The organism is Massilia sp., assembly GCF_032106685.1.
GTDB lineage: Bacteria > Pseudomonadota > Gammaproteobacteria > Burkholderiales > Burkholderiaceae_D > Telluria.
This window is the reverse complement of the sequence record NZ_DAMCPG010000010.1, coordinates 1-56371: the sequence shown is the minus strand read 5'-3', so window position 1 is coordinate 56371 and position 56371 is coordinate 1. Positions and strand designations below refer to the sequence as shown.

Here is a 56371-nt window from a genome sequence, read left to right as displayed (position 1 = left end):
GATATATCGAGTCTTACCGATTGTCGACTGGAACCATGTTATCTGTGGGTTTCTTGTCTATCAGCTTGTAATCGGGGTTGATGCCGGCGCGTGCCGGTAGCGCATCGACCACGAAGGTGACAACCTGCGCGCGCCCGCGCACCAGGCGCCGCTCGCGCGCCAGCGGCCTGCCGTCGCTGTCGTCGACGCCGAACTCGATGCTGTCGGCCAGCGCCAGCTCCTGCTCCGCGGGCCCGCCCGCGCGCACCTTGGCCGCGCTGGCGCGCAGCGTCACTTCGTACTTGCCGTCCGGTCGGCGCCGCGCGCTGGCGCTGTCGGCCCGGTTCTCGTACAGCACGATGGCCTCGAACAGGTCGTGCACCAGGTAGGCCTTGTCGGGCGGCGCCACCGTGCGCAGCGCCTCGACCAGCGCGGCGGCATCCGGAGCCGTGTCCTGGCCGCCGTGACGGCGCAGGAAGTCGCGCAGCACCGCGTTGACGCGCTCCTCGCCCAGCTGGTCCTGCAGCAGGTAGAGCGCCAGGCCCCCCTTGCGCTGCGCCAGCCAGGCTTCGTCGCCCGTCCGCAGCAGCGGCAGTTCGCGGCCGGTCGCGGTGGCGCGGCCCATCAGGTAGGCGTGCAGGTCCTGGCGCAGGTAGCGCCGCATCGCGGTCGATCCCAGGCTGCGGCGCACGGTCATCAGCGCCGTGTATTCGGCCAGGCCGTCGGCTAGCAGGGCGCCGCCGGGCTTGTTCGAGGCGGCCAGCTGCTGGCCCCACCACTGGCGCGCGGTGCTGTAGGCGCCGGTGTAGAACGGGTAATCGATCTCGCTGCGCGAGTTCGGCTCGACGCGCGCGATGAAGGCCTCGGTCTCGGGCAGGCCGGCCATGCCGGGGAAGGACTGCGCCGCGCCCGCGCCGCGCGGCGTCTCGACCAGGCGCAGGTCGTGCAGGCCGTAGGGACCGAAAGCACGGCTGCCGTAGGCGAGGGCGGCGGCGGCGCCGCGCACCAGGCGGTCGACGTTGTCCTCGTGGCCGGGCCGGTAGAAGGCGTCGATGGCGACGTCCTGCCAGCGCTCGTGGCGCACGGCGTAGCGCGCCGAGGCGATCGCGTAGCGGTCGAGGATGGGCTGCTCGGCGCGGTAGCGGAAGTGGCGGCGTTCCTGCGCGATCCACTCGCGTTCGAGCGCGCCCGGCGCGACAGCGATCTGGTCCACGCTGGTCGTGACCAGCGCCTCGAAGCGGATGCGGGCGGACTCGGTGCCGGCGGCGTCCGTGCGCCGGTCCCGCGCGCGCGGCGCCAGGCCGTGGCGGCGGCGGTCGCGTTCGTCGCGCAGCTCGACCGCCTCCTGGTAGCCGATGCGCGGCAGGGCCTCGTTGGTGAACCAGCTGCCGTTGGCCGCGACCGGGGTGTCGGTGCCCAGGCCGAGCAGGCCGCCCGGCGCCGCGCTCAACTGGAAGTCGAAGGCGATGCGCGCGCCAGGCGCGAGCGGCGTGGCCAGGCGGAAGCGGTAGAAGCCGCGCGCGCGGTCGGCCGTCACCAGGCGCGCCGGCTGCGACAGGCGCGCCGCCAGGTCGAAGCCGGGCTGCTGGTAGACGATCAGGTCGCTGACCGGCGCGCCGCCGCGGTTCTCCAGCTGGTACTTGCCCTCGACGGCCAGCAGGCGCGCCTGCGGATACAGGTCGGCCCGCAGATTCACCGCGGCCAGGCGCGGCTGGGGCAGGTCCTGGAAGCGCCGGTAACGCAGTTCGTACTCGGCGCGCAGGGCTTCGGCGCTGCGCGTCATGCGGTAGTTGCCGGCCACGTCCAGCTCGTACCAGAGCAGGGCGCCGCTGGCGCCGAACAGCAGCAGGCCGGCGCCGAAGGCCGCCAGCACGCGCGGCGTCAGGTTCTGGCGCGCCAGGCGCAGGCGGCTGGACCATTCCCCGTTGACGCCGCGCGGCCACAGCACCACTGTCGCGGCCAGCAGCATCAGCGCGAAGCCGCCGCCGTAGGCTTGCAGCGCGCGCTCGCGCAGCAGCAGGTGGCCGTAGCCGTTCATGGTCGACCAGGGCAGCTCGGGCAGCGCGGTGAACAGCAGCAGCGGGTGGTCCAGGCCCAGGCCCTGGCAGGCGATCATGGCCACGTACAGCACCACGAGCACCGCATAGCCGAGGACCTTGCGCCCGCACAGCGCCTGCACCGCCACCGCCAGCACCGCCAGCAGCGCGTACTGCGGCAGCAGGACGGTGAACAGGGTGCGCAGGTAGAGGCCGGTCTCGAGCGCGAAGTAGCCACGCAGCAGCTGGTTCAGCATCGCGGTCAGCATCGTCAGCGCCAGCAACAGCGCCTGCATGCCGACCAGCGCCAGGACTTTCGAGACCGGCGCCAGCCAGCCGGGCAGGGGCAGGGCGTCGAACAGCTGCGCGGTGCGGGCGTCGCGCTCGCGCCAGACCAGCTGCGCCGCGTAGAAGGTGGTGATGACCAGGATGAACAGCGAATTGGTGTCGCGGATCAGTTCCAGCATCTGCCAGGTGACGGGATAGGTACTCGCGCCGTGCAGCATGCCGAGGTCGAAGCTGCCCAGCACCAGCATGCCCATGCCGGCCAGGGCGATCAGGACGAAGGGAAGCGTCGCGACCGACTGGCGCCACTGCAGCCAGGTCTGCTTCGCCAGCAGCAGGCCGAGGCTGCGGCGCGCGAAGTCCGGGCGTTCGCGCGTGTTGACCGCCGCCTGCGTCAGCTGCGGCGCGGGCTCGGGCATGGCGCGCGGCTCGCCGCCGCGCACTTCCGCCAGGGCGCTCAGTTGCAGGCGCCAGTAGCCGAGCAGGAGCACGACCAGGCCGAAGCCGCACCAGATCAGGCGGTTCGCCAGGTAGACGCCTTCCAGCGTCACGTGGCGCGCGTTGCGCTCGGCGATCGGCCAGTATTCGGTGAGCGTGATCAGCGCGGTGGTGGCGAAGGGATCGATCAGGGCGGCCGCGGTCTTGTAGTCGAAGTCGCGTGCCAGCGAGGGCGCCACCGTGTAACCGACCAGCAGCACGATGCCGGCCACGTACACCGGCAGCATGCGCCGGGTGAGCGCCGCCAGCACGAAGAAGATCGCGCCGAAGATGAACAGGTTGGGCAGCAGCGTGAACAGCCAGGGCAGCAGGTAGGCGCCGAAGCTGCCTCCGCCCAGGCGGTCGGGGTCGATGCCGGGCACCAGGGTGCCGAGCCAGGCGCCGAGCAGGATGCCGGCGAAGATCAGGGCCAGCACGACCCAGGCGCCGAGGAAGCGCCCGAACACGTAGGCGTATTTCCGGATCGGCGCGCTGAAGAAGAAATGGTGCATCTCGTGCTCGAAGTCCTGCTGCACCGCGCGCCCCATCACCGCAGCCATCACGATCACGCCCAGGCAGCCGAGGAAGGCCGTGGTGAGCGCCACCTGGCGCGGGGCGTCGATCAGCACGCGCGAGCCGAAGGCGACCACCGCGTCCTTGAACACGCCGCCGGCCGCCGCCGTCCACAGCAGGGCCAGGGCGACGAACAGGCCGAAATAGACCCAGGTCGCCAGCTGGCGCAGGCGCTGGCGTATCTCGAAGCGGGCGATCGCGAACAGCGCGGCCATGGATCAGCAGTTCCCCGTCGCGCTGTCGTGGCGGCCGGCGATGGTGGCGAAATAGACGTCTTCCAGGCTGGCGTGGGCCGGCTCGAAGCCCATGCCGGGGTCGCGCTCGTCATACACGTGGATCAGGGTGCGGCCGGCGCGCAGGCGGGTCGAGATCACGCTGTGCTGCTTCTGGAACAGCGGCAGGTCCTGCTTGTCGACGAAGCGCGCCCAGATGCGCTCCTCGATCTCCTCGATCAGGCGCGCCGGCTCGCCGCACAGCAGCACGTGGCCCTTGTGGATGATCGCCATGTTCGAGCACAGGTCGGCCACGTCGGACACGATGTGGGTCGACAGCAGCACCGTCTTGTCGGCGCCGATGTCCGACAGCAGGTTGTGGAAACGCACCCGCTCCTGCGGATCGAGGCCGGCGGTGGGCTCGTCGACGATGATCAGTTGCGGGTCGCCGATCAGCGCCTGGGCCACGCCGAAACGCTGGCGCATGCCGCCCGAGAAGGTGCCCAGCTTCTGGTGGCGCACCTCGAACAGGTTGGTTTGCTGCAGCAGGCCGTCGACGACCTCGCGCCGGCGCTGCCGGTTCGCCAGGCCCTTCAGCTGGGCGAAGTGGTCGAGCAGTTCGTAGGCGGTGACCTTCGGGTAGACGCCGAAGTCCTGGGGCAGGTAGCCGAGCATGCGGCGCACCTCGTCCTTTTCGTCGAGCACGTCGATGTCGTCGAGGAAGACCGAGCCGCTGTCGCATTCCTGCAGCGTGGCGAGGATGCGCATCAGGGTCGACTTGCCGGCGCCGTTCGGCCCCAGCAGGCCGAACATGCCTTGCGGAATGTTCAGCGTGACCTTGTCCAGGGCCACCACGCCGTTGGCGTAGGTCTTGGACAGATTGCGGATGCGTAATTCCATGCGGACTCCAGGGTGGGCTTTGCATGGCGTTCATTTTTATTTCCGCCAAGCCTTTTTGACGCCTGCATTGTAGTCAATTACGGCCGAGTCGGGCGTGCCGATGCGACGCACGGCGCGCTGGGTGGGCTAGAGTGCAAAAAGGCGGGGGCAGGGCGCGCGGCAAGGGCGGCCGCGGCGGGCATATAATGGCGTTTTCCCGCGAATAAATCGAATACTATGTTAGCGAACCGTTTTATCAGTCCCCTCGACCAGCTGATCGTCGGCTTCGACAAGGCGCTGCGCGTGGTCGGCGGCGTGGCGTCGGCCTCGCGTCCGAACCCGGCGGCGCACGCCGTCGACTGCGAACTCGACGAGCGCGAACAGCGCCACAGCGCTGGCCTGATGCGCGTGAACCACGTCGGCGAAGTCTGCGCCCAGGCGCTGTACGACTCGCAGGCGCGTTACGCGCAATCGCCGGCGATGCGCATGCAGTTCGAGCAGGCAGGGCGCGAAGAGGAAGACCACCTGGCCTGGACCGCGCAGCGCCTGTCGGAGCTGGGCTCGCAGCCGAGCGTACTGAATCCGCTGTGGTATGCCGGCGCCTACGCGATGGGCACGGTGGCGGCCAAGCTGGGCGACGCCAACAGCCTCGGCTTCGTCGTCGAGACCGAGCGCCAGGTCGAGGCCCACCTGAACAGCCACCTCGACATGCTGCCGCCGCAGGACGCCAAGTCGCGCGCCATCGTCGACCAGATGCGCGTCGACGAGATCGCCCACGGCGCCGCGGCCCAGAACCTCGGCGCGGCCGAGATGCCGGTGCCGGTCAAGCTGGCGATGAAGGCGTTTGCGAAGGTGATGACGACCACCGCATATTACGTGTAATCGTCAGCAGGCGGTTTTCGTAGGGTGGGCACTCGTGCCCACGCGGTACGGCCGTTGCAAATGTTGCGGCATCCGTGAGATCCGCGTAGTACGCAATTCATCGGGCTTGGTCGGCAGGATTACACTCTCGGGTGTTCACGAGTACGACCGCGTGGGCTCAAGAGCCCACCCTACAAGGTCAACGGCGCAGCGCGTTATTTCAAGCCGCTTCGACGATCTCGAACGAATGCGTGATCTCGGCCGTCTTGGCCAGCATGATCGAGGCCGAGCAGTACTTCTCGTGCGACAGTTTCACCGCGCGCTCGACCGCGGCCGGCTTCAGGTTGCGCCCGCTGACGACGAAGTGGAAGTTGATCTTGGTGAACACCTTCGGGTCGGTGTCGGCGCGTTCGGCCTGCAGGGTGACGTCGCAGCCCTGGACGTCCTCGCGGCTGCGCTTGAGGATCAGGACCACGTCGAACGCGGTGCAGCCGCCGGTGCCGGCCAGGACCAGTTCCATCGGCCGCGCCGCCGTGTTGTGGCCGCCGGCTTCCGGCGCGCCGTCCATCGCCACGGTGTGGCCCGAGCCGGTCTCGGCGCGAAAACTCATGCCCGACGGGCCGTTCCAGCTGACTTTGACTTCCATGTGCGTATCTCCGCTGTTTATGCTGACCACATTGTAAGACAGCCCGCCGCGGCATGCCGGGGCGGGCTGTTTTCATTGCGCCATCGCCAACGGTCTTACACCGACAGCACGTAACGCTCGCTCTTCATGCGCCAGCTGGCGAAGGCCACGGCGATCGCCGCCGCCAGCGCCGAGGACAGGAAGGTCATCGCCACCGGCCACAGGCCGATCTCGCCGCCCTTGGCCATCTCGCGCAGCAGTGTCTGGTTCGACAGCATCGGCACCATGTACATCCAGTCGGCCGTCTTCAGTTCCATCATCGAGATGACGACCCCGGGCACCAGCGGCACCAGCATCGCGATGCTCAGCACGCTCTGCGCTTCCTTGAACGATTTCGCGTTCATCGCCAGCGCGATCTGCAGGCCGGCCGCGAACAGGCACAGCGGGATCGAGGCGAAGCACACCAGCGCCAGGTGGCCCCAGGTCAGGGCCCAGGACATGCCGATTTCTTCCAGCGGCATCCAGGACAGGATGGCATGCGCCAGCGCCAGTTCCAGCGTGACGCCGGCAATGGCCAGCACGCCGGCGGTGAGCCACTTGCCGGTCACCAGTTCCCAGGCGCGCGCCGGTTGCGCCATCAGCACCTCCATCGAACGCCGTTCGCGCTCGCCGGCGGTGATGTCGACCGCGGTCGACATCCCGCAGATGAAGGCGGGCAGGAACAGGATGCCGAGGATGCTGCCGATGAAGCCGGCCGAGCGCGAGGCGTTGGTGCCGGTGTCGAAGCGCTGCACCTGGATCGGCGCCAGCGTCGCCGGCGACACGCCGTGCGCCAGCAGGCGCGCGCCGGCGACGTTGGCGCCATACGCCTCGAGTACTTCCTCGACCTCGCGCCGCTGCGTGTAGTTTTCGTCGGCCGAGTCGAACCACAGCTCGACCCGCGCCGGGCGCATCGCGGCGTAGTTCTCGGTGAACTTCTCGGACAGGCGCAGCACCACCGGATACTTCTCCGAGCGCAGCAGCTCGCCGATCGCCTCTTCGTCGAGCGGCTTGGTATCGACGACGGTGACGTTGCGCTGCTTGAGCTGGGCCATCAGGGTCGGCGCCATGTTGGCGCCGATCACGGCGACCTTGACGCCGTCGCGCTCCGGCTTGGTGGCGCGGTCGATCGTCTTGTGCAGCAGGAAGCCCAGCATCAGCGGGTACATGAAGGTGAACAGCGCGAGCAGGCCCAGGGTGCGCTTGTCGCGCAGGGTCTCGCGCATCTCCTTGATCAGGACAACCAGGAACTTTGGCTTTAGATTCGTCGGCTTGACATTCGTCGGCTTCATGCGGCGATTCCTTCCTCGGTGCCGACCAGGCTGACGAAGGCGTCTTCCAGGCTGGCGATGCCGGTGCGCCGGCACAGTTCTTCGGGCGAGCCCTGGGCCACGGTATGGCCCTTGGCGATGACGATCACGTCGTCGCACAGGTGGGTCACTTCCTGCATCACGTGGGTGGCCATGATCACGCAGCAGCCATCCTTGCGCAGCGCGGTGAGCGCGTGGCGCAGCGCGCGCGTGGCCATCACGTCCAGCCCGCGGCTCGGTTCGTCGAGCAGCAGGTGGCGCGGCCGGTGCAGCAGGGTGCGCGCCAGCGCCACCTTGATGCGCTGGCCTTGCGAAAAGCCCTTGGCGCGGCGTTCGAGGATGTCGTCCATCGCCAGCAGTTCGGAGACTTCGTCGATGCGCTCGCGCAGGGCGGTGCCGCCCATGCCGTTCAGCTCGCCGAAATAGGCCAGGTACTCGCGCGTGGACAGGCGCTCGTAGAGCCCGAACTGGTCGGTCAGGAAGCCGATGTTGCGGCGCACCGCCAGCGGGTCTTGTTGCGGATCGACGCCGTCGATCGCGATGCTGCCGTGGTCGCGCTCGAGCAGGCCGATCAGGGTGCGCAGCAGGGTGGTCTTGCCGGCGCCGTTGGGCCCGAGGAGGGCGGTGATCTGGCCGTCGCGCGCCGAAAAGCTCACGCCGCCGAGCGCCTGCACCTCGCCGAACTGTTTGCGTACGTCTTGTACTTCGATCATGGAGAACTCGATTCAGGGTTGCGGCCCGGCGCTGCCGAGCTGGAAGGTCGGGGCCGGAATCTCGGCCAGGCAGCTGGCGTCGAGCTTCGAGGTGGGCTTGTCGAGGAATTCGCGCAGCAGGCGCGGCGCGCAGCCGAGCTGCGAGACGCCGTGGCCGGCGTTCTCCACCACCAGGTGGCGCGCGTTGCTCATGAACTCGGCGGCACGTTCCGCACGTCGCGGCGGCGTGACCGGGTCGAGCGCCCCCGACAGCAGCAGGGCCGGCGCGGCGATCCTGCTCGGCGCCGCGTAGGGAACGGCCGGAACCTTCATGTCCTTGCACAGGTGCGGAATGCGTTCGGCCATCGGACGCGTGAGCAGGGCATTGTCTTCCTCGATCAGTTCCGGCGTCATGCGCGGCACGTCCTCGGCGCAGACCACGGCCAGGTGCAGCAGCATCGCGCTCGAGCCGTCGCTGGCGAAATCGCCGGCGATGTTGTGGCGCGCGACGAAGGGCTCCCAGCGACCGTTGTAGGCGCTGTGCAGCAGGAAGGGCAGGCGGCGCGCGTCGGCCGGCGAATACAGGATGTTGTGGACCGTGCCGAGGAAGCGCTGGCCGGTCATGGTGAAGGTGACCGGCGCCGCGGTGCGCGGGTCGGCGATCGAGAGCTTGATGCCGGCTTCGGTGCGTTTCACCAGTGCGTCGAATTCGGCGCGCAGGTTCGGATACGCCTTGTTGCAGGCGGCATCCCTGGCGCATTGGGCGAACAGCTTGTCGAGCGCGGCGTTGCCGTCGCGCCCGCCCGCGGGAATCACCTGGTCGGGCGCGGCGACGCCGTCCAGCACCAGCGTGCGCACGCTGTCGGGGAAGGCGCGCGCATAGGCCTGGCCGAGGCGGGTGCCGTAGGAGCCGCCCCAGACGTTGACCTTGCCGTAGCCGAGCGCCTTGCGCACCTGTTCCAGGTCGCGCGCGGCTGCAAGCGTGGTGTAGGCGCCGAAGGGGGCGCGGCTCTTTGCGATGCAGGCGCGGACCTCGGCCTCGAGCTCGGCGTCGCTCATGGTCTCGTGTTCGGGACGGCTTTCGCAATCGAGCTTGCCGGACAGGCCGGTCCCGCGCTGGTCGATGAAGACGATGTCGCGGGTGGCGCGCACGCGCTTGAAGGCGGCCGAGAGCAGGGGCAGCACTTCGCTGCCGGCCTGGCCGGGGCCGCCGGCCAGCACGAACAACGGATCGTTGCGCGCAGCCTCGCGGAAGGCCGGCGCCACCGTCACGTGGATCCTGGTGCCGGGGCCGTCCGGCTTGGCGTAATCGAGCGGGACGGGAATTGCCGCGCAACGCAGCGTATCCTCGGTGCCGGGCAGGTGGCAGTTGCGCGTGGCCGCTTTCGCGGCGGCCGGCGCGGCCTGGGTCGCGCTGGACAGGAGCAGCGCACACAGGGGTAGCAGGATGGATCGCACTTTCAGTTTGGATCGAATCTTCACTTCAGCTCCTCAGACAATTGATCCATACTAATTTGGCATCAATTCGACGGTCAACCCAAAAGTTTCATTTAAGAACACTTTTGCATGCATACATCCTCGTCGAGTCTAGTTGTCATGAGGAATATGAGCTTGCGCAAGCTCACCATGGTGGTGCCTTGATGGGCATGGATGCGACAGCGAAACAAGGCCGCCTTGACGCTGCCGTATAAAGCACGGTATGATCGTCGGCTTTCCATTTGCTCTGGAAAAGACAATAAGGCAGAGTCCGCAGTAACCCTTGCGGAACCACCATTTGAGCAATTTACCTATTAGGAAGTCAACATGAAAACTTTTTCCGCTAAGGGCCATGAAGTCCAGCGCGACTGGTTTGTGATTGACGCGACGGACTTGGTCCTCGGACGTGTTGCCAGCGAAGTGGCACTCCGACTGCGCGGCAAACACAAGCCGGAATTCACTCCGCACGTCGATACCGGTGACTACATCGTCGTCATCAACGCAGGCAAGCTGCGCGTGACCGGCACCAAGGCCACCGCCAAGACCTACTACCGTCACTCGGGCTACCCGGGCGGTATCTACGAAACCAACTTCCTGAAAATGCAACAGCGCTTCCCGGGCCGTGCCCTGGAAAAGGCTGTCAAAGGCATGCTGCCGAAGGGCCCGCTGGGCTATGCAATGATCAAGAAGCTGAAAGTGTACGCGGAAGGCACCCACCCGCACGCAGCACAGCAACCCCAAGCACTGACCCTCTAAGGAACTGACATGATCGGTAACTACAACTACGGCACTGGCCGTCGCAAGAGTGCAGTCGCTCGCGTGTTCATCAAAGCTGGCACCGGCCAGATCATCGTGAACGGCAAGCCGGCCGCCGAATACTTCTCGCGCGAAACCGGCCTGATGGTCATCCGTCAGCCGCTGGAACTGACCGGCAACGTCGAGCGTTTCGACATCAAGGTCAACGTGCACGGCGGTGGTGAATCGGGCCAGGCAGGCGCGGTTCGTCACGGCATCACCCGCGCACTGATCGACTACGACGCAGGCCTGAAGGGCGACCTGGCACGTGCCGGTTTCGTCACCCGTGACGCCCGTGAAGTCGAGCGTAAGAAAGTCGGCCTGCGTAAAGCACGTCGCGCCAAGCAGTTCTCGAAGCGTTAATCGCTTCGCAGCCTTCTGGCTGTACTGCTGGACAAGAAGCCGCCTTCGGGCGGCTTTTTTATTTTCGACACTTTTTTGAAGCAGGGCGCTTGACTCTGCCACCGGTGTCAGCCTTCAGCATGTCGATATCGCGCCGTTTCAAGGGCGCCCACATCAGGAGATCGACATGACAATGAAGAATTCGCTTACCGCCATCGCCGCCGCCAGCCTGCTGGCGCTGAACCTCGCCCACGGCGCATCCGCCGCCGAGCCCGCATCCGTTCCCGTTTCCTACGCCGTCGCGGTCCAGGACAATCCGCTCGGCGCCAACGCCGCCTGCGGCATGGGCGAACCGGACAGCGCCAGCCGCGCGCCGGAGACCCTGGTGCGCGCCCTGTACGAGGTCGTGACCGGCGCGGCGGGGGCGAAGAAGGACTGGGCGCGCATGGCGAACCTGTTCGCGCCGGGCGCCATCGTCACCACCACCACGCACCGCGGCGGCGCCTTCCTGGCCGACCCGCAGACGCCCGCCCAGTTCGCCGCGCTGAACGAGCGCCTGCTGGGCCAGCGCAATTTCTACGAGCGCGAGGTGGCGCAACGGATCGAGTCCTTCGGCCACATCGCCCACGCCTGGAGCACCTACGAGACGCGCGACCAGCCCGACGGCCCGGTGCGCGTTCGTGGCGTCAACGCCCTGCAATTGCTGAACGATGGCCAGCGCTGGTGCATCCTGTCGCTCACCTGGGATGCCGAGACGGCCGCGCATCCGATCCCGGCCGCGCTCGGTGCCAAATAAGGGTCAGGAGCGCGCCGCCTCGGCCGGGCCGCCCAGGCGGCGCTGTTCCTCGAGGAAGGCGAGGCGCTCGGCGGCGCTGGTGCGGATCGCCTGCAGGGCCGCGATGCGCTCGTCGAGCTCGCCGAGCTTGCTGCCGTAGAGCGCGATCACGTCGGCGCACACTTCGCGCAGGCTGGGCTGCGGCGTCAGCATCGACACCACCGGCCGGATCTCCTCGACCGTGAAGCCGTTGCGCAGCAGGATGCGGATGCGCTGCACGAATTCGACGGCGGCCGGCTCGAAATAGCGGTAACCGTTGTCGCGGCGCCGCGCCAGCAGCAGGCCGCACTGCTCGTAATGGCGCAGCGAGCGCACGCTGGCGCCGGTCTGGCGCGACAGTTCGCCGATGCTCAGCATGTGCGCTGTCCCCTTGCGGCCGGGGCCGCGCGCATTGTTTTATTGTCCATACGAAAATTATACGCAGTCGGCATCGACGGCAACAGGGGCCAGGCGGCCGCGAGCGTTCGCCAGCGCACGGCCGGGCCTCCTTGCGGCTGCTAGCCTGCATAGTCGGCAATTCGCAGGAGAACCACGTGTCCACGAAAAAAATCAGTCTTGGACTACAGGGCGGCGGCGCCCTTGGCGCCTTCGGCTGGGGCGTGCTCGATCGCCTGCTGGCCGACGAGCGCATCGAAATCGCCGCGATCAGCGGCACCAGCGCCGGTTCGGTAAACGCGGCGGCGCTGGCGGACGGCTATGCCTTGGGTGGCGGGCGCGAGGGCGCGCGCGCGGCCCTGCTGCGCTTCTGGCAGGGCTTGAGCGCGGCTTCGCTGTTCAGTCCGGTCAAGCGCACGCCGCTCGACTACGCCAGCGGCGACTGGACCCTGCGCAATTCTCCCGGCTACCAGCTGATGCAGCTGGTCGGCGGCGTGCTGGCGCCGCCCAGTTCGCCGATGAGCATGAACCCGATGTTGCCGCTGCTGGCGGGACTCATCGACTTCGAGCGCGTGCGCCAGTGCCGCGAGATCGCGCTGTTCGTGCCGGTCACCAACGTGCGCACCGGGCGCGGCCGCATCTTCAGCCGCGCGCAGCTGGACGCGCGCGCGATCGCCGCCTCGGCCTGCCTGCCGCACGTGTTCGCGCCGGTCGTCATCGATGGCGAAGCCTATTGGGACGGCAGTTTCGTCGGCAACCCATCGCTCTCGCCGCTGGTCGACCTGGGGGCGCGCGACATCGTGATCGTCCAGAACAACCCGGTTGCGCGCGGCGGCCTGCCGATGAGCCTGAGCGACATCCACGGCCGCGCCAGCGAGATCGCCTTCAACATCGGCTTCGTGCGCGAGGTCAGCGCGATCCAGCACCTGGGCGCCCTGGTCGATGCCGAAGAGAGCGACGCCGTGCGCCCGGCCGCGGTGCGCCTGCACATGATCAGCGGGAACGACGAACTGCAGCGGCTCGACCTGTCGACCAAATACAATACCGAGTGGGCCTTCCTGCTGCACCTGCGCGACCTCGGGATCGCGACGGCGCAGCGCTGGCTCGACGCGCACTTCGACCAGATCGGCGTGCGTTCCACGCTCGATCCGGTGCCGGTGTACGAGCCGGAACGGATGACGGATGCCGCCGCCTGAACCAGCGCGGCAAGGCGCCCGCCGTGCAAAATTTGCCATTTTGGCCGCGGATGCAAACAGTATTTGCACGGCCGAGTACGGCGCCATATCCGGCACCCCGGGTCACGCGCTGTTAAAATTGCAGCCTCGTCCCACGCAGGGCTATTTATTTTTCTGAAGGAAAGAACATGATCAAAGTTGGCATCGTTGGCGGAACCGGATACACGGGCGTGGAATTGCTGCGGCTGCTGGCCGCGCATCCGGGCGTGGAGCTGACCGCGATCACCTCCCGCAAGGAAGACGGCCTGCCGGTGGCCGACATGTTCCCCTCGCTGCGCGGCCGCGTGAACCTGGCGTTCTCGGCGCCGGACAAGGCCGACCTGACCCAGTGCGACGTGGTGTTCTTCGCCACCCCGCACGGCGTGGCCATGGCCCAGGCGCCGGCCCTGCTGGCGGCCGGCGTGAAGGTGATCGACCTGGCGGCGGACTTCCGCCTGAAGGACCGCGCCGCCTTCGAAAAATGGTACAAGATGGAACACACGGCGCCCGAGCTGATCGAGGAAGCCGTGTACGGCCTGCCGGAACTGAACCGCGAGGACATCAAGGGGGCGCGCCTGATCGCCAATCCGGGCTGCTACCCGACCACCATGCAGCTGGGCTTCGTGCCGCTCTTGAAGGCCGGCCTGATCGATGCCTCGAACCTGATCGCCGATAGCAAGTCGGGCGTCTCCGGCGCCGGCCGCAAGGCCGAGATCGGCACCCTGTTCTCGGAAGCGAGCGACAACTTCAAGGCCTATGGCGTGGCCGGCCACCGCCACACGCCGGAAACCTCGGCCCAGCTGCAGCGCTTCACCGACCAGAAAGTCGGCCTGATCTTCACCCCGCACCTGGTGCCGATGATCCGCGGCATGCATTCGACCCTGTACGCGCGCCTGACGAAAGAGATCGACGACGCCGCCCTGCAGGCCCTGTTCGAGGCCGAATACAAGGATTCGCCGTTCGTCGACGTGATGCCGTTCGGCTCGCACCCGGAAACGCGCTCGACCCGCGGCTCGAACATGCTGCGCCTGGCAGTGCACCGTCCGGACGGCGGCAACACCGTCGTGATCCTGGTGGTGCAGGACAACCTGGTGAAGGGCGCCTCCGGCCAGGCCGTGCAGTGCATGAACCTGATGTTTGGCTTCGAGGAAACGACGGGCCTCCAACAGATCGCCCTGCTGCCGTAATAAAGGGGCTACCCCAGTCGGGCGATTCCTACAGGCATTGCCCGACCAGAGCTAGATCAAGGTGGTAACTGTTGAGGACGGTAAATTGATTGGTGCACTGATCGCGCACTGATCAGCTTATAAGTCGCAATGTCCATCTATCTACAGGGGTGCCACCATGTTCGGTCGCAACGCGAAAAGCGAAATTGACAGCCTGATCGGCATAGCCGCCCGGATCGAAGGCGACCTGTGTTTCAGCGGCGGCCTGCGCATCGACGGCGAGGTGCACGGCAACGTGATCGCCAGCGAGGGGCCGGACAGCGTCCTGATCGTTTCCGAGCATGCCCGCATCGAGGGCGAGGTGCGCTGCGCCAGCCTGGTGGTGAACGGCTACATCGCCGGTTCGGTCTATTCGACCGAACTGCTTGAATTGCAGCCGAAAGGCCGCATACATGGGGATGTCCATTACAAGCTGCTCGAAATGCATGGCGGCGCCCTGGTCACCGGCAAGCTGACGCACCAGCCGGCGGGCGAGCCGGTTTTCCATCTGGCGGAAGCGGAGAGGGCCGAAGCATGACCGGCGCGAACCGTCTATAATGGCATAAATCCGAATCCAATCAGGAGTTTATCCCATGACTGCAGTGGCCGAAGTGCAAGACTTTGACACCATCCCGACCCCGATCGTCTTCACCGACAGCGCCGCTGAAAAAGTGGCCCAGCTGATCGAAGAAGAGGGCAATCCCGACCTGAAACTGCGCGTCTTCGTGCAGGGCGGCGGCTGCTCGGGCTTCCAGTACGGCTTTACCTTCGACGAAATCGTCAACGACGACGACACCACGATGGAAAAGAACGGCGTTCAATTGCTGATCGACTCGATGAGCTACCAGTACCTGGTCGGCGCGGAAATCGACTACAAGGACGACCTCGAAGGCGCCCAGTTCGTCATCAAGAACCCGAACGCGACCAGCACCTGCGGCTGCGGTTCGTCGTTCTCGGCGTAAAGCACGCTTACAGCCCGGCTTGCCGGGCGCCGCTTCCAGATCCGGGCATTGCCCGGATTTGTTTTTTTGGGGCGCCGCGTTATCTGATCCGGCGCTGCCCGAACTTCTGTTATTCGTACCGTGGTTTTGTAGGGTGGGCACTTGTGCCCACGCGGTCTCACGGCATGCGTCAACACGGCGTCGCGTGGTCGACTAGCGTCTGCACTCTGAGGAAATAAGGCCGCAGGGAGCTCGTATTGTGAGACCGCGTGGGCTCGAGAGCCCACCCTACGAAAACCACGTTTACGCCGGATACAGCGCCCCCAAAATGCGCGGCCCCTTCGCCCCCGTCACCGCCGGCATGTTCCCCGGCGCGCGCTCCATGAAGCGATACCCCAGCCAGGCAAAGGCCAGCGCCTCGACCCGGTTCGGCGCTACGCCCAGCGCCGCCGTCGATTCCACCGCCACCTGTTCGCCAAGCGCGCCGGCCAGCATGCGCAGCAGCGTGCCGTTGTAGGCGCCGCCGCCGCATACGTAGACCGCATCGACCTCGGCGCTTTCCTGATGGATCGCGTCGGCGATCGTGCGCGCGGTCAGTTGCGTCAGCGTGGCCTGGACGTCGGCCGGCGCCAGGCCCGGGAAGCGCGCCAGCTGCGCGTCCAGCCAGGCCATGTGGAACAGGTCGCGTCCCGTGCTCTTCGGCGCCGGCTGGTGGAAATAGGGTTCCTCCAGCAACGCCGCCAGCAAGGCGGCATCCACTTGTCCGCTGGCGCCCCAGGCGCCGTCGGCGTCGTATTCCTTGCCCTGGTGGCGACCGATCCAGCCGTCGAGGAGGACATTGCCCGGCCCGGTGTCGAAGCCGGTCACGCGTCCGTCCGCATGCAGCACGCTGATGTTGCCGATGCCGCCGATGTTGACCACCACGCGCGCCGTGCCTGGCTTGCCGAAGGCCGCCGCATGGAAGGCCGGCACCAGGGGCGCCCCCTGGCCGCCGGCGGCGATGTCGCGGCTGCGGAAGTCGGCGACGACGTCGATCCCGGTCAGTTCGGCCAGCAGGGCAGGGTTGTTGGTCTGGCGCGTGAAGCCGAGTTCGGGGCGATGGCGGATCGTCTGGCCGTGCACCGCCAAGGCCGCCACCGGCCCGGGCGCATGCGGCAGCAGCGCCTGCACGCAGGCCGCATAACACTGCGCCAGGCCGTTCGCGGCCAGGGCTTCGCGCTCGATCTCGTTCTCGACCGCGGCTTGCAGCGCCATCAGTTCGGCGCGCAGGGCCGGAGGGAAGGGAACGAAGCTGGCTTCGAGGGTGCGGATGGCGCCGCCGTCGAAGTCGGCCAGCACGCCGTCGACGCCGTCCATGCTGGTGCCCGACATCAGGCCGATATACAGGGTAGAAGTGGTCATAATCATTTGCCCATCATAAAGCAAGGGGAGCCCGATCAACCTCAATGCGTCGAACCGGACCTGTTTTGCCGCGGCGCTCTATTCGCTCGCGACGGTTCTAGGACTCCCTGTGTTGGAAGCACACGTAAAAACGCCTTCCGTGCATCTGCATGCAGGGAAGGCGTTCCAGTACAGCGTATTGCGACGCTTAGCGTGCAGCCATGGCGTTGCCGCCTGGGGTCAGCAGCGAGAAGCGGTGGTTCATCTCGGCGGCGGCCATCTTAAAGCGGGTCATTTCGGCGGCCGTCAGCGGCGCCTGGGTCAGGCCCTTCAGCGTTGCCGGGTCGCGCGCGACATTCGCCACGCGGAATTCGTAGTGCAGGTGGGCGCCGGTCGACCAGCCGGTCGAGCCGACGTAGCCGATGACGTCGCCCTGGCTGACCTTGGCGCCCTTACGCACGCCGTTGCCGATGCGGCTCATGTGGGCGTAGGCGGTGCTGTAGTTGTTCCAGTGCTTGAGCACGACCATGTTGCCGTAGCCGCTGTTCACGCCGGCGAAATCGACGGTGCCATCGCCCGCGGCGCGGATCGGGGTGCCGGTCGGGGCGGCGTAGTCGATGCCCTTGTGCGCTTTCCACTTGCCCGAGATCGGGTGGATGCGGTTCGAGAAGCCCGAGGAGACGCGCGAGAAGGCCAGCGGCGACTTGAGGAAGGCTTTTTTCAGCGACTTGCCGTCCAGGCTGTAGTAGCCGCCCTGGCGGGTGACCGGGTCTTCGAACCAGACGGCCTGGTAGCTGACGCCGCGGTTGATGAACTCGCCGGCCAGGATGCGGCCGGTCTTGACCATTTCGCCGTCCAGCCAGAAGGTTTCGTAGACGACGTTGAAACGGTCGCCGCGCTTCAGGTCGGAGCGGAAGTCGATGTTGGTCGAGAACATCTGGATGATTTCGCCGACCACGGAATCGGGGATCGAGCCGCCGTCGACGTTGGCGTCGGTGGCCGAGTAGAGCGAGGTGGTGATCTCGCGCGAACGCATCTCGACGCGGCGCTCGAGCTTGGCCGGGGCCTCGCTGGCGACGAAGCCGTCACCCTTGCGGGCGATCGTCAGGACGACCGGGGTGCTGTTCTTGTCGGTGATGGTGGCGCGCAGGGAGAGCAGCAGGCCGTTCTCGTCGGTCTCGGCTTGCAGGCGCTTGCCGTTTTTCAGGGAGATCAGGCGGCGGGCCAGCTTGTCGGAGCGGATGAACTTTTGTGCTTGCGCATCATCCACACCCATGCGGCTCAGGGTGGAGCCGATCGAGTCGCCCGAGCGGATGCGCTCTTCGTGGATGAATTGCTGCTCGTCCTGTTGCAGGGCGGCGATCTGGTCGGCCAGGTTCGGCAGCGCGAGGTTTTCGGCGACCGACTTGACCGGCACGTCGGCGGGGTCGGGGGCGATCGGGGCCACCGCGACTGCGCCGAATGCGCACAGTGCCAGGGCCAGCGCGCCGGCGCCGACGATGCGGGTCTTGCGACTCGCATCCTTCAGGCTTAACCAGCGTTTGCCAGTGATTTTATGTATAGGGTTCATGCAATCAGTTAAAATTTGCCGCTTGAACTTCCACGCCATTTTTCTTGTTGTTTTGAAAAGTTTTCTCAAGGCAAGATTGATGGGATCGAGCATTATACCAAACTCCTTGCTCCTACAACCGTTTTAGCACTTTTCCTACAAGAATTTTATGACTTCCCCCGCGTCTTCAGGTAATAGCAATTTAGCAACCGCCACCGCTTTGCCGCTGTCGGACAAGGTGCAGGAGGCGCTTGCGATCGCGAAGCGCGGCGTCGACGAACTGCTGATCGAAAGCGAATTTGCACAGAAGCTGGCCCGTTCCGAGCAGAGCGGCGTACCGCTGCGCATCAAGCTCGGCGCCGACCCGACCGCTCCCGACCTCCACCTCGGCCATACCGTGGTGCTCAACAAGCTGCGCCAACTGCAGGACCTCGGCCACAAGGTCATCTTCCTGATCGGCGATTTCACCTCGATGATTGGCGACCCGTCGGGCCGCAACGCCACCCGCCCGCCGCTCACCCGCGAGCAGATCGAGGAAAATGCCCAGACCTATTTCCGCCAGGTCGCCCTGATCCTCGATGCCGAACGCACCGAGATGCGCTACAACTCCGAGTGGTGCGACCCGCTGGGCGCGCGCGGCATGATCCAGCTGGCCTCGCGCTACACCGTGGCGCGCATGATGGAACGCGACGACTTCACCAAGCGCTACAAGAGTGGGACTCCGATCGCTATTCATGAGTTCCTGTATCCGTTGATGCAAGGCTACGATTCGGTCGCTTTGAAAGCAGATCTTGAGCTAGGTGGAACGGATCAGAAATTCAACCTGCTGGTGGGCCGCGAGTTGCAGAAAGACTACGGCCAGGAGCCGCAGTGCATCCTCACCATGCCATTGCTCGAAGGCCTGGACGGCGTCGACAAGATGTCGAAGTCGAAGAACAACTACATCGGCATCACCGAGGCGCCGAACACCATGTTCGGCAAGCTGATGAGTATTTCCGACACCATGATGTGGCGGTACTACGACCTGCTGTCGTTCCGCTCGATCGAGGACATCGCCGCCGTGAAGGCCGCCACCGAAGGCGGCGCCAACCCGCGCGACGCCAAGGTCGCGCTGGCCAAGGAAATCGTGACCCGCTTCCACTCGGCCCAGGCGGCCGACGACGCGCTGGCCGACTTCGTCAACCGCTCGAAGGGCGGCATCCCGGACGACGTGCCGGAAGTGGCTGTCAGCGGCGCGCCGCTCGGCGTGGCCCAGCTGCTGAAGGCGGCCGGCCTGTGCGCCTCGACCTCGGAAGCGATGCGCATGATCGACCAGGGCGGCGTGCGCATCGACGGCGGCGTGGTCAGCGACAAGGGCCTGCAGGTGGAGGCCGGCACGTTCGTCATGCAGGTGGGCAAGCGCAAGTTCGCGCGCGTGACCTTCTCGGCATGATCGGCCTGCTGCAACGCGTCAGCCAGGCCAGCGTGGTCGTCGACGGCGCCACCGTCGGCGCGATCGAGACGGGCCTGATGGTGCTGGTCTGCGCCGAGAAGGGCGACACCGAGCGCGAGGCCGACGCTTTACTCGCCAAGCTGCTCGGCTACCGCGTCTTTTCCGACGAGGCCGGCAAGATGAACCGCAGCGTCACCGACATCGGCGGCGCGCTGCTGCTGGTGCCGCAGTTCACGCTGGCCGCCGATACCCGCTCCGGCACCCGGCCCTCGTTCTCGCCGGCCGCCAACCCCGACGACGGACGCCGCCTGTTCGATTATTTCGTGCGCCGGGCATGCGAGCGGCATGGCAAAGTTGAAACCGGACAATTTGGCGCCGACATGAAAGTGGCGCTGATCAACGACGGGCCGGTGACGATCTGGCTGCGCGTTGATCCGGTCGACGTCAAGCGCTGAAACCCGCACCGCATCGACGCGGTCAATACAAGGAGGCCCTGGGAGTGAGCAAAATGAAAATCTGGAGCGATTCGTTTACCGAGGGCGAGCCGATCCCGCCCGAATGCGCGTTCGCGGTCATCGACCCGGCCACCCACGTGCGCCTGTCGAACAACCGCAATCCCCACCTCGCCTGGGACGACGTGCCTGCCGGCACCCAGTCGCTGGTGCTGCTGTGCCACGACGGCGACGCGCCGACCGATGGCACCGACGTCAACAAGGAAGGCCGGGCCGTTCCCGACAGCCTGAAACGCGCCGACTTCTACCACTGGACCCTGATCGACATTCCGCCCAGCCTGAAGGAACTGGCCGAAGGCCGCTTTTCCGACATGGTCACGCCGGGCGGCAAGTCCGGTCCGGAGCTGCCTTTCCTCATCAAGAACGGCACCGAGCACCAGCTGCGCCAGGGCGTCAACGACTACACCGGCTGGTTCGCGCAGGACCCCGACATGGCCGGCGAGTACTACGGCTACGACGGTCCCTGCCCGCCGTGGAACGACGAACGCGTCCACACCTACGTGTTTACCATCTACGCGCTCGACATCGCCCGCCTGCCGCTGGAAGGGCGCTTCACCGGCCAGGAAGCGCGCCTGGCCATGCGCGGGCACATCCTCGACGAAGCCCAGATCTTCGGCGTCTATTCGCTCAATCCGGCGATCGCACCGACGCTGTCCAAGTAATCCCCGCGCCCGTGCCCTGGCACGGGCGCTTTTCATTTCCTAATGCAAAACGACACCACGACCCGGATCGTCCTGATCCGCCATGGCGAAACCGCCTGGAACGCCGAACGCCGCCTGCAGGGCCACCTCGACATCGACCTGAATACCACCGGCGTACGCCAGGCGCGCGCCCTCGCCGCCGCCCTGGCGCACGAACGCTTCGACGTGCTCGTCTCGAGCGACCTGGCGCGCGCCGCCCAGACCGCGAAAGCCGTCGCCGAGGTGCAGGACCTGCCTCTCTATATAGATGGGCGCCTGCGCGAGCGCTGCTACGGCGGCTTCGAGGGCTTGCTGTATGCCGAGATCGCCGACCGCTATCCCCAGGAGTTTGCCGCCTGGCAGGGCCGCGACGTCGATGCGCCCTTGCCGCCGGGCGAGAATTGCGCCGAGACCTTCCGCCAGTTCTACGACCGCGTGGTCCCGGCCATCCTTGGCTGGGCCGAGGACAATCCCGGCAAGTCGCTGGCCCTGGTCGCCCATGGCGGCGTGCTCGAATGCGCCTACCGCGCCGCCCTTGGTCTCCCGCTCGACACCCCGCGCGACTTCAAGGTGCACAACGCCAGCATCAACCGGTTTATCGTGCAGGACGGCAAGCTGCAGCTGGAGAGCTGGGGCGAGGTGGCGCATTTGCAGGCAGCGGTGCTGGACGACGTCGGCTAACAGGACACGACCAGTCAGTCGCAGGCGGCGAGCCCCGAAGCTGCCATTCGGATGCCGGTTTGCGGATATCTGGCATCGCGGGTCTATTTCCCGACGTGCAATCACTAGGCGACTACGCTTGATTCATTCCTTATCAAGCGTTTCTTGCAAAAAGTGGAGTTCAGGATCCAGCTTCAGTCCATCTGGATCCTCGGCAATCTGCGAATATTCAGATATTTCTCGTGGTGGTTTCGGTGGTGGTGCCGGCCCCAGACCTGCAAACGCAGCCACCAACAGCACGCCAAGCCAGCGATATCGCTCTTTCCAAGGCCTCGGCTGCGGAATCGTGCTCGAGGAAGGCTCTGTTTTTTCGTCATCCACGTGGAGGATCACTTTCGTTTGCGTGCTGTCGTGTATCGGATGGCTAGCCGCTCACGGGCAAACAAGCCCATATGACACGCACGCTGGTCCGACCCTTGATTGTCATGAATGAATTTGTCCTTATGGCAACGCATCTGGCGGTTTTCTCAGCCATTTCAAGGGCGGCGCAGATTCGCCCAGTCGAGGCGACCGAAGTAGTGCTTCCTACGCTCACACCACCAGAATCTTGCTCATCTGTTTGGTCTTACTGCAAAGCCTGCCCGCGGCTCGCCGCGGCTAACCAATTTTTTTCCCTCTGTCCACACCCAATTGTCCCGTTCGCTACAATCCGGCAAAAATTTTGCCGATAATTTGAGCAGCGCTTGGGGTAAAATAGCAGGTTCCCGAGAATTCTTCTTCTATTCCCTCTGTGCAAATCGGTCCTTACCAACTTCGCAATAATGTCTTCGTCGCGCCCATGGCGGGTGTGACCGACCGTCCGTTCCGCCAGCTGTGCAAGCAGCTCGGGGCCGGCTATGCGGTGTCGGAAATGGCGGCGTCCAACCCGCGCCTGTGGGCCAGCGAAAAGACCAGCCGCCGTACCGACCACGCGGGCGAGATGGAGCCGAAGGCGGTGCAGATCGCCGGCGCCGATCCCCAGGACCTGGCCGATTGCGCGCGTCACAACGTCGAGCGCGGCGCCCAGATCATCGACATCAACATGGGTTGCCCGGTGAAAAAGGTGTGCAACAGCTGGTGCGGTTCGGCCCTCCTGCAGCACGAGGACCTCGTCGAGCGCATCCTGAATGCGGTGGTGGAAGCGGTCGACGTACCGGTGACCCTGAAGTTCCGCACGGGCTGGGACCGCCAGAACAAGAATGCCCTGCGCATCGCGCGCATGGCCGAGCAGGCCGGCATCCAGATGCTGACCCTGCATGGCCGCACCCGCGCCGACGGCTACAAGGGCGACGCCGAGTACGACACCATCCGCGCGGTGAAGGCGGAAGTGAAGATCCCGGTGGTCGCGAATGGCGACATCACCAGCCCGGAAAAGGCGAAATTCGTGCTCGACTACACGGGCGCGGACGCGGTCATGATCGGCCGCGCGGCCCAGGGCCGGCCCTGGATCTGCCGCGAGATCGATCACTACCTGCGCACCGGCGAACTGCTGCCGCCGCCGATGGTGGACGAGGTGAGGGCGCTGATGAACGAACACCTGCCGGCCCACTATGCCTTCTACGGCGAGTACGTCGGCGTGCGCACGGCGCGCAAGCACATCGGCTGGTACGTCGAGGATTTGCCTGGCGGCGAAGAGTTCCGCCAGCACATGAACCGCTTGGAGTCCACGGCCGAGCAATTGGCCGCCGTGGATAATTTTTTCCAAGCACAACTGCAGTATGGCGAACGGTTACAATACCGGCCCGCGTTGGCCCCAGAGCCAATCGCAGCATAAAGAGAGTGCCTGTCAAAACCCCCATGGCGGCGTTGCATTCGTCTCGCCGTACTAGCGTACTGTCTTCGACGATGCGCCTTGCCCTGGGGGCTTTGCCAAGCACTCTACAGTAGCAAAACAAGAAGAACGATGGGGACGCCGCCGGTTACCGCCGGCGGAGCAAAACACTAACCAGGATGAAGCAGCAGACATGAGCAAAGAGAGTATCCAGGAAGTTGTCCAGAAGAGCCTCGAGGACTATTTCAATGACCTGGGCGAGCAAAAGCCGACGAATATCTACGACATGATGGTGATGACCGTGGAGAAGCCGATCCTCGAAGTGGTCATGACGCGCGCCGACGGCAACCAGTCGCACGCGGCCCAGATGTTGGGCATCAACCGCAATACCTTGCGCAAGAAACTGCAAGAGCACGGACTGCTCTAACGCTTGCCGGCACACGTGGCCGTGCGCGGGCGCGGCCAATACGGCGTGCCCGAATTCCGCACAGAATTTCCATCAACAACGGCCACTCCCATGATCAAACAAGCCCTTATTTCCGTCTCCGACAAGACCGGCGTGCTCGATTTCGCCCGTGCGCTTTCCGCGCTCGGCGTGAACATCCTGTCCACCGGCGGCACCGCCAAACTGCTGCAAGACAATGGCGTGCCGGTGACGGAAGTTGCCGACTACACCGGTTTCCCGGAAATGCTCGACGGCCGCGTCAAGACGCTGCACCCGAAGGTCCACGGCGGCATCCTCGCGCGCCGCGATTTCCCGGAGCACGTGTCCAAGCTCGAAGAGTACGGCATTCCGCAGATCGACATGGTCGTGGTCAACCTGTATCCCTTCCAGCAGACCGTCGCCAAGGATGACTGCTCGCTGGAAGACGCGATCGAGAACATCGACATCGGCGGCCCGACCATGCTGCGTTCGGCCGCGAAGAACCACAAGGACGTGGTCGTGATCGTCGACCCGGCCGACTACGGTGTGGTGCTGGCGGAAATGAAAGGCACCGGCGCCGCGGCCGGCGCGGTCGGCTACGACACCAAGTTCCGCCTGGCCAAGAAAGTCTTCGCGCATACCGCCCAATACGACGGCGCCATCACCAACTACCTGACCAGCCTGGGCGAAGACAAGGCGCACGCGACCCGTTCGTCCTACCCGCAGACGATCAACATGTCCTTCGAGAAGGTCCAGGACATGCGCTACGGCGAGAACCCGCACCAGGGCGCCGCCTTCTACCGCGACATCGTCGCTGTCGAGGGCGCGCTGGCGAACTACCGCCAGCTGCAGGGCAAAGAACTGTCTTACAACAACATCGCCGACGCCGACGCGGCCTGGGAGTGCGTGAAGTCGCTGGGCGGCTTCGAGCAGCCGGCCGGTTGCGTCATCGTCAAGCACGCCAATCCGTGCGGCGTGGCGATCGGCGCCGACGCGCTCGACGCCTACACCCGCGCGCTGCAGACCGACCCGACCTCGGCCTTCGGCGGCATCATCGCCTTCAACGTCGAAGTCGACGGCCGCGCGGCCGAGGCGCTGGCCAAGCTGTTCGTCGAAGTGCTGATCGCACCATCCTTTACGGAAGAAGCGCGCCGGATCATGTCGGCCAAGCAGAACGTGCGCCTGCTGGAAATCCCGCTGGGCGCGGGCCAGAACGCCTACGACGTGAAACGCGTCGGCGGCGGCCTGCTGGTGCAGTCGCCGGACGCGAAGAACGTCGGCCTCGGCGAACTGCGCGTGGTCACCAAGAAGCAGCCGACCCAGCAGCAATTGCAGGACCTGATGTTCGCCTGGCGCGTCGCCAAGTTCGTCAAGTCGAACGCCATCGTCTTCTGCGGCAACGGCATGACCCTGGGCGTCGGCGCCGGCCAGATGAGCCGCATCGATTCGGCCCGCATCGCCTCGATCAAGGCGCAGAACGCCGGCCTGTCCCTTAGCGGTTCGGCGGTGGCCTCGGACGCCTTCTTCCCGTTCCGCGACGGCCTGGACGTCGTCGTGGATGCCGGCGCGACCTGTGTCATCCACCCGGGCGGCTCGATGCGCGACCAGGAAGTGATCGACGCGGCGGACGAGCGTGGCGTGGTGATGCTGTACACCGGTACCCGTCACTTCCGTCACTGATCCGACTGTCTCCATGCCGGCGACTGCACATGTCGCCGGCGTGAGTGCGTGGCCGGCGGCGGACCGCCGCTGCCGGCCGCGGAAATAGCCGGGCGCCCACTGCCGACACGCGGCAGTGCCGGCGCGCCGGTCAATGCCCGGTTTCCCGGTAGGCGCTGAACACCTGTTCCATGAAATCCACCACGGCCCGGACGCGCGCGCTCGTACGCAGGCCGCCATGCATCGACAGCCAGATCTCCTGATCCAGTTCCGGAATATGGGGAAGCACGGCGTGCAGATCCTGTGCGTCGCCTGCAAGAAAGGTCGCCAGCACACCCAGGCCGGCGCCGTGGCTGACGCCATCGAGGATCCCGAGTCCGTAGCTGCACTTCATCCACGGCGCCGGCGCGCCGGGCAGGGCGCGCAGCCAGCGGTCGGACTGGAACTCGGCGCGCGGCTCGTCGAACCCCACGAAGGGCAGCTTGGCCCAGTCCCGGTTCGCCAGGGCAGCCGCATGGCGCTGCGCCACATCCCGACTGCAATACAGCCCGAAGGCCAGGGTACCGATCCGGCGGGTGACGAGGTCGAGCTGTTCAGGGCGGTAAGGCCGGATCGCGATGTCCGCTTCCCGGCGCGTCAGGTTGTAAGGCCGGTGCGAGGTAATGATTTCCACCTCGATGTTGGGGTAGGCGTCATGAAAGCGCGCAAACCGGGTCGTCAGGAAATACGAAAGCCACTCGTCGGTATTGATCCGCACCAGGCCCGATGCGGCATGCGCATCCTGGCGATCCCGGCTGCGCTCGACGTCCAACGCAATCTCGCTCATCTGGTCGGCCAGCGCGATGACATCGCTACCGAAGGCCGTCGGCATACAACCGCCCTGGAAACGCTCGACGAGCTTGTGCCCGACCGCGTTTTCGAGCTCGTCGAGCCGGCGCGACAGCGTCGCCGGGCTGACGCCCGCCTTCCTGGCCGCGCGCCGCAGGGTTCCTTCCTGCGCGATGAGCAGCAGCAAGCGCAGGTCATCCCAATTCAGGTGTTTCATATTTGAAGCATACTGTCTCGATTTTGCCTATATGCATAGATTTATGAAGTATGGGATCATGCCGGCGAAACGTCAAACGGGTGGCACGCACCCGCACAGCTACAAGAAAGAAAAGTTACATGCGTACATTCCGCGAGCGCGTTTGCCATGCGCTCCTGTTCGAGGCCGTGGCCCTGGCCATCTTCATTCCCGGTTCCGCCCTGGTCTTCAACCAGCCGATGCAGCACATGGGCGTGATCGGCGTCGTATCAGCGACAATCGCCACGCTCTGGAACTTCGTATTCAACGTCATGTTCGACCGCGCCATGCTGCGCCTGCGCGGCAGCGTCCAGAAAACGATGGCGATCCGGGTCGCCCATACCTTCCTGTTCGAAGCGGGACTGGTGGTCATGCTGATCCCGATGATCGCCTGGTATCTCGGCATCGGCCTATGGGCAGCGCTGCTGATGGATATCGCCATCGTGATTTTCTACCTGGTGTATGGCTTCCTTTTCAACATCGCGTACGATCGCGTGTTTCCGGTGAGGGCAGCGCCGCTGGCGCGATAAACCGGCGCGCGCTGGCGCTCCAGCGCTGGCCACGAAGCGGCGTTTATGTGGCATCCTGCTGGTGACGTCCTGGATTTTTTGTTGCCCTGCTGCCACTATTCAACGTTCCGCGTGGGCACTTCGTTATTGAGGCCCCCAGCCTCGATAACCCCACCCCACTGTGTTTTTCTACAGTATTTTTCCCACGAACCTTGCTGGCCGGTATAACATTCGATAATGATTATTCTCGGCATCGACCCTGGCTTGCGCACGACCGGCTTTGGCGTCATCGAAAAGCAGGGCAGCAAATTGCGCTACATCGCCTCGGGCACCATCAAGACCGGTCTTGAAGGGGCATTGCCGCCGCGCCTGAAGATCATCCTGAATGGCGTGCGCGAGATCGTCGCCACCTACCAGCCGAGCTGCGCCGCCATCGAGAAGGTCTTCGTCAACGTCAATCCGCAATCGACCCTGCTGCTGGGCCAGGCCAGGGGCGCGGCGATCAGCGCCCTGGTCGGCGCCGACCTGGAGGTGGCGGAATACTCGCCGACCCAGATCAAGCAGGCCGTGGTCGGCACCGGCAAGGCCGCCAAGCCGCAGGTGCAGGACATGGTCTCGCGCCTGCTGACGCTGCCCGGCCTGCCGGGCTCGGACGCCGCCGACGCGCTCGGGGTTGCCATTTGCCACGCGAACAGCCACGATACGCTGGCGCTGATCGGTTCGCTCGGCCCGCAACTGGCCGGCCTGCGCATGAAACGCGGCCGCCTCGTCTAACCAAGAACACCGTAAGAACAAAGGTCAACCATGATTGGTCGCATCTCCGGAATCCTGCTGGAAAAGACTCCGCCGCAACTGCTGGTGGACTGCAACGGCGTCGGCTATGAAATCGACGTGCCGATGAGCACCTATTACAACCTGCCGCACACGGGCGAGCGCGTCGTGCTGTTCACGCACCAGGCGATCCGCGAGGATGCCCACCTGCTGTTCGGCTTCGGCACGGCCAGCGAGCGCGCGCTGTTCCGCCAGTTGATCAAGATTACCGGCGTCGGCGCGCGCACCGCGCTGGGCATCCTGTCGGGCATGTCGGTGAACGACCTGGCCCAGGCCGTGACGCTGCAGGAGCCGGGCCGCCTGGTCAAGATTCCGGGCATCGGCAAGAAGACCGCCGAGCGCCTGCTGCTGGAACTGAAGGGCAAGCTCGGCGCCGACATCGGCGTGGTCGGCGGCGGCGCGCCGCGCGACGATACCCAGGCCGACGTGATGAACGCACTGCTGGCATTGGGGTATTCTGACAAGGAAGCGCTGGTCGCGACCAAGAACCTGCCGGAAGGCGCCAGCGTGTCCGACGGCATCAAGTTCGCCCTGAAGGCCTTGTCCAAGGCTTAAGGACTGAGCCGCCCTAACTCGAGATTCAAGCAATGAGCATCCAGACCGACAACTTCACCGAGCAGCGGGTCATCGACGCGGCGCCGGCCTCGCCCAACGAGGAGGCGATCGAACGCGCCTTGCGCCCGAAACAGCTGGACGAATACGTCGGCCAGGCCAAGATCCGCGACCAGCTCGAAATCTTCATCTCCGCAGCGAGGAAGCGCCGCGAGGCGCTCGACCACACCCTGCTGTTCGGCCCGCCGGGCCTCGGTAAAACCACGCTGGCCCACATCATCGCGCGCGAAATGGGCGTCAACCTGCGCCAGACCTCCGGCCCGGTGCTGGAGCGTCCGGGCGACCTGGCGGCCATTCTTACCAACCTCGAGCCGAACGACGTGCTGTTCATCGACGAGATCCACCGCTTGTCGCCGGTGGTCGAGGAGATCCTGTACCCGGCGCTGGAGGACTACCAGATCGACATCGTGATCGGCGAGGGCCCGGCCGCGCGTTCCGTGAAGCTCGACCTGCAGCCCTTCACCCTGGTCGGCGCCACCACCCGCGCGGGCATGTTGACGAACCCCTTGCGCGACCGTTTCGGCATCGTCGCGCGCCTCGAGTTCTACAACGTCGACGAGCTGACCAAGATCGTCACCCGCAGCGCCCACCTGCTGGAAGCGCCGATCAACGAGGAAGGCGCGCGCGAAGTGGCGATGCGCGCGCGCGGCACGCCGCGTATCGCCAACCGCCTGCTGCGCCGCGTGCGCGACTACGCGGAAGTGAAGGGCACGGGCGAGATCACCAAGGACATGGCCGACCGCGCCCTGAAGATGCTCGACGTCGACTCGGTCGGCTTCGACGTCATGGACCGCAAACTGCTGGAAGCGGTGCTGTTCAAGTTCAATGGCGGCCCGGTCGGCATCGGCAACCTGGCCGCGGCGATCGGCGAGGCGGCCGACACCATCGAGGACGTGCTCGAACCCTACCTGATCCAGCAGGGCTACCTGCAGCGCACGCCGCGCGGGCGCATCGCCACGCCCGCCGCCTACCAGCACTTCGGCGTCGCCGCGCCGCGCATCAGCCCCACCGGCGACCTCTGGGACAATCTGCGGTGACAACGCCCCCGATGCAGATCTGGGTCGACGCCGACGCCTGCCCCGGCGTCATCAAGGACATCCTGTTCCGGGTGGCCGAGCGCACGCAGATCCCCGTGACGCTGGTGGCCAACCAGCTGCTGCGCGTGCCCGGCTCGAAGTTCATCCGCGCACTGCAGGTGCCGGGCGGCTTCGACGTCGCCGATGCGGAGATCGTCGCGCGCCTGCAGCCGGGCGACCTGGTCGTGACCGGCGACATTCCGCTCGCGGCGCAAGTGCTGGAGAAGGGCGGTTACGCCCTGAACCCGCGCGGCGAGTTCTACACCAAGGACACGATCGCCCAGCAACTGACCATGCGCGCCTTCATGGAAGAGCTGCGCAGCAGCGGCGTCGACACCGGCGGCCCGTCCGCCTTCAGCCAGGCCGACCGCCAGAACTTTGCCAACGCCCTCGACCGGCACCTGGCCCGCCAGCGTCCGCGCGCATGACATTTGTCACCTGAAAGTGGTGGCACTTGCGTCTGGCGACGCAGCCGCCGCTCTTCCATACTCGGCTCATCCAACCACCTGGAGAGACCGAGATGAAACCGACTACCCTGAAACTCCTGCTGCTGTGCGCCGCCATCGGCGCCAGCCCCGCCGCGCTCGCTGGCGCCACCCTGGTCCAGGACGTGCGCGTATTCGACGGCAAGGCCGTCCATGAGCGCCGCTCGGTGCTGTTCGAGAACGGCGTCATCGCCGACGCCGATTTCCGCGGCCCGGCGCCGCAGGGCGCGCGCGTCGTCGCCGGCGCCGGACGCACGCTGCTGCCGGGCCTGATCGACGCCCACACCCACGTCTTCCGCTGGCAGGAATTGCCGGTGCTGTTCGGCGTGACGACCCAGGTCGACATGTTCACCGACCTCAAGCTGATGAAACAGGCCAAGCAGGAAATGGCGCAGGGCAGCCGGCATGATCACGCCGACCTGTTCTCGGCCGGGACGCTGGTCACCGCGCCGCGTGGCCACGGCACCCAGTTCGGCCTCGCCATCCCCACCATCACCGGGCCGGAACAGGCGCAGGACTTCGTGGATGCCCGCATCGCCGAAGGCTCGGACTTCATCAAGGTCGTGATGGAAAGCGGCTACGGTTTTCCCTCGCTCGACCTGGCCACCGCCAGGGCGGTGATCGACGCCGCCCACAAGCGCGGCAAGCTGGCCGTCGTCCACATCGGCAACGAGAAGGATGCGCGGGCGGTGCTGGAAGCGGGCGCCGACGGCCTGGTGCACCTGTATCCAGGGGAGTCCGGCGACGCCGAGGGCCTGGCGCGCCTGGCCGCCAGCCGCGGCGCCTTCGTGATCCCGACCTTCACGGTACTGGAGAGCATGGCCGGCTGGCGCGGCGACGACCTGCTTGCCGACGCCAGCCTGGCCGGCCTGCTCGACAAGGATGCCCAGGCGCCGCTGAAGGCACGCTACGGCAACAAGGAGCGCGCGGCGATGCTGGTGGCGCCGAAGCAGGTGACGGCGGCGCTGGTCAAGGCCGGCGTGCCGGTGCTGGCCGGAACCGACGCCGGCAACCCCGGCACCCAGTACGGCATCAGCATGCACCGCGAACTGAAGGCGCTGGTGGAAGCGGGCCTCACGCCAGTGCAGGCGCTGGCGGCGGCGACCAGCGAACCCGCGCGCGTCTTCAAGCTGGGCCGGCGCGGCCGCATCGAGAAAGGCTACAAGGCCGACCTGCTGCTGGTGGACGGCAATCCGGCGGCCGACATCCTGGCCACGCGCCGGATCGTCGAGGTCTGGAAGGACGGCGAAAGCGCGAACGGCCTGCGCGAGGGCCAGCGCCAGGCCATCGTCAAGGCGGCGCAGGAGAAGAGCAAGGGGCCCGCCCTGCCGCCCGACGGCCGCATCAGCCGCTTCAGCGACAAGGCGCTGGCCAGCCCCTTCGGCATGGGCTGGGGGCCGTCGACCGACAGCTTCATCGGCGGCAAATCGACCGTCGCGCTGGCGACCGGCGCGGCGCTGGCCGACGGCCAGGTGCCGCTCGCGATCAGCGCCAAGGTGGCGCCGGGCCTGCCCTACGCCTGGTCCGGCGTGGCTTTCATGCCGGGCGCGCAGCCGATGCAGTCGGTCGACCTCAGCGCCGTCAAGGCGGTGCGCTTCAAGGTGCGCGGCGACGGCAAGACCTACCAGATGATCGCGATGTCGCAGGGCGTGCAGATCCCGGGCGCGAAGTCCTTCACCGCGGGACCGGAGTGGACCGAAGTGACCGTTCCTTTTAGCGAGCTCAAAGGCATCGATCCGGCCAACGTCACCATGTTAGGATTCAACGCCGGTCCGCAGCCGGGCGACTACCGCTTCGAGCTCGCCGACGTGCGCCTGCTGGCCCAATAACCATAATCGGCACAAGAGCGATGAACACGATCAGGCAAGGATGGAAGAGACTCTGGGCGGGACCGTGGGTGCCGCCCGAGCAGGGCAGGATGCCGTACTTCTGGCTGCTCAGCCTCGGCTACATGTTCTGGAAGTACGCCTATGTGACGCCGGGCGCCCTCGAGGCGGCGCTGCTGGCGTTGACCCTCGCGGTTTTCATTCCGCTGTACTGCGCCAGCTTCTGGGCGCGCGGCTGGCAGGTGGGCACCTGCATGCTGGCGGGCTGCCTGATCGGCGTCGCCTGGGTGCGCTGGAACATCGGCGCGGCCACCTTCTTCATCTTCGCCTGCGCCATGGCCGCCGGCTTTACCAGCATGCGGCGCGCCATGCTGGCGATGGTCGGGGTGATCCTGCTCGGCCTGCTGGCCTCGCTGCTAGTCGAAGGGGGGCAGATGCGCTTCCTGTTCCTGATGCCGATCCTCACCATCAGCCTGCCGGTGGGCCTGGGCTCCATCATGGATGCGCGCCTGCGCCGTTCGCGCCAGGAGTTGCTGCGCAAGCAGGAAGAGGTCGAGCACATGGCCACCATCGCCGAACGCGAACGCATCTCGCGCGACCTGCACGATTTGCTGGGCCACTCGCTGTCGCTGATCGCCCTGAAGGCCGAACTGGCGGGCAAGCTGGCCGAACGCGATACGGAAAGCACCCGCGCCGCCTGCCGGCGCGAGATCGCCGACATCGAAGCGGCGGCCCGCCAGGCGCTGGCCGAGGTGCGCACGGCGGTGACCGGCTACCGCGAGAGCGGCCTGGCCCATGCCCTGGCCAGCGCGCGCGCCAGCCTGGCGGCGGCCGACGTGGAACTGTGCGAGCGGGTCGAGCGGGTCGAACTGGCGCCGGCCGCGGAGCACGTGGTGGCGCTGGCCCTGCGCGAGGCCGTCACCAACGTGGTGCGCCATGCCGGCGCGCGCCGCTGCACGCTGTCGCTGGCCCTGGAGGAGAACGAGGCGGTGCTGCGCGTCAGCGACGATGGCGAGCGCCTGCGCAGCGCGAGCGCGCTGCGCCATGGGAACGGCCTGAGCGGCATGCAGGAGCGGGCGGCCGCGCTGGGCGGTCGGCTGGCCCTGGCGGTCGGCGCCGGGCTGGCGCTGGAGCTGCGCGTGCCGGCGGGAGCGGGCGCATGATCCGCATCCTGCTGGCCGAGGACCAGGGCCTGGTGCGCGGCGCCCTGGCGGCGCTGCTGGGGCTGGAACCCGACCTGGCGGTGGTCGCCACCGCCGCCGACGGCGTCGAGGCGCTGGCGCTGTGCGAGCAGCATGCACCCGACATCGTCCTGACCGACATCGAGATGCCGCGCATGACCGGGCTGGAACTGGCCGCGCAACTGGCGGCGCGCGGCGCACCGGGCAAGGTCATGATCGTCACCACCTTCGGGCGCAGCGGCTACCTGCGGCGCGCGCTGGCGGCCGGCGTGCGCGGCTTCCTGCTGAAGGATGCGCCGGCCGACGCCCTGGCGGCGGCGATCCGCACCGTGCATGGCGGCGGGCGCGCGATCGCGCCCGAGCTGGCCCTGGAAAGCTGGAGCGGCGCCCAGGATCCGCTCACGGAACGCGAACGGCAAGTGCTGCGCCTGGCGGGCGAGGGCGCCAGCAGCGCCGACATCGCGCGCCAGATCCACCTGTCGGAGGGAACGGTGCGCAACTACCTGTCGGAGGCGATCAGCAAGCTGAACGCTGGCAACCGGGTCGAGGCCTACCGTCTCGCACGCGACGCCGGCTGGCTGTAGGAGCGCCTGATAAAGACCCCATGGCGGCGTTGCATTGTCTCGCTGTACGCTCGTACTGTCTTCGACAATGCGCCGGATGGCCGTATCCCTTGCCCTGGGGACTTTCTCAGGCGCTCCAAGACGCCCTCTTTTCCTGCAAACCGCCGAGCGATGCGCCATGCATCTTGCTTAGATGGCATTATTCGTCGGAACGATTTGGAGGGCGACAATGGCGTGGTGGGAACAAAGCTGGCTGACGATACAACAGGAATTTTCCGACCTGGGTAATCCGGACGACATCACGCGCATCGTGGTGCGCCTGATGGTGGCCCTGGCCCTCGGCGCCGTGCTCGGCTACGAGCGCGAGTCGGTCGGCGCCTCGGCCGGCCTGCGCACCCACATGCTGGTGTCGCTCGGTTCGGCCCTGTTCGTGCTGATCCCGCTGCAAGCCGGCATGAAGATCGAGGACCTGTCGCGCGTGCTGCAGGGCATTACCGCCGGCATCGGCTTCCTCGGGGCCGGCGCCATCCTGAAGCAGACCGAGAAGAACGACATCCGGGGATTGACCACGGCCGCCAGCGTCTGGCTGACCTCGGCCGTCGGCATCGCCGCCGGCATGGGACGCGAAGCCACCGCCGTGGTGAGCGCCATGTTCGGCCTGGTGGTGCTGTCCATCCTGCGCGCCGAGAAGAAATGAGGCCGTCCCCGCGGCCCGGCTTGCTGGCGCCGCGCAAGCGGGCGCCGCGTCGCCTTAGTGGCTCACGCTCTTCGAAAACAGGTTAATCACCAGCACCCCCGCAATGATCAGTCCCAGGCCGAGCAGGGCCGGCAGGTCCAGGCTCTGCTTGTAGACGATCCAGCTGACGATCGAGATCAGCACGATCCCGACCCCCGACCAGATCGCGTAGGCGATCCCGGTCGGCAGCACCTTCAGGCTGAAGGTCAGCAGGTAGAAGGATGCCGCATAGCAGACGACGGTCAGCAGGCTGGGCCATAGCCGGGTGAAATTCTCGGTGGCTTTCAGCGCCGTGGTGCCGATCACCTCGACGACGATGGCGAGGGCGAGGAAGAGGTAGCTCTGGGTCAGGGTCATGGGCATTGCGAATAAAAAAGCGGCCCGCAGGCCGCTTCGGTGGAAAGTCGCGGGCTTATTGCTGCTCGCGGTGCCAGATCTGCGAACGGCCGAACATCGGCGCGCCGATGTAGCCGCGCACCTCGAGCTTCTGGCCGCCGTCGCGCAGCGTCGCCTTGCTCTTGTAGACCTTGCCCTTGGCAGGATCGAGGATCTCGCCGCCGGTGTACTCGTTGCCGTCCTTCTTGAGGCCCGACACGATGGTCATGCCGACGATCGGCTGGTTCTTGCGCGAATCGGTGCAGGCCACGCATTTCGGGTTCTGCTCCTCGTTCGGCTCGCGGAACAGCTTTTCGATCTTGCCTTCCAGCGCGCCGTTTTGCTCGGTGATGCGCACCAGCGCCTTCGGCTTGCCGGTTTCGTCGTCGATCGTTTTCCACAGCCCGATCGGCGAAGCGGTCTGCGCCCACGCGGCGGGCATCGCGAACATCATGGCAATCAGGCTTGCCTGCATCAATTTACGCATCTGGTGTCTCCTGGATTCATTATTGATAGCGCAGAGTGTAGCAAACAGTCTTCTCGACGGGGAAAGCGAATTGTGAGGAAATATTCCAATTGCCGTCCCCGGCATGCTGCAGGACCGATGAAAAAACGCGGCCCGAGGCCGCGTTCCGAACGATCGGCCTGGCCGGATCAGGCCGGCAGCTTGGCCAGCTGTTCGCACATCTTGTCGAGCGTCGCGCTGAAGTTGGCCAGGCGTTCCTTCTCCTGCGCCACCACGGCGGCCGGCGCGCGCGCAACAAAACTTTCGCTCGACAGCTTGCCGCTGGCCTTCGCGATCTCGCCCTCGACGCGCGCGATCTCCTTCGACAGGCGCTCGCGCTCGGCCTTGACGTCGATCTCGACCTTCAGCATCAGCTTGGTGGTGCCGACGATCGACACCGCGGCCGGCGATTCCGGCAGCGCGTCGACGATTTGCACCTCGGCCAGCTTGCCCAGCGAAGCGATGTAGGGCGCGAACAGGGCCATGTTGGCGCGGTCGCCCTCGTTGCCCGGCTCGACGATCAGCGGCACGCGCACCGACGGCGCGATCTTCATCTCGCCACGCAGGTTGCGCGTCGCGTTGGTCAGGTCCTTCAGCTGGGCCATCCAGGCTTCGGCGTCCTCACTGATCGCATCCGGGTTGGCGACCGGGTAGGGCTGCAGCATGATGCTGTCACCGGTCTTGCCGGCCAGTGGCGCGACCGCCTGCCACAGCGCCTCGGTCACGAACGGGATCACCGGATGCGCCAGGCGCAGGATCACTTCCAGCACGCGCAGCAGGGTGTGGCGGGTGGCGCGCTGCTGCGCCTCGGTGCCCTGCTGGACCTGGACCTTGGCCACTTCCAGGTACCAGTCGCAGTACTCGTCCCAGACGAACTTGTAGATGGCGCTGGCGATGTTGTCGAAGCGGTAGTCCTCGAAGCCTTTCGCCACTTCCTGCTCGGCGCGGTTCATCAGCGAGATGATCCACTTATCGGCCTGCGACAAATCGGCCGCATCCGGCGCACCGCAGTCCTTGCCTTCGGTGTTCATCATCACGAAGCGCGTCGCATTCCACAGCTTGTTGCAGAAGTTGCGGTAGCCTTCGGCGCGGCCGAGGTCGAAGTTGATGTTGCGGCCCAGCGAAGCGTAGCTCGCCATCGTGAAGCGCACGGCGTCGGTGCCGAAGGCCGGAATCCCGGTCGGGAATTCCTTGCGGGTGGCCTTGGCGATCTTCTCGGCGTCGCGCGGGTTCATCAGGCCGGTGGTGCGCTTGGCAACCAGGGTCTCGACGTCGATGCCGTCGATCAGGTCGATCGGATCGAGGGTGTTGCCCTTCGACTTCGACATCTTCTGGCCCTGCGAGTCGCGCACCAGGCCGTGCACGTAGACGGTCTCGAACGGCACCTTGCCCGTGAAGTGCGCGGTCATCATGACCATGCGCGCGACCCAGAAGAAGATGATGTCGAAGCCGGTCACCAGGACGGAGGACGGCAGGAACATCTTCATGTCCGGCGTCTCTTCCGGCCAGCCCATGGTCGAGAAGGGCACCAGGGCCGACGAGAACCAGGTATCGAGCACGTCGTCGTCGCGGCGCAGCTCGCCCGTGACGCCCTGCGCCGCGGCCTTGGCCTTCGCTTCTTCCTCGGTACGGGCAACGACGATCTCGCCGTTCTCGCCGTACCAGGCCGGGATGCGGTGGCCCCACCACAGCTGGCGCGAGATGCACCAGTCCTGGATGTTGCCCAGCCACTGGTTGTAGGTCGTGGTCCAGTTCTCCGGCACGAACTTGATCTCGCCGCTGGCGACCTTTTCCAGCGCCACTTCGGTGATCGACTTGCCCGGATTGAAGGTGCCTTCCGGCGCCGGTTTCGTCATGGCGACGAACCACTGGTCGGTCAGCATCGGCTCAATGACGACGCCGGTGCGGTCGCCGCGCGGCACCATCAGCTTGTGCGGCTTGACCTGCTCGAGGAAGCCCTGCGCTTCCAGGTCGGCGACGATCTGCTTGCGCGCGGCGAAGCGGTCCAGGCCCTGGTACTGGCCAGGTGCGTTCTCGTTGATCTTCGCGTCCAGCGTGAAGATGTTGATCGGCTCCAGGCCGGCGCGCTGGCCGACGGCGTAGTCGTTGAAGTCGTGGGCCGGGGTGATCTTCACGCAGCCGGTGCCGAATTCCTTGTCGACGTAGCTGTCGGCGATGATCGGCACTTCGCGGCCGGTCAGCGGGAGTTTGAGGAGCTTGCCGTGCAGGTGGGCGTAGCGCTCGTCGGTCGGATCGACGGCCACGGCGACGTCGCCCAGCATGGTCTCGGGACGGGTGGTGGCGACCGTCAGCTCGCCCGAGCCGTCGGCCAGCGGGTACTTGATGTACCACATCGAGCCGTCTTCCTCTTCCGACACCACTTCGAGGTCGGACACGGCCGTGCCCAGTTTCGGGTCCCAGTTGACCAGGCGCTTGCCGCGGTAGATCAGGCCCTGCTCGTACAGGCGCACGAAGACTTCGGCGACGACCTTCGAACGGGTCTCGTCCATGGTGAAGTATTCGCGCTGCCAGTCGGCGGAGGCGCCCATGCGGCGCATCTGGCCGGTGATGGTGTTGCCCGACTTTTCCTTCCACTCCCAGACCTTCTTGATGAATTCGTCGCGGCCGAGGTCGTGGCGCGAGATCTTCTGGGCGTCGAGCTGGCGCTCGACGACGATCTGGGTGGCGATGCCGGCGTGGTCGGTGCCCGGCACCCAGGCGGTGTTATAGCCGCGCATGCGGTAGTAGCGCGTCAGGCCATCCATCACGGTCTGGTTGAACGCGTGGCCCATGTGCAGCGTGCCCGTCACGTTCGGCGGCGGCAGCTGGATGCTGAACGACGGCTTGTCGGCATCGAGGGTGGCGGCGAAGTAACCGCGCTGCTCCCACTCGGTGCGCCAGTATTGTTCGATGTCGGCTGGCTCGAAAGACTTGGCTAATTCCATGATTTGATGGCGTTTTGATTGGCGAAAAGGGTCATTATAGAGGAGGAGGGCGGGGCTGCGCGTGGGCCGTGACGGGATTTTCGGTCGGGATCGTGGCGCTGTTGCGTGTGATGTAATGGTCTCGCGGCGTCCGCGTGGGCACAGGTGCCCACCCTACGGGACACGCTGCGTATCCGGGTTTCGTATGAACTCGCCGTTTGCGGTGACCGTAGGGTGGGCCGGGCCGCGCTAGGCACCCGTGCCCACGCGGACGCAACACACCAATACCGGCACACGCAACAGCGCCACAACCCCACGCCCACCCATCCCGCATATCCCGCAAATTTTTCTTGCCAACGCCACAACACGGGCTATAATCCGCCCGCTGCCACAAGGCAGCAACGCTAGGGGTCCTGCCATCGAAACGATGCGCGGGTGAGAAATACCCTCTGAACCTGATCTGGATAATGCCAGCGAAGGGAAGCTTCCGAGATGCCGCGGTCGTGCGCCTGCACGCGCCTGCACCACTCTCCGCCTCCTTTGCTGGCTCCTCACGCAAAGGAGCCACATGAACGCCCCATTCAAATTCGACGCCACCACCGCCCGGGTGGACAGCGCCGCCATCGCACCCTTCCCGAAGTCGACTAAGGTCTACATCGAGGGCAGCCGCCCCGACATCCGCGTGCCGATGCGCGCCGTCGCGCAAAGCGATACCCCGGCCAGCTTCGGCGGCGAGACCAATCCGCCGGTCTTCGTCTACGACACCTCCGGTCCCTACACCGACCCGGCGGCCAGCATCGACATCCGGCGCGGCCTGCCGGCCCTGCGCCGCGCCTGGATCGAGGAGCGCGGCGACACCGAGGAACTGCCGGGACCGAGCTCGCGCTACGGCCAGGAGCGCCTGGAAGACCGCGGCCTGGACGCGCTGCGCTTCGAGCTGACGCGCAAGCCGCGCCGCGCGAAAGCGGGCGCGAACGTCACCCAGATGCACTACGCGCGCCAAGGCATCGTCACACCCGAGATGGAATTCATCGCCCTGCGCGAGAACCTGCGCCGCAAGGAGTACCTGGCTTCGCTGGAAGCATCCGGCCCGATGGGCAAGCGCACTGCCGAACTGCTCGGGCGCCAGCATCCGGGCCAGTCCTTCGGCGCGTCCATTCCGCCTGAAATCACGCCGGAATTCGTGCGCGAGGAAGTGGCGCGCGGACGCGCCATCATCCCGGCGAACATCAACCACCCTGAGAGCGAGCCGATGATCATCGGCCGCAATTTCCTGATCAAGATCAACGCCAACATCGGCAACTCGGCCGTCACGTCCTCGATCGGCGAGGAAGTCGAGAAGATGACCTGGGCGATTCGCTGGGGCGCCGACAACGTGATGGACCTCTCGACCGGCAAGCACATCCACGAGACGCGCGAATGGATCATCCGCAACAGCCCGGTCCCGATCGGCACCGTGCCGATCTACCAGGCGCTGGAAAAGGTCAACGGCAAGGCCGAGGACCTGACCTGGGAGATCTACCGCGACACCCTGATCGAACAGGCCGAGCAGGGCGTCGACTACTTCACCATCCACGCCGGCGTGCGCCTGGCCTTCGTGCCGATGACGGCCAAGCGCCTGACGGGGATCGTCTCGCGCGGCGGCTCGATCATGGCCAAATGGTGCCTGGCCCATCACCGGGAATCCTTCCTCTACACGCATTTCGAAGAGATTTGCGCCATCATGAAGCAGTACGACGTCGCCTTCAGCCTGGGCGACGGCCTGCGCCCCGGCTCGATCTACGACGCCAACGACGAAGCCCAGCTTGCCGAACTGAAGACGCTCGGCGAACTCACGCAGATCGCCTGGAAGCACGACGTCCAGGTGATGATCGAGGGCCCGGGCCACGTGCCGCTGCACATGATTCGCGAGAACATGACGCTGCAACTGGAACAGTGCCACGAGGCGCCGTTCTACACGCTGGGACCGCTCACCACCGACATCGCGCCCGGCTACGACCACATCACATCAAGCATCGGCGCCGCCCACATCGGCTGGTACGGCACCGCCATGCTGTGCTACGTCACGCCGAAAGAACACCTGGGCCTGCCCGACAAGGAGGACGTCAAGGACGGCATCATCACCTACAAGATCGCGGCCCACGCCGCCGACCTGGCCAAGGGCCACCCGGGCGCCCAGGTCCGCGACAACGCCTTGTCGAAGGCACGCTTCGAGTTCCGCTGGGAAGACCAGTTCAACCTCGGCCTCGACCCGGACAAGGCGCGCGCCTTCCACGACGAGACCCTGCCGAAGGAGTCGAGCAAGGTCGCCCACTTCTGCTCGATGTGCGGCCCGCATTTCTGCTCGATGAAGATCACGCAAGAGGTGCGCGAGTACGCCGCGGCCAAGGGCGTCGGCGACGACCAGGCCCTGGCCAAGGGGATGCAGGAAAAGGCGATCGAGTTCGTGCGCGGCGGCGCAAAGCTGTACCGCGAGGTGTGAGCATGCTCGAGATCGAACTGAACGGAGAACCCCATCAGGTGCCGGCCGGCCTGTCGCTCGATGCACTGGTGCGCGAGCTGGGCATCGCCAACCAGGCGGTGGCATTGGCCGTCAACCGCCAGGTGGTGCCGCGCCAGCAGTGGAACGAACGCCTGCTGGCGCAGCGGGACAAAGTGGACATCGTGCGCGCCATCGGCGGCGGATAAGGACAATACATGAACGAAGACTTTCTCACCATCGCGGGCAAGCAATACTGCTCGCGCCTGCTGGTCGGCAGCGGCAAGTACCGCGACCTCGACGAAACCCGCGAGGCCACGCTGGCGGCCGAAGCCGAGATCGTGACCGTGGCGATCCGCCGCGTGAACATCGGCCAGGACCCGAACGCGCCCAGCCTGCTCGATGTATTGCCGCCGTCGCAGTACACGATCCTGCCGAATACGGCCGGCTGCTACAACGCGAAGGATGCGGTCTATACCCTGCAGATGGCGCGCGAGCTCTTGAATGGGCACAAGCTGGTCAAGCTCGAAGTGCTGGGCGACGAACAGACCCTGTTCCCGCACATGCCGGAAACATTGAGGGCCGCCGAGACTCTGGTGCGCGACGGTTTCGACGTCATGGTCTACTGCAGCGACGACCCGGTGCAGGCGAAGATCCTGCAGGAGATCGGTTGCGTGGCCGTGATGCCGCTGGCCTCGCTGATCGGCTCGGGCATGGGCATCCTCAATCCCTGGAACCTGTCGCTGATCATCGAGCAGGCAACGGTGCCGGTGCTGGTCGACGCCGGCGTCGGCACGGCCTCCGACGCGGCGATCGCGATGGAGCTGGGCTGCGACGGCGTCTTGATGAACACCGCGATCGCCGCCGCCCGCGAGCCGGTGCGCATGGCGCGCGCGATGAAGCTGGCGGTGCGGGCCGGGCGCGAAGCCTACCTGGCCGGACGCATGCCGAAACGCTTTGCTGCTTCGCCGTCCTCGCCGCGCGAAGGGCGCATCACGTGACGCAAGAGCGGACGCATCACCTGAGCCCTGCCGCAGTGCCGGCGGTGCTGGTCTTCGCCGGGCTCGACCCCGGCGGCGGGGCCGGCCTCGCCGCCGACGTGCTGGCCATCGCCGCCCAGGGCGCGCACGCGCTGCCGGTGGCGACCGCGCTGACCGTGCAGGACAACAACCGCGTGCACGCCGTGCAGCCGGTCGACGCCGGCTTCGTGCTGGCCCAGGCGCGGGCGCTGGTCGACACGGTCGACGTCCGGGCGGTAAAACTCGGCATTCCGGGCAGCCGCGCCAACGCGCGCGCCATCGCCGGCCTGCTGCGCGAACTGCGTGTGCGCGACCCCGGCCTGCCGGTCGTGCTCGACCCGGTGCTGGCCAGCGGCCACGGCGATGCGCTGGCCGAGGACGATCCGCTGGAGATCGTCGGCGAGCTGCTGGCGCTGGCCACCATCGCCTTGCCGAACGAGCCGGAGGCCTGCGCCATCGGCGACTTCCCCTGCGAGCACCTGCTGCTTACCGGCGGCCACGGCGAACGGCGCTTCGTCGAGAACCGCTGGAGCCGCCACGGGCGCCTGGTGCGGCGCTGGCGCTGGCCGCGCCTGCCCGGGGGCTTCCACGGCAGCGGCTGCACCCTGGCGGCCAGCCTGGCCGGCCGCCTGGCCCTCGGCGAACCCATGGAGGGGGCGCTGGGCGCGGCCCAGGCCTACTGCCACGACACGCTGGCGCGCGCGTTCGCGATTGCGCCGGGCCAGCGCATCCCGCGCCGCATTTTTCATCCCCAACCCTGAAGGAAGACCATGCGAGGCCTGTATCTCGTCACCCCAAACTGGAACGACACCGAGCGCCTGCTCGCCAGCACGGAAGCGGCGCTGCGCGGCGACGCATCGCTCGTGCAGTACCGCCACAAGGAGGCCGACGCCGCCCTGCGCCTGGAGCAGGCGGGCGCGCTGCTGGCGCTGTGCCGCCGCCATGGGCGTGCGCTCGTCATCAACGATCACCTGGACCTGTGCATGGAGATCGATGCCGACGGCGTGCACCTGGGCGGCACCGACCTCGGCGTCGAGCACGCGCGGCGCCTGCTCGGGCCGGACAAGATCGTCGGCGCCTCCTGCTACGGCCAGCTGGCGCTGGCGCGCGCGGCCGAGCTGGCCGGCGCCAGCTACGCGGCCTTCGGCGGCTTCTATCCCTCGCTTGTCAAGAAATACGATTTCGTCACCGAGCCGGCGCTGCTCGACCAGGCGCGCGCCGAGCTGGCGCTGCCGATCGTCGTCATCGGCGGCATGACGCCCGCGAACGCGGCGCCGCTGGTGGCGCGCGGCGCGCACATGGTGGCGGCGATCACGAGCGTGTACGGCGAGGTCGATCCGGAAAGCGCGGCGCGGCGTTTCGGGGCGCTGTTCGCGATGGACCGGGCATGAACGCCTCTGGGATCGCTTACGCGTTGGCCAGGCGTTAGCCGTCGCCCCGGCCACGCTTAGTTGCAGCAGCGAGACAGGGAATGACCGCGTTCCGTATTGCTGGTTTATTGCCGCAAGGCAAAAATATATAATGCGCGGAACTTTCTACTTACTCTGACTGGACCGCACATGGACACTACCTTGATGAGCGATGGCGTGCTCGAAGCACTGGCCTTCAAGCTTGGCAACGAAGAATACGGCATCAAGATCTTGAAAGTGCAGGAGATCCGCGGCTACGAATCGGTGACGCGCATCGCCAGCGCGCCGGAACACGTCAAGGGCGTGGTCAACCTGCGCGGCACCATCGTGCCGATCGTCGACATGCGCATCAAGTTCAACCTCGGCACGCCGACCTACAACCAGTTCACCGTCGTGATCATCCTGAACATCCAGGACCGCGTGGTCGGCATGGTGGTCGACTCGGTCTCGGACGTGATCTCGCTCACCGCCGAGCAGATCAAGCCGGCGCCGGACATGGGCGGCGCCCTGAACACCGACTACCTGATCGGCCTGGGCACCGTGGACGAGCGGATGATCATCCTGGTCGACATCGACCGCCTGATGTCGGCCGACGAGATGGGCGTCATCGACAGCATCGCCGCCTGACGCGCGCCGCAAGGGGGAGCCGATGAAACAACTGAAGGTGGGAACCCGCCTCGCGCTGGGTTTCGCGCTGGTGCTCGTCATGCTCTTGGCCGTGATCGTGCTGGGCATCGCGAAGCTGGGCGCGCTCAACGACGGCACCGAGGTGATGGCGCGCGACGCCTATCCCAAGGTGGTGATGGCGCAGAACCTGGCCGACCGCGTCAACCGCACCGCGCGCACCGTGCGCGACCTGCTGCTGCTGGACGAGCCCGAGGCCAACAAGAAGAACCTGGCCGCGCTGGCCACCAGCCGCAAGGAAGCCGACGAGATGTTCGCCCAGCTCGACAAGCTGATCGTTTCCGAGAGCGGCGTGAAGAACCTGCGCGCCTACCGGGCCGCCTATGCGCAGTACATCGGCGCCATCGACGAGGTCCTCAGGCTGCATGCCGCCGGCGAGCGCGAGGCGGCGGTCGCGCTGCTCCTGGGCCCGGCGCGCAAGCTGCAAAGCGCCGTCTTCATCGCTTCCAACGAAGTGATCGAGCACCAGGGCGGCACCATGCAGGCCACCTACGAAGCAGCGGAAGCAACCTACGGCGCCGCGCGCAACGCGATGCTGGCGCTCGGCGCGCTGGCGCTGCTGGGCGGCGCGGCGGCGGCGACGCTGATCACGCGCACCCTGCTGCGCCAGCTCGGCGGCGAGCCGGCCTATGCGGCGCAGGTTGCGGGCGAAATCGCGGCCGGCAACCTGGCGGTCGCGATCGAGACGCGTGCCGGCGACCGCACCAGCCTGCTGTACGCGATCCGCGGCATGCGCGACAGCCTCGCCGCCATCGTCGGCCAGGTGCGCAGCGGCACCGACGCCATCGCCCTTGCCTCCAGCGAGATCAACGCCGGCAACCAAGACCTGTCGCACCGCACCGAACAGCAGGCCTCGTCGCTCGAGGAAACCGCCTCGTCGATGGAGGAGCTGACCTCGGCCGTGCGCCAGAACGCCGACAATGCGCGCCAGGCGAACGCCTTGACGGCGGCCGCGTCGAGCGTGGCCGTGCGCGGCGGCGAGGTCGTGGCCCAGGTGGTCGAGACCATGGGCGCAATCAACGATTCCTCGCGCCGCGTGGTCGACATCATCGGCGTCATCGACGGCATCGCCTTCCAGACGAATATCCTGGCGCTGAACGCGGCGGTCGAGGCGGCGCGCGCCGGCGAGCAGGGGCGCGGCTTCGCGGTCGTGGCCTCCGAAGTGCGCAGCCTGGCCCAGCGTTCGGCCGCCGCGGCCAAGGAGATCAAGGGCCTGATCGGCGACTCGGTCGCGCGGGTCGACGCCGGCAGCGCCCTGGTCGCTCAGGCCGGTGCGACGATGCAGGAAGTGGTCGAGAGCGTGCGCCGCGTGAGCGACGTGGTGGCCGAGATCAGCGCCGCCACCTCCGAGCAGGGCGAAGGCATCGAGCAGGTCAACGGCGCGATCGCGCAAATGGACCAGGTGACCCAGCAGAACTCGGCCCTGGTCGAGGAAGCCGCGGCCGCGGCCGAGGCCATGCAGGACCAGGCCGCGCGCCTGAACGCGCTGGTGGCGGTGTTCCGCCTGGGCGAGGGGCAGGGCGCCCAGGCGCCGGCGCCCGCGCCGCGGGGCCATGGGGCGGCGCGCATCGAGCCGGCAGCCGCCGTGCTCGGGACTGCCCGGCCGCGGGCCGCCGCGGCGCGCAGGGAACCGGTCATCGCCGCGGACGAGTGCTGAACCCCGGTCCCGATTCCGTTCATCCGAACCCGCCCGCAAGGGCGGGTTTTTTCTTGTCCTGCGCATCGTGCCCGGCCGGCACGGCGGTTTGCATACAATAGGCGCGTCTCCATGCTCACGAAGAGAAGCCGATGCGCCTGTTACGCCTGCTCGTCCACACCCGGCGCCACCCGTCCGCCATCCTGCTGATGGCGCAGTTGCTGGGCATGCTGCTGTATCCCTTCCTGGAAAAGACCCAGTTCGGGCACGTCGCCTTCAATGCCTTCGGTATCGTCATCCTCACCTTCGCCACCAACATGGTGCGCCGCACGCCGGGCCATACCTGGATCAGCGTCACGATGGCCCTGCCGATCATCGCGCTGCTGTCGGCGCAGATGCTGTTCGGGCTGGCTTACCTGCAGCCCTGGTCCTCGGCCCTGGAATCGCTTTTCTATTTCTACGCGGCCGGCAGCCTGATCGCCTACATGCTGGAAGACCGCAAGGTCACGCGCGACGAACTGTTCGCCGCCGGCGCCACTTTTACCCTGCTGGCCTGGGGCTTCACCCACCTGTACATCGTGGTGCAGGCGCTGGTGCCGGGCTCGTTCGCCGCCGCGGTCAACCCCGAGCTGCCGCGCAGCTGGAGCGAACTGAATTACCTCAGCTTCGCGCTGCTGTCGAGCACCGGGATCGGCGACGTGATTCCGCTCACCGTGCATGCGCGCGCCCTGACCAGCATCGAGATGTTCGTCGGCGTCATGTACCTGGCGGCGGTGGTGGCGCGCCTGATCGGCCTCACGATGCAGCCGCATAAATGAAAAATGCCGCCCGGCTCGCGCCGGGCGGCATCCCGTTTCAAGCGGTCAGCTTAGCTACCGCAGCCCAGCGACTTGATGCGGTCGTAGGCGGCCTTCGCCTGCACCAGGCCGAAGCCGTACTTGGTGTCGCGGCCGGCGGTGCCCAGGTCGAGCGCGCTCTTGCCCAGCGAGGAGCGGATCTGGACGGCGGTACAGGTCGGGAAGTAGCTCCAGACCAGTGCCGCGACGGCCGACACGTGCGGCGTGGCCATCGAGGTGCCGTCGTAGTAGGCGTAGTTCGAGGCCCGGATGCCGACAGTGGCGCTCTGGCCGAGCTGGGCCTTCATCGCCGCGCCTTCGGTATCGGTGGCGGTGACCGACGGGATGTTGGTCACGGTGGTGCCCAGCGTGCCGCCGAAGGCGCCTGCCACGTTGTTGTACACCACGGCGCCGACGCCGCCGCTGTTCTGGCAGTTCGAGACCTTGACCGCGAAGTCGACCGTGCCGCGCTGGATCAGGCAGACCTTGCCCGAGACGGCGGTGTTGACCTTGTCGCCGATGCCGAAGTCGGCCAGCGGTGCGGTCGCGGTCTTGACCGGCGAGCCTTCCATCGCGCCCGGCGCGTAGGTGGTCGAGCCGACCGTCAGGACGGCTTCCTGGCCGGCGCCCATCGGAACGGTCGACAGCACGCCGACGCCGGGGCCTGCCAGCTCGACCTTGCTGTTGTACTGCGAGAAGGTGGCCCACTGCTTGTTCTCGTCGACCGCGGCGACCGAGACCACGCTGGCGTAGCCGGCCGGGTAGGAGGCGCGGGTGTTGCCGTCGTTGCCGGCGGCGGCGATGTTCAGGATGCCGGCCGCTTCCAGCGAGGCGAAGGTGTTCTTCTCGGTGTTGTTCGACATCGAGCCGCCCAGCGACATCGAGATGACGTTGGCGCCCGCGGCCTTGCACTTGTTGGCCGCCGAGGACAGGGTCGACGAGTAGGCCCAGGCATCCTTGCCGAAGACCTTCACGATGTGCAGCTTGAGCTGCTTGTTGGCGTTGACGCCGACCACGCCGGTGCCGCTGTTGTTGATCGCGGCAATGGTGCCGGCGACGTGGGTGCCGTGGTGGTTCTCGTCGGTGTACCACCAGCCGGTGCCGCTGTCGTATTCGCCGGTGACGGTGTTGCCCGACAGGTCTTCGTGGCTGTTGTCGTAGCCGGAGTCGATGATGCAGACCTTGCGGTTGGCTGCGGCGGAGTCGCTCAACTGGTCGGCCTGGACCATCTTGATGCCGTACGGGACCAGCTGGCCGGTGGCATACGGCGTGCCGGTCGACGGGCTGGTCAGGGCCAGCGGATAGCGCTTCGCATCTTCCTCGACGTACTCGACGTTCGGGTTGTTCTGCAGGCCATTCAGGGCGGCAACCGGCACTTCGATGGCCATCGCGTTGGCGCCGAAGATCTCGTGTTTCACTGCACCTTTAGCGGTGGCGACGACGCCTTTCACGGCCGCTTTCGCGCCCGGTTTGAAGGCGACGATGACGCGGGTGGTGTCGGCGGGGGCTGCGCTGGCGGAATTGCAGAGCATCCCGGCGGCGGCCGCAAGCATGCACAGACTGAAGGTGGTTGACGCGCGGGTGAATCGTTGAACCATGTGACTTCTCCGTATGAAAGCCTATAGGAATGCCGCGATCTCTATGGTCGCGTGCACGTTTGGTACAAACGTTGATTACCGTAAACACGGTTCAGCCAGTGTAGGCACAGATGTATGCATGTGGCAATTGTCAGCGCAAGCGTGCGCAAGCCCTGTTGCAACGTTGCGTCAGGGCACAATTGAAAACCGTATAAACCGAAAAACGATGCTATATTTTTGGCCCTCACCGATGTGCACTCGCAGCAATTCCGAAGGGCAGCGGACGGCAAGGATCGTCCGGCCTTGGTATGATGGCAAATTCACCCATCTCATGTAGAGGACACCACATGAAAACCAAGGCAGCGATTGCATGGAAGGCGGGTCAGCCGCTGACGATCGAAGAAGTCGACCTCGAAGGCCCGCGCGCCGGCGAAGTGCTGGTCGAAGTCAAGGCCACCGGCATTTGTCACACCGATTACTACACCCTGTCGGGCGCCGATCCGGAAGGCCTGTTCCCGGCCATTCTCGGCCACGAGGGCGCGGGCGTGGTGGTCGACGTCGGCCCGGGCGTCACCAGCGTCAAAAAGGATGACCACGTCATCCCGCTGTACACCCCCGAGTGCCGCCAGTGCAAATTCTGCCTCTCGCAAAAGACCAACCTGTGCCAGGCGATCCGTTCCACGCAAGGCCGCGGCCTGATGCCCGACGCGACGTCCCGGTTCTCGCTCGACGGCCAGCCGCTGTTCCATTACATGGGCACCTCGACCTTCTCGAACTACATCGTCGTTCCCGAGATCGCGCTGGCCAAGGTGCGCTCGGACGCACCCTTCGACAAGATCTGCTACATCGGCTGCGGCGTCACCACCGGCATCGGCGCCGTGATCTTCACGGCGAAAGTGGAAGCCGGAGCGAATGTCGTCGTGTTCGGCCTGGGCGGCATCGGCCTGAACGTGATCCAGGCAGCCAGGATGGTCGGCGCCGACAAGATCATCGGTGTCGACCTCAACCCGGCGCGTGAGGAAATGGCGCGCAAGTTCGGCATGACCCACTTCGTCAATCCGAAGGAAGTCGGCAACGTGGTCGACGCCATCGTGCAGCTCACCGATGGCGGCGCGGATTACTCGTTCGAGTGCATCGGCAACGTCAACACCATGCGCCAGGCCCTGGAGTGCTGCCACAAGGGCTGGGGCCAGTCGATCATCATCGGTGTGGCCGAGGCCGGCGCGGAAATCTCGACCCGTCCGTTCCAGCTGGTGACCGGCCGCGAGTGGAAGGGTTCGGCGTTCGGCGGCGCGCGCGGCCGTACCGACGTGCCGAAGATCGTCGACTGGTACATGGAAAACAAGATCAACATCGACGACCTGATCACCCACCACCTGCCGCTGGACCGCATCAACGAAGGTTTCGATTTGATGAAGTCGGGCGAGTCGATCCGCTCGGTCGTGGTCTACTGATTCAGCCGTCGATTTTGTCGCCTGTCCCGCGAATCGTGCCGTTCGTCGCACGGCGCGGGCGGGCGCCAGCCGCCTGTCCTATTCTTTCTCCATCGACAAACCGCCCATGGAGAAGATCATGCAGGACACCCGCTTTGCCTCCCCATCTGTATCCCGCTCGCTGAAACGCCCATTGCTGCTGGCCGCCCTGGCCGCTGCCTGTGCATTGCCGCTGCTGCCGGCGCAGGCCGGAGAGGGCATCACCATCAACCGCACCATCCAGGCCGCCGACGGCGGCGAACCGTTCGCGCTGGTACGCGGCGCGGATAGCGCGATCACCGGCGACGCCGCCGCGAGCAAGCGCGTCAAGGAACTCAAGCGCAGCGTGAAGGGCGACTTCCTCTGGTTCCGCGAGGGCGGCAAGGAGTACGTCGTGCAGGATCCGGCCGCCCTGAAGCGCGTCGGCGACGCCTGGGCCCCGATGGAGGCGATCGGCGCCCAGATGGGCGGGCAGGGCGCGGAGATGGGCCGCCATGGCGCCTCCATGGGGGCGCTCGGCGCCAAGATGGCGCTGGCAGCCGTCACCTTCAACGAAGAAAAGATGGAAGCGTTCGGCAAGCAGATGGAAGCGGCCGGCAAGCCGATGGAGGCGGCCGGCAAGAAGATGGAAGACCTGGGCAAGAAGATGGAACAGGAGCAGCGCAACGCCGAACGCGTCACGCGCGGCGTGATCCAGGAGTCGCTGAAGAACGGGACCGCCAGGCCGGTAGCAGTGCGCGGCTGATTTTCATTGCGTTGACGGCAAAGGCCGGGCTGCTCGCGCACCCCGGCCTTTATTGTTGCTCGCGCATCTCGTAGGGTGGGCACGCGGTGCCCACGCGGGGATCGTCTGCGGCTTCGTCATCGCGCCCGGTTCCGGCACCGATCACCATCCCCGCGTGGGCACAAGTGCCCACCCTACGAAAAACGGCCGGAACGCGCAGGCATCCCGACCATTCGATCTACACCGTCTCGGCGCTTACTTGCGCATCACTTGCGCATCGCCGGCACGAACTCCTCCATCACCGCCTTGCGCAGCAGCGTCGGCGGCACCAGGCCCTGGGCCAGCACGAAGTCGTTGAATTTCTGGCGATCGAACTTGTCGCGCAGCGCGACCTCGGCGGCCTGGCGGGTTTCCATCAGGCGCTGGTAGCCGTAGAAGTAGGACGTCGCCTGGCCCGGCGCGCGGAAGGTGTAGCGCTGCACTTCCTGGGTCGCCATGCCTTCGGACAGGCCGACGTCCTGCATCAGGAACTGCTTCACGCCGTCCGGCGTGATCTCGCCCAGGTTGACCATCGGGTCGAGGAAGGCGCGCGCGGCGCGCATGGCGCGTGCCTGCAGGGCGAACAGCTGGCCGTCGAGCGGCTCGTAGGGCTGCACCTCGGCTTCGGCGTACAGGGCCCAGCCTTCGACGTTGACGCTGTTGAAGGCGAACACCGCGCGCGCGGTCGAGACGCCGGTCTCGATCATCTTGGCGAACTGCAGTTCGTGGCCGGGGCGGGCCTCGTGCGCCGTGATCGACCAGGTGCCGGCTTCGTGGGTGAAGTCGTCGAACACCATGCGCTTGCCCGACGCGTCCGGCGGCATGCCGGTGGTCAGCACGAATTCGCCGTATTCGCCGGTGTTGCCGATCAGGCGCGGCGGGCTCATGTGCGGCGCCGGCTGCTGGGCGTTCTCGGCCATCGTCGCCAGGCGGATCACGGCCTTGCGCTCGGGCAGGGTGACGATGCGGTTCTGGCGCGTGGCCTGCTCGAGCGCGGCCAGGCGTTCGGCATAGATCGGCATCACCTTGTCCAGCGGGATCTGGTCCTTCTTCAGTTCGAGCATGACGGCGCGGTAGTCGGCGTCCTTGAAGCCGCGTTCCCTGGCGATCAGCTTGGCCGTGATCTGCATCTGGTTGCGGATCTCGGCGAACGAGGTCAGCGACTTGGCGATCAGCTCCTGCGGGCTGATGTCGACGCCGAACTCGCGCAGGTTGTTGGCGTACACCTCGGCCGGCAGGCGGTGGTCCGTACGCGCGCGCGGCAGCAGTTCCGTCTTCAGGCGCGCGTTATACGCGAGCAGCTGCTTCTCCAGCGTGTCGAAGCTCTTTTCCCAGCCTTGCAGGCCGCTCTTGGCCAGCAGCTCGCGCATGCCCTTGAGCAGGGTCGGGGCGTCGTTCAGCGATTGCTCGATCTCGCCCTTGTAGGGGCCGAGCAGGTTCTTGTTGGCCTTCAGGCGCTCCTGCAGGCGCTCGTGCGCCAGTTCCGTGACCGGGCGGTAGCCCTTGGCCAGGCCGGCGTACTTTTCCAGGCGCACTAGCAGCGCCTGCTGGCGCTCCTTCGGGATGCGCGGGTCGAGCGTCGAGCGCATCACGCCGAACATCATGCCGGTCAGGTCGATGAAGGGCATGAAGTACTTGCGGTCGAGGGCCGCGGTACGCAGCTGGTCGTTGGCCTTGTTGATCAGGATTTCCAGGTCCTGCTTCACCTTCGGGTCGGTCTCGACCTTCAGGCGCTTCTGGTACTCGGCGATCGCCGCGCGCAGGTCCTTGTTGGTGGCCTCGAACTGGTCGCGCGAGAGGTCGGTGATCTGTTCGTCGTAGCCGTTCACGCCCAGGTTGCTGGCGCTCTCGGGCGAATACTTGGCCAGGACGTTCAGCAGGATTTTGGCGTTGTCGTTGCTCTTGGTGACCCAGGCCGGCTCGGCGGCAAAGGCGGGAGCGGCGAGGGCGGCGGCGAGCAGGCCGGCAAGGACGGTACGGACCAGGGGACGGGGTGGCAGCATTGCTTTCCTTTTTACGTGGCGACTGCAAAAACGGCTGCACCGCGCACGAGGCGCCGCGCAGCCCGGACGGGATTGTTCGTGCACCCGCCAGTATGCCCGTTTTTGAACGCGATATTGCTCATATGCATGTGTAAAAACACAAAAAGTTGCCTTTTGGTCAAATGTGTTTCTGTGGTCTATCGAACATCGAAAAACGGCTCAGCTCCATATAATCGGATCGATTACGGGTAAGCGGTTCGCGGGCCCAGCGCACACCATTTGCGGCCGCGTCCGCCTCCGCCTCTGCCCCGTAAGTTCCGCGTGCCGTCCCGCGCGACATGCACACGTCGCGACGGACGGACGCTGGACCAATTCGCCGCAAGAGATGGCTACTAAAATAGTTAGGATGATCAAATGACAAAGAATATCGCCATTGTAGGCGCTGGGTTTTCCGGAGCTGTCATTGCAAACCAGCTCGCACAAGCCGGCCACAAGGTCGAAGTATTTGAATCGCGTCCGCATATCGCGGGCAACTGCCATTCCGAACGTGACGCCGAGACCGGCGTCATGGTGCACGTCTACGGGCCGCACATCTTCCACACCGATAACGAGCGGGCCTGGGAATTCGTCAACCGCTACGCCGAGTTCAAGCCTTACGTGAACCGCGTCAAGGCCATTACCGGCGGGCGCGTCTTCACGCTGCCGATCAACCTGCTCACCATCAACCAGTTCTTCGGCAAGACCATGCGTCCGGCCGAGGCCCAGGAATTCCTGGCCGAACTGGGCGACAAGTCGATCGAGAACCCGCAGACCTTCGAGGAGCAGGCCCTGCGCTTCGTCGGCCGCGAGCTCTACGAAGCCTTCTTCAAGACCTACACCGTCAAGCAGTGGGGCATGGAGCCGTCGGAACTGCCGGCGAGCATCCTCAAGCGCCTGCCGGTGCGCTTCAACTACGACGACAACTACTTCAACCACAAGTACCAGGGCATGCCGGCCGAGGGCTACACCGCGCTGGTCGAGAACATCCTGAAGGTCGACGGCGTCACCGTCCACCTGAACACCCGCTTCGACCCTGACCAGAAATCGCAGTACGACCACGTCTTCTACAGCGGCCCGATCGACGCCTGGTTCAAGCACGTCGAAGGCCGCCTGCCTTACCGCACCCTGGACTTCGAGATGTTCCGCGACAAGGGCGACTACCAGGGCAACGCCGTCGTCAACTACTGCGACAACGAGCAGCCCTACACCCGCATCACCGAGCACAAGCACTTCTCGCCGTGGGAACAGCACGAAGGCACCGTGCTCTACAAGGAATACAGCCGCCAGTGCGGCGAGGACGACATTCCCTATTATCCGATCCGCATGGCGCGCGACAAGCAGCAGCTCGAGCGCTACATCAAGCTGGCCCAGGACGAAAGCAACGTCACTTTCGTCGGCCGCCTGGGCACCTACCGCTACCTGGACATGGACGTCACCATCAACGAGGCGCTGATCACCTCCGACAAGTTCCTGGAAGCCGCCCGCGGCGACGGGAAGATGCCGGCCTTCGTGATCGATCCGCTGGCGTGATGTTCAGCTGCCCGGCTTCCATGAGCAGCTGACTAAAGGAAAGGCCGCTACCTTGCCGGGGCAGCGGCCTTTTTGTTTTCGTGCCGCCGGCGCCCGAACGCGTTACATATGCCAGCGCATCGGCGAGACGATCTGGATCCCTGTCGCGTAAAAAAGGACGAAGAAGGCGAGGCCGACGAGCAGGGCCACGAGCAAGGCCACGCCCACCTGCATCGGGCGGCTGACATCCGGCGCCTTGCGGCTGTACAGCCACGCGATCAGTACCCACTGAAGCAGCGTCAGCAGGAAACTCACGCGGGTATCCAGGGCATACCTGACGACGTCCCGGGAATATTCCTGTCCCGCGAACAGGAGCGGATACATGGCCAGTACCGGTTTGTCGAATACCAGCATGAGGAATCCGAGGCCGATCGGTATCGTGAAAACTGCGATCAGGTAATACAAGGGGCCGGTCAAGGCGGCGACCAGTAACATCGATACGAATGCTTGCTTTTGGGTAGGATTCATGGCGGCTGTGATCTTGCGGTATCGAAGTTGGTCAAGGGCGAACAAGGTTGCGCCTGAGTATGGTGCGGTCCTGGCACTATGGCAATCTTTTAATGTTGCTTTGGCAATTTTTCTGTGTCAGCATGAGCGATCACTTTTCCGGGATTTCTCCTCATGCTGCACCTCAATCGCATCGCACTGGCCGTGTCGCTCGGCGCCACCGCCGCCTTGCTTTTGCCCAAACGTCGCCAGCTTCCCAGGCCGAGCGACCGGCCACGACCTTCCCCTACACGCCCGGCCTGGACGTCAACGCGATGGACAAGAGCGCCGACCCCTGCGTCGACTTCTACCAGTACGCCTGCGGCGGCTGGATGAAGAACAACCCGATCCCGGCGGACCAGGCGCGCTGGTCGGTGTACGGCAAGCTGGCCCAGGACAACCAGCGCTACCTGTGGGGCATCCTCGACGGGCTGGCCAGCCAGAAGGAAGGCCGCAGCGCGACCCAGCAGAAGATCGGCGACTACTTCGGCGCCTGCATGGACGAGGGCGCGATCGCCAAGCGCGGCGCGGCGCCTCTCGCGCCCTGGTTCGACCGGATCGACGCGATGAAATCGACCCGCGACCTTCCCGCAGTGCTGGCCGCGCTGCAACTGGGTTTGTCGGACGACGACTTCTTCTTCGGCTTCAGCGCGAACCAGGACTTCGGCGACTCGACCCGCGTGATCGCGTTTGCCAGCGGCGGCGGCCTGGGCCTGCCGGACCGCTACTACTACCTGAAGCTTGATGCCCGCTCGAAAGACATCCGCGCCAAGTACGAAGCCCACCTGGCCACCATGTTCGGCCTGGCCGGTGAATCTCCGGAGGTCGCCAGGCGTTCGGCCGCGACCGTGATGCGCATCGAGACCGCGCTGGCGAAGGCGTCGCTGACCCGCGTCGAGAAGCGCGACCCGTATAAACTGTTTCACAAGATGGACCTGAAGGCCCTGCAGAAGACCACGCCGGGCTTCGACTGGAAGGCCTACCTGGCCGCGCTCGGCCAACCGGGCGTGGACAGCGTCAACGTCACCGAGCCGGCCTTCTTCAAGGCATTCAACGGGCAACTCGTTCGCAGCGACCTGGCCGCGATCAAGACCTACCTGCGCTGGCACGTGCTCGAAGCGCTGGCGCCGGCGCTGTCGCCGCAATTCGACGAGCCGCACTTTGCGTTCTTCATGCAGACCCTGCGCGGCGTCGAGCGCCAGCAGCCGCGCTGGAAGCGCTGCGTGCAGATGGTCGACCGCCAGCTCGGCGAAGCCCTTGGCCAGGAGTTCGTAGCGCGCGCCTTTTCGCCGGAACTGAAGGCCAAGGCGCTGCACATGACGCGCCAGATCGAGGAGGCGATGGCGAAGGACATCGAATCGCTGGCGTGGATGAGCGTCGACACCAAGCAGCGCGCGCAGGAGAAGCTCGATGCCATCGCCAACAAGATCGGCTATCCGGACACCTGGCGCGATTATTCGGCGTACGAGGTGCGCGCCGACGATTTCGCCGGCAACGTGGTGCGCGGCAAGACCTTCGAGAACCGTCGCCAGCTGGCCAAGATCGGCAAGCCGCTCGACCGCGCCGAATGGCTGATGACGCCGCCGACGGTGAACGCCTACTTCAATCCGCAGATGAACGACATCAACTTCCCGGCCGGCGTGCTGCAGCCGCCGCTGTTCGACCCGAAGATGGACGACGCGCCGAACTACGGCAACACCGGCGGCACCATCGGCCACGAGCTGACCCACGCCTTCGACGACGAGGGCCGCCAGTTCGATGCCAAGGGCAATTTGAAGGACTGGTGGACGAAGAAGGACGGCAAGGCCTTCGAGGAGCGCGCCGCGTGCATCGTCGAACAGTACGGCAAGTACACGGTGGTCGACGACATCAAGATCAACAGCAAGCTGACCCTGGGCGAGGACGTTGCCGACCTGGGCGGCCTGATCCTCGGCTGGATGGCCTGGAAGAACCAGATGGCGAGCATGCCGCAGCAGGCCCAGCCCTTGCGTGATGGCTTGAGCCCCGAGCAGCGCTTCTTCGTCGGCTATGCGCAATGGGCCTGCGAAAACGACCGCCCGGAAAACCTGCGCGTCTCGGCCGCGACCGATCCCCACTCGCCGGGCAAGTACCGCGTCAATGGCGTGGTCGTCAACATGCCGCAGTTCGAGCAAGCCTTCAACTGCAAGCCGGGCCAGCCGATGGCGGCGGTAAAGCGTTGCCGGGTGTGGTGATCGAAAAACGGATGCGCGGGGAGTTCGACGCCGGCCCGCGGCGCTACCCGTAGGGTGGGCACTCCGTGCCCACGCGTTACGCGCGTGCCCGTAGTCACGAGCAGCGAGATATCGCCCGCAAAGTCCGTGTTGAACCGCAGCAGAGGCTTTGTTCGATGTTGCGAGCGATATGTCGCCGCCAACGTCGAAAGGATGCGCACGTAACGCGTGGGCACGGAGTGCCCACCCTACGAAACTCCCGCGGCGGTGACCCGTAGGGTGGGC

General features: G+C 66.0%; 53 protein-coding genes and 1 riboswitch. Of the genes, 36 read left to right on the top strand and 17 right to left on the bottom strand.

Translation table 11 applies throughout. The features are described 5' to 3' along the window. Positions 1–13: 13 nt before the first annotated feature. Both RT688_RS08340 and RT688_RS08335 read right to left on the bottom strand, forming a co-directional pair. On the bottom strand, positions 14–3565 hold the full coding sequence (locus RT688_RS08340) for an ABC transporter permease (protein WP_313704382.1): 3552 nt from the start codon (positions 3563–3565) through the stop codon (positions 14–16). A 3-nt stretch (positions 3566–3568) separates the two neighbouring features. After that, positions 3569–4462: an ABC transporter ATP-binding protein gene (locus tag RT688_RS08335; RefSeq protein WP_313704381.1), complete on the bottom strand. Its 894-nt coding sequence runs from the start codon at positions 4460–4462 to the stop codon at positions 3569–3571. A gap of 216 nt (positions 4463–4678) precedes the next feature. Between RT688_RS08335 and coq7 the strand changes: the two genes are divergently transcribed. Continuing rightward, complete coding sequence (gene coq7, locus RT688_RS08330) at positions 4679–5323, top strand: 2-polyprenyl-3-methyl-6-methoxy-1,4-benzoquinone monooxygenase (RefSeq protein WP_313704380.1); 645 nt, start codon at positions 4679–4681, stop codon at positions 5321–5323. A 199-nt stretch (positions 5324–5522) separates the two neighbouring features. Here coq7 and RT688_RS08325 read toward each other — a convergent pair whose 3' ends face one another. The 4 genes from RT688_RS08325 to RT688_RS08310 form a co-directional block, all read right to left on the bottom strand. Continuing rightward, the gene (locus RT688_RS08325) at positions 5523–5948 is read right to left on the bottom strand and encodes an OsmC family protein (RefSeq protein ID WP_313704379.1); all 426 of its coding nucleotides are present in this window, start codon (positions 5946–5948) and stop codon (positions 5523–5525) included. A 95-nt stretch (positions 5949–6043) separates the two neighbouring features. After that, positions 6044–7258 carry an ABC transporter permease gene (locus RT688_RS08320; protein WP_313704377.1) on the bottom strand — a complete coding sequence of 405 codons (1215 nt, stop codon included), beginning with the start codon at positions 7256–7258 and terminating at the stop codon, positions 6044–6046. Next, the gene (locus RT688_RS08315) at positions 7255–7989 is read right to left on the bottom strand and encodes an ATP-binding cassette domain-containing protein (protein WP_313704376.1); all 735 of its coding nucleotides are present in this window, start codon (positions 7987–7989) and stop codon (positions 7255–7257) included. Before RT688_RS08315 ends, RT688_RS08320 begins: the two co-directional genes overlap by 4 nt. A gap of 12 nt (positions 7990–8001) precedes the next feature. Beyond that, positions 8002–9450: an alpha/beta fold hydrolase gene (locus RT688_RS08310; protein ID WP_313704375.1), complete on the bottom strand. Its 1449-nt coding sequence runs from the start codon at positions 9448–9450 to the stop codon at positions 8002–8004. A gap of 321 nt (positions 9451–9771) precedes the next feature. Between RT688_RS08310 and rplM the strand changes: the two genes are divergently transcribed. The 3 genes from rplM (at position 9772) to RT688_RS08295 (ending at position 11377) form a co-directional block, all read left to right on the top strand. After that, complete coding sequence (gene rplM / locus RT688_RS08305; protein WP_290424888.1) at positions 9772–10200, top strand: 50S ribosomal protein L13; 429 nt, start codon at positions 9772–9774, stop codon at positions 10198–10200. Positions 10201–10209: 9 nt separating this feature from the next. Next, positions 10210–10602 carry a 30S ribosomal protein S9 gene (rpsI, locus tag RT688_RS08300; protein WP_028102305.1) on the top strand — a complete coding sequence of 131 codons (393 nt, stop codon included), beginning with the start codon at positions 10210–10212 and terminating at the stop codon, positions 10600–10602. Positions 10603–10768: 166 nt separating this feature from the next. Continuing rightward, entirely contained in the window at positions 10769–11377 is a 609-nt protein-coding gene (locus RT688_RS08295; protein WP_313704374.1) for a hypothetical protein, read from the top strand. A gap of 3 nt (positions 11378–11380) precedes the next feature. On the opposite strand, the gene RT688_RS08290 is transcribed toward RT688_RS08295, so the two are convergent. Then, on the bottom strand, positions 11381–11773 hold the full coding sequence (locus RT688_RS08290; protein WP_313704373.1) for a MerR family transcriptional regulator: 393 nt from the start codon (positions 11771–11773) through the stop codon (positions 11381–11383). 176 nt (positions 11774–11949) lie between these two features. Between RT688_RS08290 and RT688_RS08285 the strand changes: the two genes are divergently transcribed. The 4 genes from RT688_RS08285 (at position 11950) to erpA (ending at position 15172) form a co-directional block, all read left to right on the top strand. Then, entirely contained in the window at positions 11950–12987 is a 1038-nt protein-coding gene (locus RT688_RS08285; protein WP_313704372.1) for a patatin-like phospholipase family protein, read from the top strand. A 167-nt stretch (positions 12988–13154) separates the two neighbouring features. Further along, positions 13155–14192, top strand: coding sequence for an N-acetyl-gamma-glutamyl-phosphate reductase (argC, locus tag RT688_RS08280; protein WP_313704371.1), 1038 nt, complete (start codon positions 13155–13157; stop codon positions 14190–14192). 157 nt (positions 14193–14349) lie between these two features. Then, complete coding sequence (locus RT688_RS08275) at positions 14350–14748, top strand: polymer-forming cytoskeletal protein (protein ID WP_313704370.1); 399 nt, start codon at positions 14350–14352, stop codon at positions 14746–14748. A 55-nt stretch (positions 14749–14803) separates the two neighbouring features. After that, positions 14804–15172, top strand: coding sequence for an iron-sulfur cluster insertion protein ErpA (erpA, locus tag RT688_RS08270; protein ID WP_313704369.1), 369 nt, complete (start codon positions 14804–14806; stop codon positions 15170–15172). 282 nt (positions 15173–15454) lie between these two features. Here erpA and RT688_RS08265 read toward each other — a convergent pair whose 3' ends face one another. Together RT688_RS08265 and RT688_RS08260 are read right to left on the bottom strand one after the other, a co-directional pair. Beyond that, positions 15455–16552 carry an anhydro-N-acetylmuramic acid kinase gene (locus RT688_RS08265; protein ID WP_313704368.1) on the bottom strand — a complete coding sequence of 366 codons (1098 nt, stop codon included), beginning with the start codon at positions 16550–16552 and terminating at the stop codon, positions 15455–15457. Between the two features lie 187 nt (positions 16553–16739). Continuing rightward, entirely contained in the window at positions 16740–18101 is a 1362-nt protein-coding gene (locus RT688_RS08260; protein ID WP_313704367.1) for a peptidoglycan DD-metalloendopeptidase family protein, read from the bottom strand. A gap of 148 nt (positions 18102–18249) precedes the next feature. Between RT688_RS08260 and tyrS the strand changes: the two genes are divergently transcribed. Genes tyrS through RT688_RS08240 form a run of 4 tightly spaced genes read left to right on the top strand, consistent with a single transcriptional unit; the run spans position 18250 to position 21385 of the window. Beyond that, positions 18250–19512, top strand: coding sequence for a tyrosine--tRNA ligase (gene tyrS, locus RT688_RS08255; RefSeq protein WP_313704366.1), 1263 nt, complete (start codon positions 18250–18252; stop codon positions 19510–19512). Then, positions 19509–19967, top strand: coding sequence for a D-aminoacyl-tRNA deacylase (dtd, locus tag RT688_RS08250; protein WP_313704365.1), 459 nt, complete (start codon positions 19509–19511; stop codon positions 19965–19967). The genes tyrS and dtd overlap by 4 nt, the downstream gene beginning before the upstream one ends. Positions 19968–20020: 53 nt before the next feature. Continuing rightward, positions 20021–20686: a YbhB/YbcL family Raf kinase inhibitor-like protein gene (locus RT688_RS08245; RefSeq protein WP_313704449.1), complete on the top strand. Its 666-nt coding sequence runs from the start codon at positions 20021–20023 to the stop codon at positions 20684–20686. 42 nt (positions 20687–20728) lie between these two features. Further along, the gene (locus tag RT688_RS08240; RefSeq protein ID WP_313704364.1) at positions 20729–21385 is read left to right on the top strand and encodes a histidine phosphatase family protein; all 657 of its coding nucleotides are present in this window, start codon (positions 20729–20731) and stop codon (positions 21383–21385) included. A gap of 123 nt (positions 21386–21508) precedes the next feature. Here the strand turns inward: RT688_RS08240 and RT688_RS08235 are convergent, their stop codons facing one another. Further along, positions 21509–21745: a hypothetical protein gene (locus RT688_RS08235; RefSeq protein ID WP_313704363.1), complete on the bottom strand. Its 237-nt coding sequence runs from the start codon at positions 21743–21745 to the stop codon at positions 21509–21511. A gap of 409 nt (positions 21746–22154) precedes the next feature. On the opposite strand from RT688_RS08235, the gene dusB reads away from it, so the two are divergent. The 3 genes from dusB to purH all read left to right on the top strand — a co-directional run bounded on the left by dusB (position 22155) and on the right by purH (position 25278). Beyond that, the gene (gene dusB / locus RT688_RS08230) at positions 22155–23177 is read left to right on the top strand and encodes a tRNA dihydrouridine synthase DusB (RefSeq protein ID WP_313704362.1); all 1023 of its coding nucleotides are present in this window, start codon (positions 22155–22157) and stop codon (positions 23175–23177) included. 190 nt (positions 23178–23367) lie between these two features. Further along, the gene (locus RT688_RS08225) at positions 23368–23601 is read left to right on the top strand and encodes a helix-turn-helix domain-containing protein (protein ID WP_056338842.1); all 234 of its coding nucleotides are present in this window, start codon (positions 23368–23370) and stop codon (positions 23599–23601) included. 90 nt (positions 23602–23691) lie between these two features. Then, on the top strand, positions 23692–25278 hold the full coding sequence (gene purH, locus RT688_RS08220; protein ID WP_313704361.1) for a bifunctional phosphoribosylaminoimidazolecarboxamide formyltransferase/IMP cyclohydrolase: 1587 nt from the start codon (positions 23692–23694) through the stop codon (positions 25276–25278). 130 nt (positions 25279–25408) lie between these two features. On the opposite strand, the gene RT688_RS08215 is transcribed toward purH, so the two are convergent. Continuing rightward, a complete protein-coding gene (locus tag RT688_RS08215) occupies positions 25409–26302 on the bottom strand; it encodes a LysR family transcriptional regulator (protein ID WP_313704360.1) in 894 nt (297 codons plus the stop codon). A 119-nt stretch (positions 26303–26421) separates the two neighbouring features. On the opposite strand from RT688_RS08215, the gene RT688_RS08210 reads away from it, so the two are divergent. The 9 genes from RT688_RS08210 to RT688_RS08170 all read left to right on the top strand — a co-directional run bounded on the left by RT688_RS08210 (position 26422) and on the right by RT688_RS08170 (position 34100). After that, positions 26422–26850, top strand: coding sequence for a PACE efflux transporter (locus RT688_RS08210; RefSeq protein ID WP_313704359.1), 429 nt, complete (start codon positions 26422–26424; stop codon positions 26848–26850). Between the two features lie 216 nt (positions 26851–27066). Next, on the top strand, positions 27067–27603 hold the full coding sequence (ruvC, locus tag RT688_RS08205) for a crossover junction endodeoxyribonuclease RuvC (RefSeq protein WP_313704358.1): 537 nt from the start codon (positions 27067–27069) through the stop codon (positions 27601–27603). Between the two features lie 30 nt (positions 27604–27633). Further along, positions 27634–28215: a Holliday junction branch migration protein RuvA gene (ruvA, locus tag RT688_RS08200; RefSeq protein ID WP_312548191.1), complete on the top strand. Its 582-nt coding sequence runs from the start codon at positions 27634–27636 to the stop codon at positions 28213–28215. Positions 28216–28247: 32 nt separating this feature from the next. Beyond that, the gene (gene ruvB, locus RT688_RS08195) at positions 28248–29309 is read left to right on the top strand and encodes a Holliday junction branch migration DNA helicase RuvB (RefSeq protein WP_313704357.1); all 1062 of its coding nucleotides are present in this window, start codon (positions 28248–28250) and stop codon (positions 29307–29309) included. Between the two features lie 11 nt (positions 29310–29320). After that, a complete protein-coding gene (locus RT688_RS08190; RefSeq protein WP_313704448.1) occupies positions 29321–29776 on the top strand; it encodes a YaiI/YqxD family protein in 456 nt (151 codons plus the stop codon). Positions 29777–29868: 92 nt separating this feature from the next. Further along, on the top strand, positions 29869–31662 hold the full coding sequence (locus RT688_RS08185; RefSeq protein WP_313704355.1) for a CIA30 family protein: 1794 nt from the start codon (positions 29869–29871) through the stop codon (positions 31660–31662). 20 nt (positions 31663–31682) lie between these two features. Then, positions 31683–32822 carry a sensor histidine kinase gene (locus tag RT688_RS08180; RefSeq protein WP_313704354.1) on the top strand — a complete coding sequence of 380 codons (1140 nt, stop codon included), beginning with the start codon at positions 31683–31685 and terminating at the stop codon, positions 32820–32822. Next, entirely contained in the window at positions 32819–33424 is a 606-nt protein-coding gene (locus RT688_RS08175) for a response regulator transcription factor (protein ID WP_313704353.1), read from the top strand. Before RT688_RS08180 ends, RT688_RS08175 begins: the two co-directional genes overlap by 4 nt. 208 nt (positions 33425–33632) lie before the next feature. Continuing rightward, positions 33633–34100 carry an MgtC/SapB family protein gene (locus tag RT688_RS08170; protein ID WP_313704352.1) on the top strand — a complete coding sequence of 156 codons (468 nt, stop codon included), beginning with the start codon at positions 33633–33635 and terminating at the stop codon, positions 34098–34100. A 54-nt stretch (positions 34101–34154) separates the two neighbouring features. Here RT688_RS08170 and RT688_RS08165 read toward each other — a convergent pair whose 3' ends face one another. The 3 genes from RT688_RS08165 to RT688_RS08155 form a co-directional block, all read right to left on the bottom strand. Next, positions 34155–34496, bottom strand: a complete 342-nt coding sequence (locus tag RT688_RS08165) for an SMR family transporter (protein WP_313704350.1) — start codon at positions 34494–34496, stop codon at positions 34155–34157. 55 nt (positions 34497–34551) lie between these two features. Next, positions 34552–35001, bottom strand: coding sequence for a DUF2147 domain-containing protein (locus RT688_RS08160; RefSeq protein WP_313704349.1), 450 nt, complete (start codon positions 34999–35001; stop codon positions 34552–34554). 167 nt (positions 35002–35168) lie between these two features. Beyond that, the gene (locus RT688_RS08155) at positions 35169–37964 is read right to left on the bottom strand and encodes a valine--tRNA ligase (protein WP_313704348.1); all 2796 of its coding nucleotides are present in this window, start codon (positions 37962–37964) and stop codon (positions 35169–35171) included. Positions 37965–38339: 375 nt separating this feature from the next. Further along, positions 38340–38442: riboswitch (TPP riboswitch) on the top strand. 69 nt (positions 38443–38511) lie between these two features. Between RT688_RS08155 and thiC the strand changes: the two genes are divergently transcribed. From thiC to RT688_RS08115, 8 genes are all read left to right on the top strand, one after another. Continuing rightward, positions 38512–40425 carry a phosphomethylpyrimidine synthase ThiC gene (gene thiC / locus RT688_RS08150; protein WP_313704347.1) on the top strand — a complete coding sequence of 638 codons (1914 nt, stop codon included), beginning with the start codon at positions 38512–38514 and terminating at the stop codon, positions 40423–40425. A gap of 2 nt (positions 40426–40427) precedes the next feature. Continuing rightward, the gene (gene thiS, locus RT688_RS08145; protein ID WP_313704346.1) at positions 40428–40631 is read left to right on the top strand and encodes a sulfur carrier protein ThiS; all 204 of its coding nucleotides are present in this window, start codon (positions 40428–40430) and stop codon (positions 40629–40631) included. A 9-nt stretch (positions 40632–40640) separates the two neighbouring features. Continuing rightward, positions 40641–41423 (top strand): thiazole synthase, encoded by a 783-nt coding sequence (locus RT688_RS08140; RefSeq protein ID WP_313704345.1) that lies wholly within the window; start codon positions 40641–40643, stop codon positions 41421–41423. Continuing rightward, a complete protein-coding gene (locus RT688_RS08135) occupies positions 41420–42202 on the top strand; it encodes a hydroxymethylpyrimidine/phosphomethylpyrimidine kinase (RefSeq protein WP_313704344.1) in 783 nt (260 codons plus the stop codon). The genes RT688_RS08140 and RT688_RS08135 overlap by 4 nt, the downstream gene beginning before the upstream one ends. Positions 42203–42211: 9 nt before the next feature. After that, positions 42212–42832: a thiamine phosphate synthase gene (gene thiE / locus RT688_RS08130; RefSeq protein ID WP_313704343.1), complete on the top strand. Its 621-nt coding sequence runs from the start codon at positions 42212–42214 to the stop codon at positions 42830–42832. Positions 42833–43000: 168 nt separating this feature from the next. After that, positions 43001–43477, top strand: a complete 477-nt coding sequence (locus RT688_RS08125) for a chemotaxis protein CheW (protein ID WP_312554078.1) — start codon at positions 43001–43003, stop codon at positions 43475–43477. Between the two features lie 22 nt (positions 43478–43499). Further along, positions 43500–45191: a methyl-accepting chemotaxis protein gene (locus RT688_RS08120; protein WP_313704342.1), complete on the top strand. Its 1692-nt coding sequence runs from the start codon at positions 43500–43502 to the stop codon at positions 45189–45191. 131 nt (positions 45192–45322) lie between these two features. Beyond that, positions 45323–45988: an ion channel gene (locus RT688_RS08115; RefSeq protein WP_313704341.1), complete on the top strand. Its 666-nt coding sequence runs from the start codon at positions 45323–45325 to the stop codon at positions 45986–45988. A gap of 50 nt (positions 45989–46038) precedes the next feature. On the opposite strand, the gene RT688_RS08110 is transcribed toward RT688_RS08115, so the two are convergent. Beyond that, positions 46039–47604 (bottom strand): S8 family serine peptidase, encoded by a 1566-nt coding sequence (locus RT688_RS08110; RefSeq protein WP_313704340.1) that lies wholly within the window; start codon positions 47602–47604, stop codon positions 46039–46041. Positions 47605–47930: 326 nt separating this feature from the next. Between RT688_RS08110 and RT688_RS08105 the strand changes: the two genes are divergently transcribed. Together RT688_RS08105 and RT688_RS08100 are read left to right on the top strand one after the other, a co-directional pair. Continuing rightward, complete coding sequence (locus tag RT688_RS08105; RefSeq protein WP_313704339.1) at positions 47931–49037, top strand: S-(hydroxymethyl)glutathione dehydrogenase/class III alcohol dehydrogenase; 1107 nt, start codon at positions 47931–47933, stop codon at positions 49035–49037. 106 nt (positions 49038–49143) lie between these two features. Beyond that, positions 49144–49800 carry a hypothetical protein gene (locus RT688_RS08100; RefSeq protein WP_313704338.1) on the top strand — a complete coding sequence of 219 codons (657 nt, stop codon included), beginning with the start codon at positions 49144–49146 and terminating at the stop codon, positions 49798–49800. A gap of 245 nt (positions 49801–50045) precedes the next feature. Here the strand turns inward: RT688_RS08100 and RT688_RS08095 are convergent, their stop codons facing one another. Next, on the bottom strand, positions 50046–51821 hold the full coding sequence (locus RT688_RS08095) for a DUF885 domain-containing protein (RefSeq protein WP_313704337.1): 1776 nt from the start codon (positions 51819–51821) through the stop codon (positions 50046–50048). A 393-nt stretch (positions 51822–52214) separates the two neighbouring features. Between RT688_RS08095 and glf the strand changes: the two genes are divergently transcribed. After that, positions 52215–53369: a UDP-galactopyranose mutase gene (gene glf, locus RT688_RS08090; RefSeq protein WP_313704336.1), complete on the top strand. Its 1155-nt coding sequence runs from the start codon at positions 52215–52217 to the stop codon at positions 53367–53369. 102 nt (positions 53370–53471) lie between these two features. On the opposite strand, the gene RT688_RS08085 is transcribed toward glf, so the two are convergent. Then, positions 53472–53921: a hypothetical protein gene (locus tag RT688_RS08085; RefSeq protein ID WP_313704335.1), complete on the bottom strand. Its 450-nt coding sequence runs from the start codon at positions 53919–53921 to the stop codon at positions 53472–53474. A gap of 248 nt (positions 53922–54169) precedes the next feature. Between RT688_RS08085 and RT688_RS08080 the strand changes: the two genes are divergently transcribed. Further along, positions 54170–56107: a M13 family metallopeptidase gene (locus RT688_RS08080; protein WP_313704334.1), complete on the top strand. Its 1938-nt coding sequence runs from the start codon at positions 54170–54172 to the stop codon at positions 56105–56107. The last annotated feature ends 264 nt before the right edge of the window (positions 56108–56371 follow it).

Coding starts and splice junctions, on each gene's coding strand:
- RT688_RS08340 (WP_313704382.1), bottom strand. CDS start 3,565: ATGGCCGCGCTGTTCGCGATCGCCCGCTTCGAGATACGCCAGCGCCTG.
- RT688_RS08335 (WP_313704381.1), bottom strand. CDS start 4,462: ATGGAATTACGCATCCGCAATCTGTCCAAGACCTACGCCAACGGCGTG.
- coq7 (WP_313704380.1), top strand. CDS start 4,679: ATGTTAGCGAACCGTTTTATCAGTCCCCTCGACCAGCTGATCGTCGGC.
- RT688_RS08325 (WP_313704379.1), bottom strand. CDS start 5,948: ATGGAAGTCAAAGTCAGCTGGAACGGCCCGTCGGGCATGAGTTTTCGC.
- RT688_RS08320 (WP_313704377.1), bottom strand. CDS start 7,258: ATGAAGCCGACGAATGTCAAGCCGACGAATCTAAAGCCAAAGTTCCTG.
- RT688_RS08315 (WP_313704376.1), bottom strand. CDS start 7,989: ATGATCGAAGTACAAGACGTACGCAAACAGTTCGGCGAGGTGCAGGCG.
- rplM (WP_290424888.1), top strand. CDS start 9,772: ATGAAAACTTTTTCCGCTAAGGGCCATGAAGTCCAGCGCGACTGGTTT.
- rpsI (WP_028102305.1), top strand. CDS start 10,210: ATGATCGGTAACTACAACTACGGCACTGGCCGTCGCAAGAGTGCAGTC.
- RT688_RS08295 (WP_313704374.1), top strand. CDS start 10,769: ATGACAATGAAGAATTCGCTTACCGCCATCGCCGCCGCCAGCCTGCTG.
- RT688_RS08290 (WP_313704373.1), bottom strand. CDS start 11,773: ATGCTGAGCATCGGCGAACTGTCGCGCCAGACCGGCGCCAGCGTGCGC.
- argC (WP_313704371.1), top strand. CDS start 13,155: ATGATCAAAGTTGGCATCGTTGGCGGAACCGGATACACGGGCGTGGAA.
- RT688_RS08275 (WP_313704370.1), top strand. CDS start 14,350: ATGTTCGGTCGCAACGCGAAAAGCGAAATTGACAGCCTGATCGGCATA.
- erpA (WP_313704369.1), top strand. CDS start 14,804: ATGACTGCAGTGGCCGAAGTGCAAGACTTTGACACCATCCCGACCCCG.
- RT688_RS08265 (WP_313704368.1), bottom strand. CDS start 16,552: ATGACCACTTCTACCCTGTATATCGGCCTGATGTCGGGCACCAGCATG.
- RT688_RS08260 (WP_313704367.1), bottom strand. CDS start 18,101: ATGAACCCTATACATAAAATCACTGGCAAACGCTGGTTAAGCCTGAAG.
- tyrS (WP_313704366.1), top strand. CDS start 18,250: ATGACTTCCCCCGCGTCTTCAGGTAATAGCAATTTAGCAACCGCCACC.
- dtd (WP_313704365.1), top strand. CDS start 19,509: ATGATCGGCCTGCTGCAACGCGTCAGCCAGGCCAGCGTGGTCGTCGAC.
- RT688_RS08245 (WP_313704449.1), top strand. CDS start 20,021: ATGAAAATCTGGAGCGATTCGTTTACCGAGGGCGAGCCGATCCCGCCC.
- RT688_RS08240 (WP_313704364.1), top strand. CDS start 20,729: ATGCAAAACGACACCACGACCCGGATCGTCCTGATCCGCCATGGCGAA.
- RT688_RS08225 (WP_056338842.1), top strand. CDS start 23,368: ATGAGCAAAGAGAGTATCCAGGAAGTTGTCCAGAAGAGCCTCGAGGAC.
- purH (WP_313704361.1), top strand. CDS start 23,692: ATGATCAAACAAGCCCTTATTTCCGTCTCCGACAAGACCGGCGTGCTC.
- RT688_RS08215 (WP_313704360.1), bottom strand. CDS start 26,302: ATGAAACACCTGAATTGGGATGACCTGCGCTTGCTGCTGCTCATCGCG.
- RT688_RS08210 (WP_313704359.1), top strand. CDS start 26,422: ATGCGTACATTCCGCGAGCGCGTTTGCCATGCGCTCCTGTTCGAGGCC.
- ruvC (WP_313704358.1), top strand. CDS start 27,067: ATGATTATTCTCGGCATCGACCCTGGCTTGCGCACGACCGGCTTTGGC.
- ruvA (WP_312548191.1), top strand. CDS start 27,634: ATGATTGGTCGCATCTCCGGAATCCTGCTGGAAAAGACTCCGCCGCAA.
- ruvB (WP_313704357.1), top strand. CDS start 28,248: ATGAGCATCCAGACCGACAACTTCACCGAGCAGCGGGTCATCGACGCG.
- RT688_RS08190 (WP_313704448.1), top strand. CDS start 29,321: ATGCAGATCTGGGTCGACGCCGACGCCTGCCCCGGCGTCATCAAGGAC.
- RT688_RS08185 (WP_313704355.1), top strand. CDS start 29,869: ATGAAACCGACTACCCTGAAACTCCTGCTGCTGTGCGCCGCCATCGGC.
- RT688_RS08180 (WP_313704354.1), top strand. CDS start 31,683: ATGAACACGATCAGGCAAGGATGGAAGAGACTCTGGGCGGGACCGTGG.
- RT688_RS08175 (WP_313704353.1), top strand. CDS start 32,819: ATGATCCGCATCCTGCTGGCCGAGGACCAGGGCCTGGTGCGCGGCGCC.
- RT688_RS08170 (WP_313704352.1), top strand. CDS start 33,633: ATGGCGTGGTGGGAACAAAGCTGGCTGACGATACAACAGGAATTTTCC.
- RT688_RS08165 (WP_313704350.1), bottom strand. CDS start 34,496: ATGACCCTGACCCAGAGCTACCTCTTCCTCGCCCTCGCCATCGTCGTC.
- RT688_RS08160 (WP_313704349.1), bottom strand. CDS start 35,001: ATGCGTAAATTGATGCAGGCAAGCCTGATTGCCATGATGTTCGCGATG.
- RT688_RS08155 (WP_313704348.1), bottom strand. CDS start 37,964: ATGGAATTAGCCAAGTCTTTCGAGCCAGCCGACATCGAACAATACTGG.
- thiC (WP_313704347.1), top strand. CDS start 38,512: ATGAACGCCCCATTCAAATTCGACGCCACCACCGCCCGGGTGGACAGC.
- thiS (WP_313704346.1), top strand. CDS start 40,428: ATGCTCGAGATCGAACTGAACGGAGAACCCCATCAGGTGCCGGCCGGC.
- RT688_RS08140 (WP_313704345.1), top strand. CDS start 40,641: ATGAACGAAGACTTTCTCACCATCGCGGGCAAGCAATACTGCTCGCGC.
- thiE (WP_313704343.1), top strand. CDS start 42,212: ATGCGAGGCCTGTATCTCGTCACCCCAAACTGGAACGACACCGAGCGC.
- RT688_RS08125 (WP_312554078.1), top strand. CDS start 43,001: ATGGACACTACCTTGATGAGCGATGGCGTGCTCGAAGCACTGGCCTTC.
- RT688_RS08120 (WP_313704342.1), top strand. CDS start 43,500: ATGAAACAACTGAAGGTGGGAACCCGCCTCGCGCTGGGTTTCGCGCTG.
- RT688_RS08115 (WP_313704341.1), top strand. CDS start 45,323: ATGCGCCTGTTACGCCTGCTCGTCCACACCCGGCGCCACCCGTCCGCC.
- RT688_RS08110 (WP_313704340.1), bottom strand. CDS start 47,604: ATGGTTCAACGATTCACCCGCGCGTCAACCACCTTCAGTCTGTGCATG.
- RT688_RS08105 (WP_313704339.1), top strand. CDS start 47,931: ATGAAAACCAAGGCAGCGATTGCATGGAAGGCGGGTCAGCCGCTGACG.
- RT688_RS08100 (WP_313704338.1), top strand. CDS start 49,144: ATGGAGAAGATCATGCAGGACACCCGCTTTGCCTCCCCATCTGTATCC.
- RT688_RS08095 (WP_313704337.1), bottom strand. CDS start 51,821: ATGCTGCCACCCCGTCCCCTGGTCCGTACCGTCCTTGCCGGCCTGCTC.
- glf (WP_313704336.1), top strand. CDS start 52,215: ATGACAAAGAATATCGCCATTGTAGGCGCTGGGTTTTCCGGAGCTGTC.
- RT688_RS08080 (WP_313704334.1), top strand. CDS start 54,170: ATGGACAAGAGCGCCGACCCCTGCGTCGACTTCTACCAGTACGCCTGC.